Here is a 53,797-nt window from a genome sequence, read left to right as displayed (position 1 = left end):
CGTCGGACAGTTCTCCTACGTCGTGGAGACCGAACGACGTTTCTACCTGGCCAACACGGTCGAGTTGCTGCCCCACAATTCAGACGGGGAGATCTACTTCGAACTGCGGATGTCCGACGCCTGGGTGTGGGACATGTACCGCCCGGCGCGATTCGTGAAGTACGTACGCGTCGTGACGTTCAAGGACGTTGTCAAGATCAGTCCGGCAAGCGCAGATCAGTCAGGAAGGCGCAGATCCGGCTTGTCCAGCTCTTCGATGTTGACGTCCTTGAACGTCACGACGCGTACGTACTTCACGAATCGCGCCGGGCGGTACATGTCCCACACCCAGGCGTCGGACATCCGCAGTTCGAAGTAGATCTCCCCGTCTGAATTGTGGGGCAGCAACTCGACCGTGTTGGCCAGGTAGAAACGTCGTTCGGTCTCCACGACGTAGGAGAACTGTCCGACGATGTCCCGGTATTCACGGTAGAGCGACAGCTCCATCTCGGTTTCGTACTTCTCGAGATCCTCGGCACTCATCGGTTTAGCCAGTCCTCCCAGTTCGTCTGAACGTCCATCATCCCGTACGGCCCGCGCGTTGTTCCAACCGGACTCCCGCAGCCACCACGTTTGCGTACGTCATGCGATGCTCGGGGCACGGCCCCAGCTCGTCGAGAGCGTCCATGTGCAGTGGCGTGCTGTATCCCTTGTGAATCGCGAAGCCGTATCCGGGATGAGTGTCGTCCATCTCGGTCATCACACGATCTCGGGTCACCTTCGCGAGAACGCTCGCCGCGGCGATACATGCAGCGGCGCCGTCACCGCCGATGACCGGCAGCGACGGAGCCGTCAAACCCGGAACCCGGAACCCGTCGGTGAGGACATAGCCCGGTTCGAGGTCGAGGCCCGCAACTGCTCGTCGCATCCCCTCGATGTTGGCAACGTGGATACCGATCTGATCGACTTCCGCAGCGGGTACCGAAATAACACTCCACGCCAACGCCAAGCGCTTGATCGCCGGGAAAAGCTCCTCGCGCGCACGTTCGGTCAGCTTCTTCGAATCGTCGAGCCGCGCCAGTGCCGCTTGCGGTTTCGGCGCCAGGACACACGCTGCAATGACGAGTGGACCAGCGCACGCTCCGCGCCCGGCTTCGTCGACGCCGGCGACCGGACCGAGTCCGGTTCGCGCCAACGCAGACTCCATCGTCCGCAGACCTGCCGATCTGCGAATGACGACGCGAGGGGGCCAACTACTCACTGTCTCTGCCTACTCGGAACTACGCGAATCCATGTGTGCGGTACGACAACTCAATTGCCCTGAATATCAGGCGCATCGATGCCGCCCATTCGCGACGGGGGAAGGACGATGAATCGAGCTTGACCGATGATGTTGTCGATCGGGACTGTTCCCTGGAACTCGTCGTCCACGTGGTAGCGCGAGTCGGCGGAATTGCTGCGGTTGTCACCCATGACCCACACGTGGCCCTCGGGAACGGTGATCGGTCCGAAGCAGCGGCCCGACTTCAATTCGGTGTCACACGTTTGTGTTCCCGGAGTGAACGGGAAATCCATCTTGATGTACGGCTCGTCGAGCGGCTTGCCGTCGACCAGGACTCGGCCCTGATCGTCACAGCATTCGACGGTCTGGCCGCCGGTAGCGATCACTCGCTTGACCAAGTCGTTCTCGTCCGGCGGAACGAGGCCGACCCACGAACCGACCTCTTGAATGCCGCGAACGACAACGTTGTCGGACCGATTGGACACATATTTCGTGTTCCACGAATCGGGTCCCTTGAAGACGACGACGTCGCCGGGTTCCGGATCGCCGAAGCGGTATCCGATCTTCTCCACCACGATGCGGTCACCGGTACATCCTGCACAGCCGTGCAGTGTCGGTTCCATCGACTCGGATGGGATGAGAAAAACTCTGAAGACAAATGCCTGAAGGACGATGCTGAGTACCAGCGCTACGCCGATCAGAACAGGGAGTTCTCGCAGGAACGATCGCTGTTTCTTCTGCGGCCGATGTGAGGTCGGTTCCGCGGAACCGCTTGATCCCTCGTGATTCTCGGGTCCGGACGACAATGCCTGCTCCTTCGAAGAATCTGCCACAGAAACCAGATTAGCCCGACACCGCGCGTACGCGGTGCCGGGCTCATCGGAAAGATCAGCGCTTTTCCTTGATCTTCGCCTTCTTGCCACGAAGCTCACGGAGGTAGTACAGCTTGGCGCGACGGACGTCACCGCGGGTCAGAACCTCGATGGAGGCCAGCGTGGGGCTGTGAACCGGGAAGGTGCGCTCGACGCCGACGCCGAAGGAGACCTTACGGACGGTGAAGGTCTCGCGAACGCCGCCGCCCTGGCGACGAATAACGACGCCCTTGAAGACCTGCACGCGCTCCTTGGAGCCTTCGATAACCTTGACGTTCACGTTGAGCGTGTCGCCGGGACGGAACTCGGGGATGTCGTCGCGGAGCGACTTTTTGTCCAGGAAGTCCAGGGTGTTCATATGTCATCCTTGTATTTCGCAGGAGCAGAGGAACCGAGCGGCACGCGTTTCGGTCTCCCGAAACGGCGCTCGTCTGGTTCGTGCCCAGATCAAGTGCTGCTGCCTGGTCCAGGCAACCCGTCCATTGTGCCAGACGCGGACACCAGCGGGGAAATCGGTGGTGGCGGGGCCGCGTGGATGGTGTGGTCCAGTTCCTGCTCGGCCGCGGTCATCGCATGCTCGACGCTCGGTGATCCGGCAATGAGATCCTGGACGTAGATCTTGGCCCGGATGACCGGTCGACGCCATTTCCGCTCACGCTCGAGCGCGCGGTTCATCCGTTTCGGCTTGCGCGTGTACCGCCAGCGAGCCCACGGCGCACCCGGCCGGCTCAAGCGAACCGCTCCGATTACCAGCAGCGGAAAGACGAACAGGCCGACGAGCCCCGTCCATATCTTCCCCTTGAGAATCACGATTGCCGCCAAGGCGAAGTTGATCAACGCGACAAAAACGAAGACCAACTTGATCCACGGATCCCGTTCTTCACGGAACCCGGCGACGTCGAGAAGTTCGAGCGGGCGGAAACCCAACAGCACCAGACCGGTCACCGCGATTGCGACGAAAACCGCATCCACCGAGGTCCGACCTTGCTCGGACCAGTACACATCCTTCAGATAGAAGATCAGTGCGAACTCGTCGAGCACCAACGCCGCACCCATACCGAAGATCGCCGCCAGGACGGCACCGGTGGTCTGCGAACCATCGACGTAGACCGCGATCAGCGCACCACCGGAGATCATCATGGCGATCACACCGAACACGACGTGATGCACGTGCTGACCTCCGGGCGCGATGTTGCCCGGCCACCATTTCACCTGCGCACGGATCATCCGGACGCTGAGACGGATGAAGAGGAAGGCAGAGAGGAATCCGAGCAGGAAGAACAGCAATGGCAATCGGCCATGGGCGATGATCTCGCGCTCGAGCCACTCCCGCATCACCGTCCTCCCTTCACCGAATTTCAGATCCGATCATTCTTCCGATTGATACCGCCAACCGACTCGAATGAGACGATACGGACTCCGAAAACCCGGCGGACGGAATTACTTGCCGAAGCCCGCCTTGCGCAGAGCCTCAGCCATCGACCCGGCAGCAGGCGCGCGGTTGTCCGGACGCGACTCGCGTCCACCCTGACGTCCGCCATTACCTCGTTGCTGGCCCTGCCCCTGCCCCTGCCCCTGACGCTGACCCTGCGACTGGCCCTGACGCTGAGGTTGCCCACCACGCGGGCCTTCGGACTTGCGGGGCGCGCCCACCTCGTCGTCGAGACGAAGCGTCAGCCCGATGCGTTGGCGTGCCTCGTCCACTTCGAGGACCTTCACCTTGACGACGTCACCTGACTTGACGACCTCGCGTGGGTCCTTGACGAAGTTGTGTGACATAGCCGAGACGTGAACCAGACCGTCCTGATGAACTCCGATGTCGACGAAGGCACCGAAGGCTGCGACGTTGGTGACCACACCTTCGAGAGTCATACCGGGCTTGAGATGCGCGACTTTCTCGATGCCTGCGGCAAAGGTCGCGGTCTTGAATTCGGGTCGTGGATCTCGTCCCGGCTTCTCCAACTCGGAGATGATGTCGGTGACGGTCGGTAGACCGAATCGCTCGTCGACGTAGTCGGACGCCTTGACCGATCGAAGTGCCTGCGAGTTTCCGATCACGGTGCGCACGTCCCCGCCGGCACTGGCAACGATCTTGCGAACCACCGGATATGCCTCCGGGTGGACGCTCGACGCGTCGAGAGGGTCGTCGCCGTCGGTGATCCGCAAGAAGCCTGCGCACTGCTCGAAAGCCTTGGGTCCCAGTCGGGAGACGTCCTTGAGTCCCTTGCGGGACTTGAACGGACCGTTCTGGTCCCGATGGGCGACGATGCTCTCCGCTAGGGAACCTGCGATTCCGGACACCCGAGCGAGCAGCGGCACGGACGCGGTGTTGACGTCGACGCCGACCGAGTTGACGGCATCCTCGACGACGGCGTCGAGGGAACGTGAGAGCAGCGATTCGGTGATGTCGTGCTGGTACTGACCGACACCGATGGACTTGGGATCGATCTTGACCAACTCCGCCAAAGGATCCTGAAGGCGACGCGCAATGGACACCGCACCGCGAATCGAGACGTCGAGGTCGGGAAGTTCCTGCGACGCGTAGGCCGAAGCCGAGTACACCGATGCGCCTGCCTCGGAGACGACGATCTTGGTCAGGTTGGGCGCGCCCGTCTTCTTGATCAGTTCGGTAGCGAGCGTGTCGGTCTCGCGAGAGGCCGTGCCGTTGCCGATGGCGATCAGTTCGACGCCGTGCTTGGCGACCAGCCCGGCAAGCGTCGCAAGCGCCGCGTCCCACTTGTTCTGCGGCTGGTGCGGGTAAATCGTCTCGTATGCAACAACTTTGCCGGTTCCGTCGACGACGGCAACCTTGGTTCCGGTACGGAATCCGGGGTCGAGTCCCATGGTGGGTCGGGCGCCGGCGGGAGCCGCGAGGAGTAGATCCTTGAGGTTGGTGGCGAAGACGTCGACGGCGTCCTTTTCGGCCGACTGCCGCAGACGCATTCGAGTGTCGATACCGAGCGTGACGGCGAACTTCGTCTTCCACGCCCACTTGACGGTGTCGAGAAGCCACCCGTCGGCGGCCCGACCGCGGTCGGCGATCTCGAACCGCGACGCGATGCGGCCTTCGTAGACTGTGCGCTCCCCCGGCGCGAGTTCTTCGGTGTCGGCCGCCATGTTGAGCGACAGCACTTCTTCCTTCTCTCCGCGCAGGACGGCGAGGATGCGGTGCGAGGGCAGTTTGGAGAACGGTTCCGAGAACTCGAAGTAGTCAGCAAACTTCGAGCCATCGGTTTCCTTGCCCTTGCGGACCGAGGAGACGACCTGGCCGCGACTCCACATAAGCTCGCGCAATTCACCGACCAGATCGGCGTCCTCGGCGAAGCGCTCCACGAGGATCGACCGGGCACCGTCGAGTTGCTCGTCCGAATACTGCGCGGGATCGGTGGTGGGATCTCCGATGAGAGCGTCCGCGACGGGCTCGTGGCCGGCCTCGCGGGCGATCTGCGCCTTGGTGCGCCGCTTCGGCTTGAAGGGGAGGTAGATGTCCTCCAGCCGCGCTTTTGTCTCGGCCAGCATGATCTGACCGCGCAGTTGATCGTCGAGTTTGCCCTGAGAGTCGATCTCCGTGAGCACGGCGTCACGACGGTCGTCGAGCTCGCGGAGATACCGCAGCCGCTCGTCCAGGAGTCGCAACTGGGCGTCGTCGAGCGTGCCGGTGACTTCCTTGCGGTACCGGGCGATGAAGGGCACCGTGGCTCCGCCGTCGAGAAGGTCGACTGCTGCTGCAACCTGGCCTTCGCGGACGTCGAGTTCCTCGGCAATGCGCTGGTTCACGGTCTTGAGAATCACGAGATCCGACCCTACCGCTATCCTGAGACAAGAAGATCGGCAACAGTGCCGTGTCAGGGCTACCGGGGGAAACAGATGAGTACGCGGTACGTCCGGATTGCCGCAATGGCGGCCGCAGTTACTTTTGCGGCTTCGTGCAGCGGCGGACAGAACCCGGATGATTCGATGCAGACCCCCGCCTTCCCCGACACCAATGTTCCGGTCGCGGAGACTCTCGACGGCCGACTGGCTCAAGCTCAGGTGGCGGCGCTCGGGCGTGGTGCGGACGTCTCCATCGCCGTCCTCGATCGATCCTCGGACAAGTACCTCGATGTTGCCGGCGACCAGCAAATCGAAACTGCCTCGGTGGCAAAACTTTTCATCGCCGAGGATCTCCTCCATCAGGACGCTCGCGGCGAGCGGCCCATGACCGACGACGATCGCACCCTCATGGCGGCAATGCTCGAATCCTCCGACGACACCGCAGCCAACCTTCTGTGGGACGAGGTCGGCGGTCAGGAGGTGATCACCCGGGTTGCCGAGCGTTACGCACTGACCGCGACGACGCCGCCGTGGGACGGAATGTGGTGGAACACCGAGACCACGACGCACGACCTGGTCACTTTCTACAACGGCGTCCTCGACGACTCCGACCAACTCGGACCTGAGCGGGTAGAGCAATTCGTCGAGTACCTGAGGCAATCCACTCCCGAAGGAACCGACGGCTACGACCAGAGGTTCGGATTGCCCGAGGCCTTGTTCGGCGAGTCGGTCATCGGAGTCAAGCAAGGCTGGATGTGCTGTGTCGAGGACAAGTGGATCCATCTGTCCACCGGCATCGTCGGTGACGACAACCGATACATCATCGCAATCGGTTCGCGAGAAGACGTCCAGTACACGGACGAGGACAGCTTCTATCCCGACACCTCGTTCACCGACGCCGTCGACGACGAAAGCGCACTGCACGCACGTGACACGGTCACCGGCGTCACACAGATTCTCTTCCCGAGCGGAAGCATCGACGACTGGGCGGCGGCATCCACGACCGCGGATTCGGTGATGCCCGAAGCTTCCGGGCCCTGATTCGATCCACGCGGTCGTGTTAGTCCTCAAGCCTGCTTGTACTCGAGGACGGAACCGATGACCCGTTCCTGTTGTTCGGACGTGAGCATGGGCCACAGCGGCAGTCGAAGGATCGACGCGGAGAACTCGGCGCTACGCACACACGGCTCCGGTGTTCGTCCGTAGCGCACACCGGCCGCACTCGTATCGAGCGGAATGTAGTGGAACGGCGCCACGATTCCGTCGGCGGCGAGATGCCGAATCAAGCCGTCGCGGCTCTCTTCGGTAGGCATCTTGAGATAGAACAGGTGCGCGGTGTGCTCGCGATCATCGGGAACCGCCATGGGAACGACACCGTTCTCGGACGCCCACTCGCCCAGACTCACGCTGTAGGCATCCCAGACGCGATGCCTGGCCGCCTGAATCGCGTCGAACTCCGAGAGTTGTGCGTCGAGGACAGCGGCATTGAGTTCACTGGGCAGATAACTCGACCCGATGTCCTGCCACGAATACTTGTCGACCTGGCCGCGCAGGAAACGCGCACGGTCGGTCCCCTTCTCACGGATGATTTCGGCGCGGGTCATCAACTGATCGTCGGAGAGCAACAGCGCGCCACCCTCGCCGCAGTGAACGTTCTTGGTGTCGTGAAAACTCTGCGTACCGATAGTTCCGATGGTGCCGAGCGCCCGCCCGCGCCACTTTCCGCCGAGCCCGTGAGCGTTGTCTTCGATCAACGCGACACCGTGGAGTTCCGCGAGGTCGAGGAGAGGTTCCATGTCGGCGGCGACTCCGCCGTAATGCATGACCAGTACTGCTTTCGTTCGTTCCGTGATTGCCGCTGCGACGCAGTCGGGATCGATATTGCCGGTACTCGGATCGATGTCGACGAAAACAACAGTGGCCCCGCGCAACGCGACGGCGGTTGCCGCCGAACTGAACGCGAAGCTCGGGACGATCACCTCGTCACCTGGGCCCAATTCGAGTAGCAGCGCACCCAATTCGAGTGCGTGCGTGCACGAGGTCGTCAGCAGAGCATGCGTGGATCCGGTGATCGCTTTGAGTGCTGCAGTCGCGGACTTGGTGAAACGTCCGTCACCGTGAATGTGATCGGACTCCAGAACCGTTGCCAGATTCGACAATTCGTTCGATGCCCGATAGGGGCGGGAGAAGATGATGCGATCAGTGCTCACGACTACGCCGATCGATCGAGGTTCCGGGCCGCGGTGAATCGACAGTCAGATACAGAGGCTTTCCGACAAGGACGTGCAGTGCCACGCCAAGGTATTCGGCGATGAGACCGAGCGAGAACAGGATCGCACCCGAACAGACCAGCAGCGCCATGATGATCGACGCCCATCCTTCCGGGTCGTTGTTGTCACCGGTCATGGCTTGGACGAAGATCACCGCAGCCATGATCACACCGGCCGACGCCAGGGTGACCCCGAGCAGACTCACCAGCCGCAGACCGCGGGTTCCGCTACACAACACCATCTTCCAGAACAACGAGAACAAACGGCGATAGTTGTACCCCGATTCCTCGCGGCCTTCCGCTCGAAGTGTCACCGGCGCCGTGGCGGTATTGCCGACAACCCACGTCAGCGCGACGTCCAGATACACACCGTTGGCGGCGACGCCGGCCAACTGTCGGCCGATGTCACCTCGGATCAGGCGGTAACTTTCGAATCTCGTCGAATCAGGGAACGCGAATACCGTCGCCAAGACGATCTTTGCGCCGCGCGAGGTCAGGTTCCGCAAGAATCCATGCGGGCGGGTGTTCGTGGGTTTGGAATACACGAGATCGGATCGCTCCGTCAGCGCGGTGTCGAGGAAAGCCCCGATGTGCACCGGGTCGTGCTGGCCGTCTTCGTCCATCGTCACGATCCACTGGCCACGTGCAACGGCCATACCGGCGATAGTCGCCGCGTCCTGGCCGTAGTTGCGACTGAGCCACACGACACGCACCTGATCGAAACGGCGCTCCAATTCGAGTAACACGACGTCGGAACGGTCCGGACCGTTGTCGTGAACCAGCACGATCTCGTCGACGGTGAACTGCGCTCCACCGGGCGTCGAACTCGGTGCGCACAGGCCGTCCAACTCCTCGACGAGCGCCGTGATCGTCTTTTCGCCCTGATAAACGGGCACTACGACGGAAATCGAGTGCACTCGCTTCCACTCCCTTCAGGGGGCTCGACTGGCGCCGAGAGACAGGCACGATCGGGCCCACACCGTCGCGAACTTTAACACGCAGAGATGTCCGGACTTCGGATGCCGACGGCGCGTGATGCGCTCGCGTCTCCGCGCGCCCCACCTGCCCTGTTAAGGTCTGGAACTCGTGGTGGAAACTCGCACTCTCGCCCGGGCAGACGTGTACAAGTGGGGCGCCGTCACGGCGGTCGGTGTCATCGCCGGCTACCTGGCCGTGGTGCTCGCGAACGCTCGTCACTTCTACACCGACGACACCGAGTCCCAGTACGCGCCGCTGTGGGTCATGCTCGGCCGTAGCCTGCGAGAAGGACACCTGCCGGTACTCGTCCCCGAGAACTGGATGGCCGGCAACTACGCGATCGAGGAAGCGGGCCTTCTCAATCCGCCACAACTTCTGATCGACCTGATCGCACCGTCCTTCGACAACCTGGCGCTGTACGCGACGATCGTGAAATTGATCTTCGCGATCATCCTTGCGCTGGGCGTCTATCGGATCTGCCTGGAGTACGGCTCGAAGCCTACGTGGGCTGCGGTCGCCGGAGTCTCGATTCCGTTCACCGGTTTCCTCCTCTTCTTCGACTCGGCCAGTTGGATGACAGCCTTCACCGGCACTGCCTGGATGGTGCAGGCGTGGGCCTCGGCAATCCGCTACGCCAGAGGCAAGAGCGGTCCGATCCCGACCTTCGTGTTCTTGTATCTCGCGATGTCGGTGCAATATGTTTTCCCCGCAGTCGAATCCGGCTTAATGATCGGTGCGGTCGCAATCGGCGAAGTTGTCTATCAGCGGCGTTGGCTGCCGTCGCTGCGGCTTCTGGCGGTGTCTGCCTGTGCCGCCCTCGCCGGTCTCGCGACGTATCTGCCGAGCCTGCTCACCGCCGACGTCACCTGGCGCGGTGCATCCGAAGTCAAGAACGACGCATTCCTCGCCGTTCCCTGGTCGGAATCGCTGAACGCGAGCCTGCCGAGCACGATGCCCGCATTCTCCTCGTGGTGGGGATACATCCAGACCATGCCCATGGTCTACGTCGCGTGGTTCCTCATTCCAGCTCTGGCATTCATCGACTGGGGCAAGGCACGCGCCGCGGCACGCGAATTGACCGCCGTCGGGATCTTCACGGTCGCCGTCCTCATGTGGACTGCCGGGCCGAGCACGATCGGCCCACTGCGGTGGCCCGCGCGCGTGCTTCCGATGGTGGCCATCGGACTCCTGCTTCTGGTGTGCATCCTGCTCGGGCGTTTCGCCACGACCGACAAGTTGCGCGGACGGTGCGTTGCAGCGGGAATCCTCGTGGGCGTGCTTCTGATCAGGTCCGCTTCGGCAGCTCCCGGGCTCGCGAAATGGCATGTGATCTCAGCCCTGCTCGTTGCCGCACTCGGCGCCGCGATGGTCTGGCTCGGCCGTACCAAAGGCACTGCTTTCGCATGCCTCGTAGCGATCGTCGCGGTCTCCCCCATCGCCTACGCCCAGGTTCGGGCCGCGCAACCAACCCCGATGAGCTGGAACCTGCCCGAATCCCGCTCGGAGATGAAAGAGGCCTTCCCCGACTTCGAAGGCACGACACTGCAACTGGGCGACCGTGCACTCATCGCACCCGGGGACAAAACCCTCGACGGAGCATACGGTTCCCTGGCTTTCGGAAACTACCCCAAAGACCTCGAACTGACCTACACCAGCGGCTACACCCCTAACGGGCACTTCTACTTCGGTGATCTGCTCTGCATGCGCTGGGACATGAGCGTCTGCCCCGACGCCTTCCGACGGGCATTCACCGTCGAACCCACCACCGGCCGCACCATCGTCGACCTGATGAAGGTGGACCGCGTCGTACTGCAGAACGCCCTCTACCCCGATGCACGTAAGAACCCGGCCCCCGACGGGTGGACATGGGTCGACTACCCCGGACACGAGAACTACATCTCCGTGCTCGAACGCGTCGACGGCCCCGTCTCGACACGAAACGGCCGCATCGCCGATACCCGTGGCGTCGAAGCTGTTTCGACCGCGGAATCGAACATGTCGAGCACCCTTCGTGTCAGTTCGGAGACCGGCGGCAAGGTTGTGTTCGCACGGCTCGGCTGGCCCGGGTATCGAGCTAGCCTCGACGATCAGCCTGTCCCGATCGACGTCGTCGCGAAGTCCTTTGTCACCGTGGACATCCCAGCCGGGACGAAGGACGCTGAACTTGTCCTCACGTGGCGACCCCCGGGATGGAAGGTCGGCGGCGCTTCGATGGTCGCCGGAATCCTCGGCCTCGGTGTGCTCGAGTGGATGTATCTGCGGACACGACGCAAGGACCGGATCAACATCGTGAAAACCGAGTCTTCATGACCGAAGACATCGCATCACCCGAGAACCCCGGCCCACTGCTGCGGGTGGTCAAGCATCAACCCATCGCGTTTGCCATTGTCGGAGTGGCCAATACGGCGATCGGATACGGGCTCTTCGTGATCTGGTCACTGATCCTCGACAACAAGGATCTGTATCAAGTGGCTGTGATCGGTGCGTACTCCATCAGCGTGCTCATCGCTTTCGTTCTGCATCGGACGTTGGTTTTCCGCGTCCGCGGACATGTGGCACGCGACCTGGGCGCGTTCATCGTCGTCAATTCCGGTGGCCTCGTGCTGAATCTGATACTCGGAACGATCGCGGTGTCGATTCTGCATGCCCCGCCGCTTCCCGCCCAGGCGGTTGTCATGTTGATCGTTGCCGGGGTGAGTTTCTTCGGTCATCGATACTTCTCGTTCCGCCGCAAACCTGCCGAGCGGCACTGACCTTCTACGATTCGCGGGGTAGCGCTCGATCCACCGCGGCCTCGACGATCGTACGAATATCTTCCTCCCCGAACAGGTTCGGCAATGTCAGTCGATCCAGTACGAGCCAGTTCAGCGACAAATAGAGCAGGCGAACGGTCATCGCATCACCCGGCACGCCCGACGCCAGATGATTGGCTACGTTCAGATCGAAGTCTTCTCGGATGCGGACGGTCAGGACCGCTCGCAGGTCCGGACGACGTATCGCCTCCAGCCGCAACTCCATGAGCGCGAGGAAACCCGTTCCAAACGAGGTGACCCGCTCGACCACGTCGAGCATGAGCGTCACCAGTCGCTCACGATCGGTGCCGTTGACGGGATCGATCAATCCCTCGAGGTCGTCCGGAATCAGTCGCTCGTAGATCCGGCCACCGGCCTGCGTGAGTAGGTCGTCGCGATTGGAGAAGTAGTTCGACGCTGTCCCGTTCGGCACGGCTGCCTGGGTGTCGACGGCTCGAAAAGTCAAGCCTCGAGCACCCTCTCGGGCCAACACCTCGATTGCCGCGTCGATCAGGGCAAGCCGTCGTTCCGGGTTCTTTCGCACTTGACATCACTCCTGACACGACCCTAAGTTAAACCACTACAAACATAGTACTACGAACGGAGCGTTTGATGCGAAAGCTTGTGTACTACGTGGGAGCTTCCCTCGACGGCTACATCGCGGGACCAGACGGCGAATTCGATTTCTTCCCGGTTTCCGAACAGATCACGGCCTGGATATGTGATCGATATCCCGAGACCGTGCCAACGCATGTGCGGCCCGCTCTCGGAATCGAGGACGCACCCAACAGAACCTTCGACACGGTCGTCATGGGCCGCGGCTCTTACGAGCCCGGGCTGAGCCTCGGCGTGACCAGCCCTTTTGCGCACCTGCGCCAGTTCGTCGTCTCCAGCACCCTCCCTGGCGCCGAGGATCCCGCGGTCACCATCGTTCGCACCGATCCACGTGCGGTCGTCAGATCCCTCAAAGAGGAAGAAGGACAAGATATCTGGCTGTGCGGCGGCGGAACTCTCGCCGGCGAACTACTACCGGAGATCGACGAGTTGATCGTCAAAAGGTATCCGGTTGTCGCCGGCGCGGGCATACCGATGATCAGAGGTAACTTCGAGCCGACACTGTTCACACCGACTGCAACCGAATCGCTCGACGACGGCGCAAGCATCACCTGGTTGAAGAGAAATACCTAAGGAAGTAGATCCGGTCGACGCTCGGCCGTGCGCTGCAGCGACTGCTCATGGCGCCACGCCTTGATCTTCGCGTGATCTCCGGAAAGCAGAACAGGCGGAACCTCGAGATCACGCCACACGGCGGGGCGAGTGTAACTGGGCCCTTCGAGGAGCCCGTCGGAGAACGAATCCTCTTGGTGTGACAGCTGATTGCCGAGAACACCGGGCATCAGTCGCACAACAGCCTCGACCATCACCAGCACGGCTGCTTCACCGCCGATCAGAACGTAATCGCCGATACTGACTTCTTCGACGCGAACTCGCTTGGCGGCGTCGTCGAAGACGCGTTGGTCGATACCTTCGTATCGGCCGCAGGCGAAGACAAGGTGCTTGGCGGTGGCCCAGCGATGTGCGGTCGCCTGAATAAACGGGACGCCGGCGGGAGTCGGCACCACCAAGATCGTCTCGGCATCATCCGGGCCGGAAGTATCGGAGCGACCGATCACGTCGTCGAGCGCCGGGCCCCAGACGGTGGGTTTCATGACCATGCCGGGCCCGCCGCCGTACGGGGAATCGTCGACGGCTTTGTGTACGTCATGGGTCCACGACCGAAGATCGTGGACGTCGACCGAGATCAAGCCACGTTCGATTGCCTTGCCCAGCAAGGCAGCACGAAGCGGTTCGAGATACTCGGGAAAGATGGTGACGACGTCGAGACGCATGACAAACGATCAGTCGTTGTCTGGGTTCGAATTATCGCTGTTCGACTTGTCGCCGAAGTCCGGGTCGAGCAGCCCCTCGGGAGGCTCGATCATCACGACGCCGTCGGCAATCGACACCGAGGTGACGATGGCGGCGACAAACGGGATCAGCAATTCACCGGACGTCTCGCCGGTACGACGAATCGAAAGCAATTCGCCTGCGGCGGAATGTAATACCTCGATGACCGAACCGACCTCGGTACCGTCCGTGAGGACGACCTTCAGTCCTTCGAGTTCGTGATCGTAGAACTCGTCCGGATCATCCGAAGGCTCGAGTTCGGAACTGTCGATGACAAACAGTGTGCCGCGCAACGCATCTGCGTCGCCACGGTCACTGACGCCTTCGAGGCGCAGCAGAAGCCGCCCGGAATGATCCCGGGCGGCTTCCACTGTGTACGACTTCAGTGTGGACTCGCGCGGCTTGCGCCCACGCAGCACAGAACCTACGGCAAAACGATCTTCGGGCTCGTCTGTACGAACCTCGACTACCAATTCACCTTTGATGCCATGCGACTTCGCGACACGACCGACTACGAGTTCCACCTGTTTACTGCCGTCTACTGATCGGTGTCGACGACATCAACACGGATACCGCGGCCACCGATGCCGGAGACCAAGGTCCGCAGAGCGGTCGCCGTGCGACCACCCCGACCGATGACCTTGCCGAGATCGTCGGGGTGCACATGCACCTCGACGGTCCGTCCCCGACGTCCGGTGATCAGCTCGACACGCACATCGTCGGGATTGGCGACGATGCCACGCACGAGATGCTCTACCGCATCAGCGACGACGGCACTCACTTGTCAGCAGCCTCGGCGTCTGCAGCGGGAGCCTCGGCGTCAGCCGCGGTGTCTTCTGCCTTGGCCTCGTCAGCCTTTGCAGCCTTCTTCTTCTTGGGGGTGATTGCTTCTGCAACCGGCTCGTTCTCGGCCTGCGCGAGCGCAGCCTGGAAGAGCTCGAGCTTGGTGGGCTTGGCTTCCTTGACGCGAAGGGTGCCTTCGGTGCCCGGCAGGCCCTTGAACTTCTGCCAGTCACCGGTGATCTTGAGGAGTGCCTCGACGGGCTCGGTGGGCTGTGCGCCCACGGACAGCCAGTACTGAGCACGCTCGGAATCGATGTCGATCAGCGAGGGCTCTTCCTTGGGGTGGTACTTGCCGATGGTCTCGATCGCACGGCCGTCACGACGGGTGCGCGAGTCGGCGATGACAACGCGGTACTGAGCGTTGCGGATCTTGCCGAGTCGGGTGAGCTTGATTTTGACAGCCACAGCTGCAGTTCTCCTTCAGCGCGCACAACAGTGCTGCGCATGTCACGTGCAATTCAGCGACCCACACGATTTGTGAGCCCGGTTTTGCCTCTATCCTGTGACCGTCGCAGCGGTACGTAACCGGTTGCGACGAACAATGGTCCATTGTGCCAGATGGGTGGGCTCGTTCGGAAACCACCCTGTGCGCGCTTCGAGAGTGCAGGGACTCCCTAACCACTCACGGGGGTGCCGCGGAGGATCACACGCATCGGCTTCGCGAGCACATCGGGGTTTCCGCGCGGATCTTCGGAATAAACCACCAGGTCGGCGGGCGCTCCCTCTTCGATGCCCTGGGCACCCAACCAACTCCGCGCATCCCAGCTGGCTGCGCCCAACGCCTGGTGAGCTGTCAATCCGGCAACTTCGAGTTCGGCGATCTCGTCGGCGATCCGCCCGTGTCTGATCGATCCGCCGGCATCCGTTCCGGCATAGATCGGAATCCCGGCCTCGTGAGCGGCACCGATTGTCTGGTGCCGACGAGCGTGCAAATCGCGCATGTGCGCCGCGTAGATCGGATATCGCGTGGCGGAGTCCGCGATCTCGGGGAAAGTAGCGATGTTGATCAGCGTCGGAACCAGGGCCGTGCCGTGCGCGACCATCGACTCGATGGTCGCGTCCGTCAATCCGGTGCCGTGCTCGATGCAGTCGATACCGGCGTTGATCAGGCCGGGCAAAGCGTCTTCGGCAAAAACGTGAGCGGTGACCTTTGCGCCTTCGGCGTGGGCGGCAGCGATGGCCTCGACCAGGATCTCGTCGCTCCACAAGGGAGCCAGATCGCCGACGGAACGATCGATCCAGTCGCCGACGAGCTTGACCCAGCCGTCACCAGCGCGTGCCTGACGCACTACCTCGGCCGGCAACTGAGATTCGTCGTCCAGGTCGACCGGCAAGCCCGGGATGTACCGCTTGGGTGCCGCGATGTGCTGACCTGCGCGAATGATCCGCGGCAAATCGAGGCGCTCGTCGATGAACCTGGTGTCGACCGGTGATCCGGCGTCGCGGAGCAACAGCACGCCCGCGTCACGTTCGGTCTTCGCCTGCTCCAGCAAGCCGTCGACGGTTTCGCCGCCGCCACCGCCGTAGCGGATACCGACGTGACAATGCGCATCCACGAGACCCGGTGTGATCCAACCCGATTCGACGATCGTCTCCGCACCGGACACCGGCTCGAAGGAAATCAGCCCGTCGACGATCCACAATTCGATCGGCTCGGCATCGGGCAGACCGATACCCCGCAGATGAAGCGCAGCCACCGACTACTTCTTGGGCAGCTTGAGCTGGGAAAGATCGATGCCTTCCAGTCCGGGCGGCAACTGATCGAGACCCTTGGGCATGTTCGACAGGTCGGGCATCCCGGCCGGCATTCCGCCGGGCATACCCGGGAATCCGCCCATGCCGGGGAATCCTCCGCGCATCTTGGGCTGCGTCGGGCCCTTGCCGCCCTTCTTGCCCTTCTTGCCCTTCTTGCTGCGAACCTGCTTACGCGCGCCGGGCATGCCCATACGGCCGGCCATGGCAGCCATCATCTTGCGGGCTTCGAAGAAGCGATCCACCAACTGGTTGACGTCGGAAACCTTGACGCCCGAACCGTTCGCGATGCGCAGTCGGCGTGAGGCGTTGATGATCTTCGGATCGTCGCGCTCGGCCGGTGTCATACCGCGGATGATGGCCTGAATGCGATCGAGTTGCTTCTCGTCGACGTTGGCCAGCGCGTCCTTCATGCCGCCGGCACCCGGCAGCATGCCGAGGAGGTTGCCGATCGGGCCCATCTTGCGGACGGCCATCATCTGATCGAGGAAGTCTTCGAGGGTGAGCTGACCGGAACCGATCTTCGCTGCGGTCGCTTCGGCCTGATCGGCGTCGAAAACCTGCTCGGCCTGCTCGATGAGGCTCAGGACGTCGCCCATACCGAGGATCCGGCTGGCCATGCGATCGGGGTGGAAGACGTCGAAGTCTTCGAGCTTCTCGCCGGTGGACGCGAAGAGGATCGGCTGGCCGGTGACCTCGCGGACGCTCAGTGCGGCACCACCGCGGGCGTCGCCGTCGAGCTTGGTGAGGACGACACCGGTGATGCCGACTCCTTCACGGAACGCGTCGGCGGTACTGACCGCGTCCTGACCGATCATGGCGTCGAGGACGAAGATGGTCTCGTCCGGGTTGACGGCGTCACGGATACCGGCGGCCTGCGCCATCAGCTCCGAGTCGATACCGAGGCGACCGGCGGTGTCGACGATCACGACGTCGTAATGCTTGTTGCGTGCTTCTTCGACGCCGGCGCGGGCGACCTCGACGGGGTCGGCTGCGGAAACGCCGAGGGCGTTCTCGCCACCGCCGATGGAGGTACCGGGGTGCGGCGCGAAGACTGCCGCGCCCGCACGCTCACCGACGATCTGAAGCTGAGTGACGGCGCCGGGACGCTGAAGGTCGCAGGCAACGAGGAGGGGCGTGTGCCCCTGGTCCTTGAGCCACTTGGCCAACTTTCCGGCCAGCGTGGTCTTACCGGAACCCTGCAGACCGGCCAACATGATGACCGTCGGCGGAGTCTTGGCGAACTGGAGTCGACGAGTTTCGCCGCCGAGAACCTCGACCAGCTCTTCGTTGACGATCTTGACGACCTGCTGAGCCGGGTTCAGTGCACCCGAGACCTCGGCGCCCTTGGCGCGTTCCTTGATCTTGGCGATGAAGCTGCGCACTACGGGAAGCGCGACGTCGGCCTCGAGCAGGGCAAGGCGGATCTCGCGGGCCGTAGCGTCGATGTCGGCGCCGGACAGACGACCCTTGCCACGCAGATCCTTGAGAGATCCGGTCAATCTGTCGGAAAGGGATTCGAACACCGAGTGCGCTCCTGAAGGTCGTGCGAGTTAGCCGTGGATATTCTCGGGCACCAGCCTAGCCGCTACGCCCGCACCGATCCCAGCCGATGCGGGCGTAACTGCCGAAACCGGTCCGTCAATCCTCTTTCTTCTTCGGTTGTGGCACCGGAACCACCGCCAGCACCGCCTCCTCGACGCGCTCTCGCGCCGCGCGGGTATCGGCCTCACCGAAGTCGAGGCAGAACGCGTCGACCACCGAGGAACCCAACGTGGCGACCTTCGCCCACCGGATGTCGGCACCACTGTGTTCGAGTGCTGCGGCCAGTCGGCAAAGCAGGCCGACGCGGTCTTCGGTACGCAATTCGAGGATCGCGTGACCGTCACCGGGCGCGTCGAACCAGATGACCCGCGGCGGTGCCTGCGAATAGAGCACCGGAACCGCCGAATCCTTGTTTGTCTGGATCGGGTCGTCCCACTGCTCTGCCCGTGCCTCCTCGTCCTTGGCGTCGAGAAGTTCGAGCAGATTCAGTTCACCGGCCGAAGCGCGGATCAATTCCTGCCTGAGCAGCACCGCCTGCGGCGGTGTGCCGAACCTCGGTGTGACGACAAACGAATTGACCGCCGAACCCGCATGCGACCCCAGCGAAGCGGAATGCACCCGCAACGACTGCAGCGCCAGAACGCCGGCAGCCCGAGACAGCAGCCCGGGCGCGTCGGGCGCGATGACGGTCACGACGTAGGTGTGCGGATTCTCGGCCGGTACGAGCGAGACGTGAACCCCGCCCTCCTCGGCAATGGCCAACTGCTCGGGAGCGAGTGGGTCGGGTTGTGGGAGTTCCTCCCCCGCCATCAGCAAACGGCAACGACGCACGAGCTCACCGATCAGAGACGACTTCCAGTCGCCCCAGACGCCAGGCCCGGTGGCCAGCGAATCCGCCTCCGCCAACGAATGCAGGAGATCGAGAAGGGTCCCGTCCCCTTCGAGTGCGTCGACCACTCGCTGCACCGTTGCCGGATCGTCGAGGTCGCGACGGGTCGCCGTTTCCGGCAACAGCAAGTGATAGCGCACCATCGCCGTCAACGTCGCGACGTCGGAAGGCCAGAGTCCCAAGCGATTTCCGATCGCGGTGGCCAATTCGGCACCGACGACGCTGTGGTCTCCCCCTCGCCCCTTCCCGATGTCGTGGATCAACGCACCGAGCATGAGCAGATCCGGCCTAGCGACGCGAGTGGTGAATCCGCTTGCATACGCGGCGGTTTCGACCAGGTGGCGATCCACCGTCCACGTATGGACGGCGTCGCGCGGCGGAAGATCGCGAATGGTCCCCCACTCCGGCAGGAGGCGACCCCAGAGCCCGGTCCGGTCCATCGCCTCGATCACCGGAACGGCACGCGATCCCGAACCGAGCACGACCAAGAGATCGTTGACCGCATTTTTCGGCCACGGCTCACGCAGTTCCGGGGCATTGTCGGCCAGTCGATTGAGCGTCGACGCGGAGATCGGCATGCCGTTGGTGGCCGCCGCTGCCGCGACCCGCATCACCAGACCGGGATCCTTCTTCGGCCTCGCATCGCGCGCCAGGACAACTTCGCCGGCATGCTCGACGACGCCCTCGTCCAGTGGTCGCCGCACCGGCGCGCGACGCAGCCGCGACAAACCACGCCGGGGCAAGGAGTTTCCGGCGGTACGGATACCGACGTCCACCGAATAGCTGATGGTGCGCGCCGATTCACTGAGAAGGCGGGCCAGATCGAATCGATCACCGATCCGCAGCGCCGCACCGATTTCGTCGGCGTCCTGCGCTCGCAGTTGATCGCGGGCGCGACCGGCAACGCGGTGAAGTTCGGTGCGCACGTCGAGCAACCGCCTGTGCGCGAGTGCCAGACCGCCGCCGGGCGAGTTGGGTCCCAGCCCTGGCATCCCGTCGGTCAATTGCGCGATGGACAGGGCGTTGAGCAGTTGGACGTCACGCAGCCCGCCACGGCCGCTCTTGAGATCCGGTTCGGCGCGATGGGCGATCTCGCCGCTGCGCTCCCACCTCGTACGGGTCTGGGTGATCAATTCGTCGAATCGGCTGCGGATGTCCATGCGCCACTGTCGACGGACACCACTGATCAACAGGTTGCTCAGCTCCACATCGCCGGCAATGTGGCGTGCTTCGAGCATTCCGAGTGCCGCCGTCATGTCGGTGGCCGCAACCTGAAGCGCCTGCGGAAGCGTCCGCACGCTGTGGTCGAGTTTGATGTGCGCGTCCCACAGCGGGTACCACAGGCTGTCCGCAACCTGGGCCACGACTGCTGGGTCCATGTCGTCGTGCAGCAGAATCAGATCGAGATCGGAATACGGCAACAGTTCGCGTCGGCCAAGACCACCCACGGCGACGATGGCAAACCCACAATCCGGTTTGATGCCCAGTTCGGTCCCCTTGGTGGTCAACCAGAACTCGTGCAGATCGACCAGTGCATGTCGCAGTGAGGGGGCGTCGAGCCTCCTGTTCTTGACGCCTCCGGTGAGTAGGGCCTTGCGTGCGCGGGCCAGGTCCGCAGCTTCGTCGGATCCCCCTGACGAGACCGGCCCTGGCCCCGTCGCTTTCGCGACGGAACCAGGGCCGAGGTTCTCGGACCCTTTCGGGTCAGAGTGCATCGCCACCGCGTTCCCCGGTGCGAACCCGGATGACCGACTCGACTGGCGAGACCCACACCTTGCCGTCACCGATCTTGCCGGTTCGAGCTGCCTCGACGATCACCTCGACGACCTTGTCCACGGCCGCGTCGTCGACGACGACCTCGACCCGGACCTTGGGTACGAAGTCCACGGAGTACTCCGCGCCTCGGTACACCTCGGTGTGGCCCTTCTGTCGGCCGTAGCCCTGAACTTCGCTGACTGTCATACCCAGCACTCCGGCCTGCTCGAGTCCGGTCTTGACGTCCTCGAGCGTGAACGGCTTGACGATTGCTGTGATCAGCTTCATGTGCTCATCCCTTTCCAAACTCTGAAGTGCCTGAATTCACTTTAATCACGTGCTGATCACGCGAGGTCGTATGCGGTCTCTGCGTGTTCGGTCTCATCGATGCCGCGTGCCTCGTCCTCGGCCGAGATTCGCCAGCCCAGGGGCTTGAGTGCGAAGCCGATGATCGTCGTCAGAACGCCGGTGAAGACGAGTGCTGCGAGTGCGATCACGATCTGAACCACCAGTTGCTTGTAGTCGCCGCCGTAGAAGAGGCCGGTTGCGGTGCCGAAGAATCCGATACCGATCGTGCCCCACAGGCCGGAGACAAGGTGCACGCCGACGACGTCGAGCGAGTCGTCGAAGCCGAAGCGGAACTTCAGGCCGACTGCGAGAGCGGACAGGATGCCGGCTACGGCGCCGAGGAAGATGGAACCGACCGGGTTGAGCGCACCGGCAGCAGGGGTGATGGCGACCAGACCGGCGACCGCACCGGAAGCTGCGCCGAGGCTGGTGGCGTGACCGTCACGAATACGCTCGGTGGCGAGCCAGGCCAGGACTGCGGCACACGTCGCGGTGGTCGTGTTGACCCAGGCGAGACCGGCGTTACCGTCGGCGGCGAATGCCGAGCCGGCGTTGAAGCCGAACCAACCGAACCAGAGAAGTGCTGCGCCGAGCATCACGAAGGGCAGGTTGTGCGGACGGAAGGCGGTCTTGCCGAAGCCGAGACGCTTGCCGACGATGAGGGCGAGGACCAGACCGGCCATACCCGCGTTGATGTGAACGACTGTGCCACCGGCGAAGTCGATCGGAGCGACGTTGGCGACGGTGACTCCGTCGTCGTTGACCGTGGTGCCGAAGAGCTTTGCCGCGATGCCGTCCTCGGAGCCCGAGAGGAGTCCGCCGCCCCAGACCATGTGTGCGAGGGGGAAGTAGACGACGGTGACCCAGATACCCGAGAACAGGAGCCAGGTGCCGAACTTGACCCGCTCGGCCAGGGCACCACTGATAAGGGCGGTGGTGATGATCGCGAATGTCACCTGGAACGCGATGTCGATGACGTTGGGGTAGCCCCACGCGCCGGCGATGAAGTTGCCGTCAGCATCGGTGATGCTGTTCTTGAGGCCGAAGAACTCGAACGGGTTGGCAAAAATGCCCCCGATGTTCTCGGTGCCGTAGGACATCGACCATCCCCACAGAACGTAGATGACGCCGATGACGGCCATGGCCCCGAAGGACATCATCATCATGTTCAGGACGGACTTGGACCGAGACATCCCGCCGTAGAAGAAAGCGAGGCCGGGTGTCATCAGCAAGACCAGAGATGCAGCCATCAGCATCCATGCGGCGTTACCGGAGTTCGCCAACAAATCGTCGGTACTCACTTACTACCTCCTAGTCGCACGTGCCGGGCAGCACGTCGTTAAGGAGAAGAGTGCTGGGCTGGTGTTTCGTCCATGGCGCTGTCGCGTTTCGCAGACGTGAACCAATTGCCCAACTTTGTTGCAAACAGGTTTCGCCAGGGGGTTCTACCGACCCTGTGCGCCTTTTCGGTAGTTCGCGCTACCAAAAAGGCGCACGGGGGCGTCAGCCCAGCAGGGCGTCGACGAACGCACCCGGCTCGAAGGGCGCCAGGTCGTCGGCACCTTCACCGAGACCGACCAACTTCACCGGCACACCCAGTTCATGCTGAACCTGGAAGACGATTCCGCCCTTGGCGGTTCCGTCCAGCTTGGTCAGTACGACGCCGGTGATGTCCACGACCTCCGCGAACACTCGAGCCTGCGCCAGTCCGTTCTGGCCGACCGTCGCATCGAGAACCAGCAGAACGTCGTCGACCGACGCCTTCTTCTCGATGACACGCTTGACCTTGCCGAGCTCGTCCATCAGACCGGTCTTGGTGTGCAAACGGCCGGCGGTGTCGATGAGGACCACGTCGACGCCGTCCGCGATGCCCCGTGAGACCGCGTCGAAGGCAATCGCAGCGGGATCGCCACCCTCCTTGCCACGAACAACTTCAGCGCCGACACGCTCGGCCCACGTCTGGAGCTGATCGGCAGCGGCGGCGCGGAACGTGTCCGCGGCACCGAGCACGACGCGACGACCGTCGGCGACGAGCACGCGAGCCAGCTTGCCGGTGGTGGTGGTCTTGCCGGTTCCGTTGACGCCGACGACGAGCAGAACAGCCGGGTGATCATCGTGCGGCAACGCGCGGATGGAGCGGTCCAGTTCGGGACGCAGCTCGGCGATCAACACCTCACGCAGGAGCGCGCGGGCGGCAGCCTCGGTCCGGACGCTGCGGGCCGCCATCTGCTCACGAAGCTTCGTGACGACCTTTTCCGTGGTCGCGGAGCCGAGATCTGCGATGAGAAGGGTGTCCTCGACTTCTTCCCACGAGTCCTCGTCCAGATCGCCGCCACCGAGCAGACCGAGCAAGCTCTTGCCGACCGCTGACTGCGAGCGGGAGAGGCGCCCGCGCAGTCGGTCCAGCCGACCCTCGGTCGGGTCGATCTCGTCCAACACGCGCGGTGCAGGCTCGACAGGTTCGGGAACTACGACGGGTTCGGGAACTACGACGGGCTCGGGTACGACTGCAGGTTCGGGAACGACAGGTTCTTCGACAACAGGTTCTGCTACTGGTGGTTCTTCTACGACCGGCTTTTCGATTACCGGCTCTTCGACAACCGGTTCCTCAACAACAGCGGGTTCTTCGACAACCGGCTCCTCGACGACGGCCGGCTTCTCAGCAACAGGTTCTTCGATGATCGGTTTTTCGACGACAGGTTTTTCGACGACAGGCGGCTTCTCCGCGACCGGCGGCGTCGGAACCACCGGAGGTGGCGCCGTTGCCGTCGAGCCTTGACTGAAGTTGAACCCGCCGCCGGCCTTGTAGCCGCCTGACTTGTCCTTCTCGGGGGTGCCGAGCTCCGGCTTCGTCTCGGGCGCCTTCAGCGACACCTGCCCCTTGCGGTAGCGCAGGAATCCGGCAACGAGAACGACGAGTAGTACGGCCGCTACAGCCGCGATGATGATCCAAGCCTGGGTAGTCACCGGCCCATTGTTTCAGGCTCCGACCCGGAAAGTGAGCAGGGCTTACGTCGAGGCCATGTCTTGACCGCGAAGTCGCTGCGAAATCACGGTGGTGATGCCGTCGCCGCGCATGCTGACTCCGTACAACGCGTCGGCGATTTCCATCGTCGGTTTCTGGTGAGTGATCACGATCAACTGCGACTTCTCCCGCAATTGTTCGAAGAGTCCGATCAGCCGCCGCAGGTTGGTGTCGTCCAACGCCGCCTCGACCTCGTCCATCACGTAGAACGGGGACGGGCGTGCCCGGAAGATCGCGACCAGCATGGCCACCGCGGTCAACGACTTCTCGCCGCCCGACAGCAACGACAACCGCTTGACCTTCTTACCGGGCGGACGCGCCTCGACTTCGATGCCTGTGGTCAGCATGTCCGACGGATCGGTGAGAACCAGTCGTCCTTCTCCCCCGGGGAACAATTTCTCGAACACGCCCACGAACTCCCGCTCGACGTCGGCATAGGCCTCGGTGAACACCTGCAGGATTCGTGCGTCCACGTCTGCGACCACAGCAAGAAGGTCCTTACGGGCGGTCTTGACGTCCTCCAATTGAGTGGAGAGGAAGGTGTACCGCTCCTCGAGAGCTGCAAATTCCTCGAGCGCCAGCGGATTGACCTTGCCGAGGGTGGCGAGGTCTTTCTCCGCCCGCTTCGCGCGCCGTTCCTGAGTCGCACGATCGTACGGAAGCGGAGCGGGGGCGGTTACCTGCTCGCCGCGCTCCTTGGCCTGCTCGTACTCCTCGATTTCGAGAGCGGTCGGCGGCAGTTCGACGTCGGGTCCGTACTCGGCGATCAGATCATCGAGGCCGATACCGTACTGATCGAGGATCGACTCCTCGAGTTGTTCGATACGCAGCGCTGCCTGAGCCTTCGCAACCTCGTCGCGATGGACGGCGTCGGTGAGTGAAGCGAGCTGTCCGGTCAGTGCACGGACGATCTCGCGGACCTGATCCAGTTTGGCCGTGCACTCGGAGCGGGCCCGAGCCAACTCGTCGCGATGAGCAAGAGCTGCGGCGACGACGGCCTCGAGTTCGGCCGCCACGCGCTGCCCCGACTCGGCGACGGCAGCTGCAACCTCCGCAGCGTGCGCTCTGGCGCGCAGAGCCCGCTCGGCGCGAATTCGTGCCTCTCGTTCGGCAGCAGCGGCGCGGCGAAGCGAATCAGCCTTTCCGCGTACGGATTCCGCACGTTCTTCGGCGGTGCGCACGGCAAGGCGAGCATCCATTTCGACTATGCGCACTTCGGCCAGCGCTGCTGCGGCCATTTCGCGATCGGCAGCGGTCGATTCCGCACCGTGTCCCGGTGCAGTGCCGTCGGTTTCGGCGACGCGCAGACGTTCTTCCAGGTCCGCCAGCTTTGTCAGCGACTCACCGCGGCCCTCCTCGGCACGCACTCGCTGGGCAGTCAACCGCTCGGATTCCGCATGGGCGACTCGTGCTGCCTGCCCCAATCTGCCCAACTGCTCGTAGATCGCGGACATGGCAGCGTCCGACTCGTTGAGCGCGGCCAAAGTCTGCTCCGCGGTCTCGCGTCGAGCGGCCTGTTCGGCCAGAGCGCCGGACAGCGCCGCATCGAGTTCCTCGGATCGGCTCTCCGTTGCCGCCAGTTCCGCTGCTGACGCGTCGATCGCCGCCTGTACCTCCAGCGTGCTGGGTTGCCGATCCGAGCCACCGATCATCCACCCCGAACCGTGCAGATCGCCGGAACGCGTCACTGCACGAATTCCCTTGTGATCAGCAACAACTCGAATCGCGTCCTCGAGAGTCTCGACCAGGACAACGCCATCGAGTATTGCGGTCAACCCCGCACGCAACTCATCAGGGCAGTCGATGACGTCGACGGCAGGACGACTGCCCGGTGCGATCTCGGCCTCGCGTTTGATCACCGGTTCACCGCTCACGATCAGCGAGGCACGCCCACCGTCCTGATCGGCCAGCGCTGCAACAGCGGAGCGAGCCGAGTCCAGCGACTGCGCCACGACGGCGTCCGCCGCCGGCCCCATCGCGGCAGCGATGGCAGCTTCGTAGCCGGGCTCGACGTGAATCAATCCGACCAGCGAGGTGATGCCGTCGTCGCGCCGATGTTCGAGCAGCCAGCCGCCACCGTCCTTGCGCTGCAAGCCCATCGACAGTGCCTCGACGCGCGCACGGAGCGAAGCTATGCGTTGCCCGCTCGTCTTTTCTTCCTCACGAAGTTCTTCGACACGTGCGTCGATCATCTCGAGAGCTTCGACGGCGCGTTCATGATTGGTGTCGAGGCCTACTTCACCGGCGTCGAGGTCCCCGATGCTTTCCTGCACCGTGTCGAACTCGGCTTGTGCGGCATCCCCACGCAGACGAGCCTCGTCGATGGCCTCGGTCAGTCGGGAAACTTCCGCGTCGACGGATTCGACGCGGGTACGCAGAGTGTCTACCTGACCGGAGAGTCGAGCGAGACCTTCACGGCGGTCGGCGACGGCACGAACTTCCGCCATGTGCGCCCGTTCCGCTTCTGCTGCAGCATCTTCGGTGGCTGCCAGCTGGTCCCGAGCAGCTTCCGACGCCGCTCGCGCGATTTCGACGCCTTCGAGGAGTTCGGCCTCCTCGGCCGCAAGACGTTCGGCGCGCGCTTCCATCTCGTCCGGGTCCTGGCCGCGGTTGCCGACGGGTTCGGAGTCGAGATGTCGTGCACGCTCGCGGGCGATGCGCACGGTGGCGTTGACTCGTTCGGCAAGCGCGGAGAGCTGGAACCAACTCTGCGCTGCCGCTTCCGATCCCGGAGTCAGACGAGCGAGAGCTTGCTCCTGGCGCCCGAGTTCGAGGTTGGCCTCGTCGAGCGCGGACGCCACCTCGTTGTGCTGTTCGCGGGCCGCTTTCTCGTCCTGCGCCTGGTCGTTCAGTTGGGTTCGACGGGTCACCAGGTCGTCAGCGGCCAGCCGCATCTTGGCATCACGCAGGTCAGCCTGGACCGTCTGTGCTCGCCGAGCAACCTCGGCCTGGCGTCCCAGCGGTTTGAGTTGCCGACGCAGTTCCGCGGTGAGGTCACTGAGTCGAGCGAGATTGGCCTGCATGGAATCGAGCTTGCGTACCGCTTTTTCCTTGCGGCGGCGATGTTTGAGGACCCCCGCGGCTTCTTCGATGAAGGCGCGTCGATCCTCGGGGCGGGATTCGAGGATCGCGGCGAGCCGTCCCTGCCCGACGATGACATGCATTTCGCGGCCGATACCGGAGTCGCTGAGCAGTTCCTGGACGTCCATCAGACGGCAGGACGAGCCGTTGATCTCGTACTCCCCCGCGCCGTCGCGGAACATCCGGCGCGTGATCGACACCTCGGAGTACTCGATCGGGAGCGCGCCGTCGGCGTTGTCGATGGTCAAGGTCACCTCGGCGCGGCCAAGCGGCGCGCGGCCGGAGGTGCCGGCAAAGATGACGTCTTCCATCTTGCCGCCGCGCAGAGCCTTGGCGCCCTGCTCGCCCATCACCCAGGTCAACGCATCGACGACGTTGGATTTACCCGAGCCGTTCGGCCCGACGACACAGGTGATCCCCGGCTCGAACCGAAGAGTCGTTGCCGACGCAAAGGATTTGAATCCCTTGAGTGTCAGACTCTTGAGGTGCATGGGGGGAAACTTTACCGCCAAACCGGTCAGCGTTCGACGAACCCTGTCAGGTCGCCCCTGGCGGGGTCCCAGCTGTCGACCACGAGATCCACCGTGCCCGGTGTTGTTCCCGAGCGAAGCAACTCCAACAATCTCTCGAGCTGCGTGCGTTCGCCTTCCGCCACGACGAGCACTCGACCGTCACGCTGATTCGACGCATATCCGATCAACCCGAGTTCGAGGGCGCGGGCCCTGGTCCACCACCGGAACCCGACGCCCTGAACATATCCGTGAACCCACGCCGTCAACCGCACAGGCGGTGTCTCAGTCATGACGTTCAGCCCGCCACACGTTCGAGACGGTGGACCTCGCCGAGGAAACCGACGGTGTAGATCGAGTTGGGGTCCCAGCCCGGGCCGGCACCGAACTTCACCGCGGATGTGAACGGCAGACCCGAGGCGATCTCACACGAAGATCCCGAATCCGGATCGACGCGAACAACTTTGCCGCCGGCATTGAATGCGACGTACAACGCGCCGTCCGGTCCGACGGTCAGATCGTCCGCCATGTTTGCCGGACCGAACCCGGGGAGCGTGATCGTTCGCACCGGCCCGCCCAGATCGTGTGCGTCGAGGACGTGGACCGCGGTCACCATGTCGAAAGTGGTCGTTACGTAGATCGTCGAACCGGAGCGTGCGAGGCCGTCGACGGTGCCGAGATCCTCACGAACGATCGAACTGGTTCCGTCACTGTCGATGACCGTGAGCCCCGGCCGGGTCAGGGTGCGAGCTGTGAGGAAACGGTTACCGTCCAGCGGCACAAGCCCGTTCGGCATCACCAGACCGTCGGCAATCGTTGTCACCGATCCGTCTGCGACGTCGACCTTACGAAGGCTGCCGTCGGCGATTCCGAACAGACCCGAGACAGTCGAGTTGCCCGTGGTGAAGTACACGGAACCGTCACGCGCGACCAGCCCGCCAGGTCCGGTTACGTCACCGACCAAAGTTGTCCGTGTTCCGTCCGGCGCCACTTTCAGCAGTGCACCCGGCCCGATCAGAGCCGACTGCGACAACACCATCGATCCGCTGCCGTCGAATTCGAGATTCTCGAGCATTCCGGCACCAGTCGTCACGACGCTCGACGTCCATTTGCCGCAACCACCGTCCGAGCCGTCGGCCGGGACCGAGGCCTGTGCCGGAGCACTCACCGCCACAACGGAACCCAGTGCGATCGCAGCGACAACACTGCCGGCGCGGGACATCAGGCTTCCGTGTCGAACGACAGCGTGACCTTGGTTCCGGCCTTGAGAGTGCGCCCGACCGTGCACACCTTGTCGACGGAACGCTCGACGAGAGTGATGAGGCGCTGCTGCGCTTCGGCATCCAACTCACTGAGGTCGAGTTCGAGAACCTCGTCGAGCTGCGGGTAGACCTCGTTTTCACGATCGGCGGCACCGGACACTCGGACCGTCGCGTCGTAGTTGTCACCGAGGCGGCGAGAGATCGGGAAGTCTGAGCTCATCCCGGTGCATGCAGCCAGTGCAATTTTGAGGAGTTCGCCGGGCGTGAAGACTCCTGGCACCGATTCGGAGCCGATGAGAACCTCTGCGCCGCGCGAACTCTTGCCGGTGTAGAGGCGGGTTCCTGTGCGTTCCACCCAAAGCTCCGTGTGAGCTGGGGCGGTTGCAGTGTTGTCTGGAGTCTGTTCAGCCATGACGCAATCTTGCCACTCCGCCGAACCGAAGGGGCGAAGACCTAGGCGATTCGCCGTGCCCTCGGGGTCGGCTGACACCGCGGGCAACTGAACGACGATCGATTCATGAACTTCTCACGCTTGATCGGCGCGCCGCATCGCGGGCACGGAAGATTCTCCTGCCCGTACGCCGACAGCGACCGGTCGAAGTAGCCCGATTCCCCGTTGACGTTCACGTACAGCGCGTCGAAGGACGTACCGCCCTGATCGAGCGCCTCGCCCATCACCGAGTGCGCCGCGGTCAACAGTTCTCGAAGTTTGGGCCTGGTGAGCGATTCGGCGATTCGGTTGCCGTGAATCTTTGCACGCCACAATGATTCGTCGGCGTAGATGTTTCCGATTCCGGAGACCACTGTCTGGTCGAGAATCGCCCGCTTGATCTCGGTGTGCTTGCCCCGCAGGACTTTCACGACGGATTCGAGATCGAACGCAGCATCCATGGGATCGCGAGCGATGTGCGCCACCGACTCGGGCAGCATCGTTCCGTCGACCTCGACGAGGGGTGAAATCGACCAGCCACCGAAGGTCCGCTGGTCGACGAATCGAAGATCAGCCCCGGAATCGAGGGCCAACCGAATGCGTAGGTGCTTTTCCCAGTCGACTGTCGGGGGTTGGACCAACATCTGTCCGCTCATCCCGAGATGAACCACCAGTCCGACACCGGCAGGCTCGAGAACCAGCCACAGATACTTGCCGCGCCGCTCTGCCGAAGCGATGGTCTGCCCGGTGAGTTGGCCGATCAAGTCCTCGGAACCGAGAATGTGGCGCCTGATCGCGCGGGGATGGAGGACCTCGACGGCCTCGATCGCCGCACCTACAGCATGAGACTGTAGGCCGCGGCGAACGACTTCGACTTCGGGAAGCTCAGGCAAGAGTGAACTCAGCCGGCGAGATCAGACGGGTTGTCAGCAGCGACTGCGCTAGCAGCGGCATTCTCCGACATCGTCTTCCATGCCGAACTTGCTGCCTTCTGCTCGGCTTCCTTCTTGGAACGACCGACACCGACGCCCAAGGGCTTGCCACTGATGAGAACTGTGGCCGTGAATTCCTTGTCGTGATCGGGTCCGGTAGCGGTGATCTCGTAGACGGGAACTCCGGCACCGTGTTCTGCGGTCAGTTCCTGCAGACTCGTCTTCCAATCCAGACCCGCGCCGAGAAGCGGTGCGCGAGTGAGTAGATCGTCGAACAGATCGAGAACAACACGTCGCGCAGTATCGATGCCGTGCTGCAGGTGAATGGCGCCGAGAATCGACTCCATACCGTCGGCGAGGATGGACGGCTTGTCACGGCCGCCCGTCATTTCCTCACCCTTACCCAGCAGCAGGTGCGCTCCGAGTCCACCTTCACCCAGAGTCCTGGCAACCTCGGCGAGTGCATGCATGTTGACCACGCTGGCACGAATCTTCGCCAGATCACCTTCGGATTTGTCCGGGTGGGACAGATAAAGATTTTCGGTCACCGTGACGCCGAGAACGGAATCCCCGAGAAATTCGAGGCGCTCGTTCGTGGGAAGACCGCCGTTCTCGTACGCGTACGAGCGGTGCGTGAGAGCCAGGGTCAGAAGACCGGGCTCTATATCTACGCCGACAGCGGCGAGGAGCTTGTCGTGATTGCCCTCGCCGCCGGCGGCTGAAACTGTATTTTCGCTCGTCATAGTCTTTCTCCGGGGAGAACTAGACAGCAGCGGTTACCTGGCGGCCCTTGTAAGTACCGCATGACGGGCATGCGATGTGGGGAAGGGTCTGCTCGCCACAGCCACGGTTGGGGCAGGTAACGAGGGTGGGCACAGTGGTCTTCCACTGGCTACGACGCGACCGCGTGTTGGATCGCGACATTTTGCGCTTGGGGACAGCCACTTCTACTTCTCCTCGGCTTCGGTGATCACAAGATTTTCGCTGGTGTTTGATTCCACGCCAAATTTGGCCGCGAGACCAGCCCAGCGAGGATCAAGTATGTCATGCCCATGCCCAGATTCCGCAATCGCCAGGCGAATGCCACATTCTGAGCACAATCCCAGGCAATCATCACTGCACAGAGGCTGGAGCGGAAGCGCCAGACCGACTGCATCGACGATGACCGGTTCGAGGTCGATTTCGTCGTCTTCGACCGCGTAGACCTCTCCCTCTTCCGTCGTCTCCTCGGTGGTGCTGTCCGGGTAAGCGAACAACTCCGTGAGATAGATGTCCACGGTGTCGGTGAAAGGTTCAAGGCACCGCGAGCATTCACCCTTGGTGGGTGCGTGCACGTTTCCGGTGACGAGAACGCCTTCGGACACTGCTTCGAGACGAAGATCGAGATCTATGTCCGCGCCCGCTTCGATCGCGATCAGATCGAGACCGATACGGTTCGGGGACTGAATTGTTCTCTCGACGGTACGCATCGACCCTGGACGACGACCGAGCTTGACCGTGTCCAGCAAAAATCCCGCATCACTTGACTGATGCGACGAACTACGACGATGCGTTGACAAAGAGAACTCACCTAACTGTTGAAACTGGTATGGGCAACCACTCCACAATACGGCAGCTACAACGCAAATCCCAATTCCGTCCACGAAAAAGTGGGCCGCCCCATATCGGACGACCCACCCTCGACTGTCTCGTTCGCTCTAGCGACGACGCTCCGAACGACGATCGTCGTCCTGGTAGTCGGGGACTCCCGAACCTGTTCGAAGCTGTTGACGACCACGCCCGACCGATCGAACCGTTCCGGTGAGGAACTCTTCGAACTCGGCCAACTTGGTGTCCACGTACAGGTCACACTCCGAACGCATCCTGTCGGACTCGGCATGAGCGGCGTCGATCACTCGCGCGGATTCCGCGTGAGCTGACTGGACAACCTCGGTCTGCGACACCAGACGAGCCTGCTCCGCCGTTCCCTCCGCCACTGAATGTTCGTACGAGGCCTGGCCGGACTCGATCATCCGATCGGCCTCGGCACGCGCCCGTCCGGTGACGGCCTCGTACTCACGACGGCCGTCGGTGACGGTCCGTTCCGCTTCTGCTTCGGCGTCCTCGACCAACTGATCGGCGTGCGCGCGTGCTTCGGCAACCATGCGATCGGCCTGAGCCTTGGCATCGGACAGAATCCGGTCGGCGTCGTCGCGTGCGTTCTCGACAGTCGAGGTTGCCTCGGCATTGGCGCTGCTGACTGTCTTCTCGGCGTTTGCTCGCGCGTCACCGACCAATTTGTCGCGATGATCGAGGACGTCCTGAGCGTCGTCCAGCTCACTCGGAATTGCGTCCCGGACGTCGTCGAGTAGCTCGAGTACGTCACCGCGAGGCACAACACACCCTGCGGTCATGGGAACACCGCGCGCCTCTTCGACAATTGCGACCAGTTCGTCCAGTGCCTCGAATACGCGGTACACAAGCAACCCCAATCTCTACCGGCCGAAATCGGCCCACATCGCCACCGGTCCACTCGGACCTGTGCCCGTTCCTGTTCAAGTTTGCCGGAAGAACGGCCAACGGGGTGTCGTCGTGGTCGGTGTGTCGGGGATCAGCTGTTTTCGGCTGCTCGTTCGGCGATACGCGCGAGTAGCCGAGAATGCACCTTGGCCGGGAGCATGTCGGAGACGTCGCCGCCGAAGGTCGCAACTTCCTTCACCAAAGAACTCGACAGATAGCTGTACGTCGGATTCGTGGCAACGAAGAGCGTGTCGACGCCCGTGAGCTTCTGATTCATCTGAGCCATCTGCAGCTCGTAATCGAAGTCGTTCGCGCCGCGCAGACCCTTGACGATCGCGCTGAGGCCTTCTTGTTTCGCGTAGTCGACCAACAATCCGTGCCACGACGTGACGCGAACGTTGGGCAGGTGACTCGTCGCGTCTTCGAGCATCTCGATCCGCTCGTCGATCGTGAACATGCCACGCTTGCTCTTGTTGATCAGCACGGTGACCACGACCTCGTCGAATTGCGCAGCAACTCTTCCGATTACGTCGAGGTGACCGTTGGTCACGGGGTCGAAGGATCCGGGGCAGACGGCGCCAGTCATGAGTCCAGACCGTAGCAGGTGGCCAGCTCGATGCGGGCTTCACCGTAGTTCTTGGCCTTGATCGGCTCGTAGCCCTGAGGCCACACGGTCTCCGGCGAGCGCGACGAACGTTCGAGTACGACGATCGTGCCCTCCCCCACCCATTTGTTGGCCTGCAGATCAGCGAGTATGGACACGACGGCCTCGTCGGTTACCGCATACGGCGGGTCCGCGATCACGATGTCGTATTCACGCGCGCTCGGACCCGAGACCACGGCCGCGACCGGAGCGGCGCGAACCGTCGCCCCCGGCAACGCGACAGTGCCGATGTTCGCCTTGATGACGGCAGCAGCCTTGGCATCGGATTCCACGAGAACAACGTGCTCGGCTCCCCGCGAGAGCGCCTCGAGGCCGAGAGCACCCGAACCCGCAAAGAGGTCGAGAACCGCGCACCCTTCGAGATCGATGCGCGCTTCGAGAGCACTGAACAGCGCCTCACGAACCCGATCCGACGTCGGACGGGTGCCGCTCGGCGGGACTCGCAGGCGTCGACCGCCCGCGAGTCCCGAGATGATGCGTGTCACTCTGCGGCGCTCTCCCCCGTCGAGACGACTACCAGCAGGTCTCCGCCCTCGACCTGTTGGACGGCGCTGATCGCGATCCGCGAGACGACGCCGGCGCGCGGCGAGGTGATCGCCGCTTCCATCTTCATCGCTTCGATCGTGGCCACGGTGTCGCCGGCCTCGATCTTCTGGCCTTCCTTGACCGCGAGCGTCACGACGCCCGCGAACGGTGCAGCCACGTGGCCCGGGTTGTTCTTGTCCGCCTTCTCCGCCACCGGTACGTCACTGGCAATGGAGCGATCGCGGATCGAGACCGGGCGCAGCTGGCCGTTCAGGATGCACATGACAGTGCGGTAGCCGCGCTCGTCGGGCTCGGAGATCGCCTCGAGACCGATGATCAGTTCCACGCCGGGAGCCAACTCGACCCGGTGCTCGTCGCCGCGCCGCAAACCGTAGAAGAACTGGTTTGCCGAAAGCCGCGACGTGTCACCGTACTTCTCGCGGTGTTCGAGGAATTCCTTTGTCGGGCCGGGGAACAGCAGACGGTTCAGCGTCGCCTGGCGGTCCTTCGACGAGCCCTCCAGCAGCACCTCGTCCTCAGCGGACAACGTCGCTTCCGGCTTGGCCTGGCCACGTCCTTCGAGTGCCTTGCTGCGGAACGGTTCCGGCCAACCACCGGGAGGCGTACCGAGTTCACCGCGCAGGAAGCCCACCACGGAATCGGGAATGTCGAACTTCGCCGGATCTGCGGCGAACTCCTCCGAAGGCACGCCGGCACCGACAAGATGGAGCGCGAGGTCGCCGACGACCTTCGACGACGGCGTCACCTTCACGAGATGCCCGAGCATGCGGTCTGCGTCGGCGTACTTGGCTTCGACCTCTTCGAACCGGTCGCCGAGACCGAGAGCAACGGCCTGCGTCCGGAGGTTGGAGAGCTGGCCGCCCGGAATCTCGTGCGTGTACACGCGACCCGTCGGCGCCGGCAATCCGGATTCGAACGGCGCGTACACCTTTCGCAGCGCCTCCCAGTACGGCTCGAGGTCGCACACGTTCTGCAGGTTCAGTCCGGTGTCGAACTCGGAGTGCGCGGCAGCGGCGACGATGGCCGAGAGCGCAGGCTGGCTGGTGGTTCCGGCCAGTGCCGCGGAAGCACCGTCGACTGCGTCGGCGCCCGCCTGCCACGCTGCGAAGTACGTGGCCAGCTGTCCACCGGGAGTGTCGTGCGTGTGAACGTGAACCGGCAGATCGAAGTTGCTGCGTAGCGCCGTCACCAGCTTGGTAGCTGCAGGAGCGCGCAGCAGGCCTGCCATGTCCTTGATCGCGAGCACGTGAGCGCCGGCATCAACGATCTCTTCGGCCAACTTCAGGTAGTAGTCGAGCGTGTACAGAGTTTCGTTCGGATCCGACAGATCACCGGTGTAGCTCAGCGCCACCTCGGCGAGGGCCGTTCCGGTCTCACGCACCGCGTCGATGGCAGGCCGCATCTGGTCGACGTTGTTGAGCGCGTCGAAGATTCGGAAGATGTCGATACCGGTGTCGGTGGCTTCCTGAACGAATGCGCGCGTGACCTTTTCGGGATACGGCGTGTAGCCCACGGTGTTTCGGCCGCGAAGAAGCATCTGAAGGCAGATGTTCGGGATCGCCTCGCGGAGTGCGGCGAGCCGGTACCACGGATCCTCGTGCAGGAAGCGAAGTCCCACATCATAGGTCGCGCCGCCCCAGGCTTCGATCGAGAGCAGTTCCGGCGTCAACCGCGCAACGTGCCCGGCTACTCCGAGCAGTCCGCTGGTCCGAACTCGCGTGGCCAACAACGACTGGTGCGCGTCACGGAAGGTGGTGTCGGTGACGCCGACGGCCTTCTGCTCACGCAGTGCCTTCGCGAAACCTTCGGGTCCGAGTTCGAGCAGTCGCTGACGGCTACCGGCAGGAGGAGGCGTCGAAAGATCGATCTTGGGCAGCTTGTCCTGCGGGTACACCGCCGAGGGCCGCTCACCGTGAGGCTTGTTGACCGTCACATCCGCGAGGTAGGTCAGGATCTTCGTGCCGCGGTCTGCCGAAGAACGCAGAGTCAGCAACTGAGGACGTTCCTCGATGAAGGAGGTCGTCACACGTCCGGCACGGAAGTCCGGGTCGTCGAGAACCGCCTGCAGGAACGGAATGTTGGTCGAGACGCCACGAATGCGGAACTCGGTGACCGCGCGGCGAGCCCTCGCGACAGCGGCTTCGAGGTCACGACCACGGCAGGTGAGCTTGACCAGCATCGAGTCGAAGTACGCGCCGACCTCGGCTCCGAGCGTCGCGCCGCCGTCCAGGCGGATGCCGGCTCCGCCCGGGGTGCGGTACGCGGTGATGCGGCCGGTGTCCGGGCGGAATCCGTTGGCCGGATCCTCGGTCGTGATGCGGCACTGCAGCGCCGCGCCGCGAAGCTTGATCGTGTCCTGTGACAGACCAAGTTCTTCAAGCGTCGAACCGGACGCGATCTTGAGCTGCGACTGGACCAGGTCCACGTCCGTCACTTCTTCGGTGACGGTGTGCTCCACCTGAATTCGCGGGTTCATCTCGATGAAGACGTGATTGCCGCGCTTGTCGAGGAGGAACTCGACGGTGCCTGCGCACGTGTACCCGATCTCCTTCGCGAAGGCGACGGCGTCGGCACAGATCTTGGCGCGCAACTCTTCCGAGAGATTGGGCGCCGGAGCAAGCTCGATTACCTTCTGGTGGCGACGCTGCAGCGAGCAGTCACGCTCGAAGAGGTGGATGACGTTGCCCTGCTCGTCGGCGAGGATCTGCACTTCGATGTGCCGGGGGTCGATGACGGCCTGCTCGAGGAAGACCGTCGAATCGCCGAAGGCCGATTCCGCTTCGCGCGCTGCGGCTTCGATCGATTCCTTGAGCTGTGAGCGCTCCGCAACGCGGCGCATTCCGCGTCCACCGCCGCCGGCAACGGCCTTGACGAAGATCGGGAAGGTCATGTCCTCGGCGGCCGCGAGCAACTCGTCGATGTCCGCTGACGGCTCCGAGGACGCGAGCACGGGGAGACCGGCAGCCTTTGCCGCTGCGATGGCCCGAGCCTTGTTACCGGTCAACTCGAGGATCTCGGCGGACGGGCCGACGAACTTGATGCCTGCCTCGGCGCACGCCGCCGACAGATCCGGGTTCTCGGAAAGGAAGCCGTAACCGGGGTAGATGGCGTCGGCTCCGGCACTCTTGGCGGCGGCGACGATTTCCTCGACTGAGAGATACGCCCGAACGGGGTGACCCTTCTCCCCGATCTGGTAGCTCTCGTCTGCCTTGAGACGGTGGATCGAGTTCCGATCCTCGTACGGGAACACCGCGACGGTTCCGGCACCTAGTTCGTAGGCGGCGCGGAAGGCACGGATCGCAATTTCGCCGCGGTTCGCGACGAGCACTTTGGAGAACATTCGAGAAAACTACCCCGATTTCATCTTGCGTCTACATGCGGAGTCTCATATTTCGGACTGAATCGAGAAACCAACCCGGTGGTCCTCGTGCTATTCGATTTCAGCTTGTCGTCATACCCGTCACGACTTCTCGAGGTACTCGATCCGGTCGGAGTCCAGGGCAGCGGTCACCATGGAAGCGAGGGCGGGATGATCCTCGAGCGACGGATCGGAGTCGACGATTCCCTGAGCGAACTCCCTGGCGGACTCGAGGATGTCTCCGTGGGCCATGAGGGAAAGCAGTCTCAGATTCGAGGTTGTGCCCGACTGCGCCGCACCGAGAATGTCTCCTTCACGTCTGGTCGCGAGGTCGAGTTGCGCCAGTTCGAACCCGTCGTTGGTCGCTGCCACCGCCGAGAGCCGCTCGTAGGCCGGTCCGCCGGGATTGCTTCCGGTGACGAGGATGCACAGCCCCTGGTGCTTGCCTCGACCGACTCGTCCGCGCAGCTGATGGAGCTGACTGACGCCGAACCGCTCGGCGTCGACGATCACCATCACCGTCGCATTCGGAACGTCCACACCGACTTCGACGACAGTCGTACAGACGAGGACGTCGATGTCACCGACGTTGAACGCGCTCATCACGACGTCTTTTTCGTCGGAAGGCAGTCGACCGTGCAGCAACCCGACTCGCAGATCAGCCAGCGGGCCACTCGCCAGCTCTTCGAAGACGTCGACTGCCGACTTGGTCTCGGGCTGTTTCTCCTCGGTGAACTGGTCCTCACCGGCACCCTGCTCACCGTCGCCGATGCGTGAGCACACGACATACGCCTGACGGCCAGCGGCAACGTCCTCACGGATTCGTTCCCATGCGCGATCCACCCACTGCGGCTTCTGCTTCGCGGGCACGACGCTGCTCTTGATCGGGGTTCGCCCACGCGGTAGTTCCCGCAGGGTCGAGACCTCGAGGTCGCCGAGCACCGTCATGGCGATGGTTCGCGGAATCGGCGTTGCCGTCATCACCAGCAGATGCGGACTCAGACCTTCACGGGCACGTGATCGCAACTGATCACGTTGCTCGACGCCGAAGCGGTGCTGCTCATCGACGACAACCATGCCGAGGTTGAAGAACTCCACGTTGTCCTGGATGAGCGCATGGGTACCGATGACGATCCCGGCATCGCCGGTCACGGCTTCGAGCAGCGCTGCGCGCTTCGCAGCGACAGGCAGCGAGCCGGTCAGAAGGGCGATACGGGTGGAATGTTCGGCCGAACCGAGTTCACCACCTGCCGCCAGCGGGCCCATCATCTTGCGCAGTGATCGCGCGTGCTGATTTGCCAGGACCTCGGTCGGTGCGAGCAACGCGCACTGATAACCGGCGTCGACGACCTGCAGCATCGCGCGCAGAGCCACGATCGTCTTGCCTGACCCGACCTCGCCCTGAAGAAGCCTGCTCATCGGGTGTGGGCGGGCGAGGTCGCTGGAGATCTCCTCCGCGACTGCTTGCTGTCCCTCCGTCAGAGTGAACGGGAGCATCTCCTCGAACTGATCCGCGATCCCGCCGGCAACCGGAGCGCAGGCCGGCGCCACACGCTCGGAATTGTCGTGACGACGCATCGCGAGAACCAATTGCAGAGACAGCGCCTCGTCGAAACGCAGACGATCTTGAGATCGTTCAATGTCCTCCTTGGTATCCGGGAGGTGAACGGTGCGCAGTGCCTCGTCCAAACCGATGAATCCGTGCTCGGCCCGAGTCTCGGCGGGCAACGGCTCCTCGATCGGATCGAGTTGATCGAGCACTTGCCGAACGCACCGCATGATGGTCCAGCTCTCGACCTCGCGGGTCGCCGGGTACAGCGGGATCAATGCGCGGTCGAAGACGGACAGATCGAGTTCGGCGCCGGGATCCTGATTTGCGCGAGCCAGACCGGCAAGGTCACCGGCCCCCTTGATGGATGCAAGCGGAACTACCGAATCCTCCTCGCCGACACGAGGTTCCGGGAGGATCAGGTAGCTCGGGTGGGTGAGAGACCACTTGCCGCGGAAGTACTTCACCGTCCCGGAGAACATCGCGCGCACGCCGGGCTTGATGACGTGCCGCACCTTCTGCGGGTTGAAGAACGTGACGTCGACGGTTTGCGAATCAGTCGCGAGCGATACTCGCAACATCTGCCCCGGACGGTTCTTCATCTTCACGACCGCAGCCGACGCCACCCGCGCGATAATGGTGATGTGCTCACCCTCGGGCGGCTCCTTCTCGGCAAGTTCCTTGCCTGCCGACGCGTACCGGTGTGGGTAGTGACGCAGCAGGTCCTCGACCGTCCGAATCTCGAATGCCTCGTCGAGCGCGTCCGCGGTCTTCTTTCCCAGCAGCCGATCGAGTGGGTCGGCGAGCGTCGCCATCAGTTCCTCCAGCACAGTGTCGCGGTAAGCACATGTGTTCGTATATCAGTAGTCACCGACAGACCCGGTTCGATCACTCCACACCCAACTGGAACAGGTCACCCGGCTGATCACCCTGATAGACGAGCACGTCGACGCCCGGATGGTGCGCGATGACGTGCGCCTCGAGCTGCCCGGCCAGGTCGTCCGGCGCGTCGGCGCCCATGAGTAGGGTCACGAGTTCGCCACCGGATCCGAGCGCGAGGTCGACCAGTCGCGCACTCGACTCCGCGACGTCGGGACCGATGAGCACCACCTCGTGCCCCATCAGACCGATCGCGTCACCCGGATCACATGTCCCGACGTACGTCAGCGAACGCTCGACCGCAATTCGCAATGATCCCCAGCGCGTCGCAGCCGCCGCCTCGGACATCGTGAAGCCGTCGTCGGCGACGTTGCGTTGAGCGTCGTGAACGGCAAGTGCGGCCAAGCCCTGAACCATCGACGATGTCGACAGCAGCAGAACCTGGTGAAGCGGATCGCGTGCAGCGGCACTGACTGCGACCAGTTCCTGAGCCGTCAAGGCTCCGTTCGGCAGCACCAGAACTTCACTTCGCTCCATCTGACGAATGCGGCCGAGCAGTTGCGCACGTGTCACCGGCGCGTCGTCGCACCGAAGAACCGTCGCACCCTCACTCTCGAACAACGCCGCCGCACTCTCACCGGCAACGACGGCCAGAACGCCGCGGGCACCGGCACCCGGGAATCGCCTCTCCGCCCGTGCCACCAACTGGTCGCGTTCGTCGACGAGAAAACTGCTGATGCGAATACCGTGGACCTTCCCGGCTTCGAGGCCGGCTTCGACGGCTGCACCGGCATCGCAGCAATGCACGTGCACCGACCAGCCACCGAAGCCGTCGCTGACGATGACCGTCGAATCTCCGAGGACGGACAGCCGCGTGCGCAGCGCCGTCATGCGATCGTCGTCCGAGTCGTCGACGAGGTACATGACCTCGAAATCCTGTTCCGAGTGATCACCACATTCGATCGGGCTCTTGTGAGCCCAATCGTGATCGAATGCGCTGACGTCGACAACTGCGCTCGACCTCGGGTCCGGCGTCCCCAGATCCTCGCGAACCTGCGACTTCCCGGTCACCACCTCGACAAAAGCGTCGAGGATCAGAACCAGACCGAATCCCCCGGCATCGACCACCCCGGCCGACGCCAGAACGTCCAGTTGCTCCGGGGTCTTGTTCAGCGCGATCGCAGCCGCATCGGCAGCGGCGGCAACCACGGAAGCAAGGTCCTCGCCGCTCGGCGTCTTGGTGTCGACGCACTCCTGCGCTGCCTCACCCGACGCGCGCAGAACCGTGACGATGGTGCCTTCCACCAGATCGGAGACAGCCCGAGAAGCCAGTCCCGTCGCCGTGGTCAGTGAGTTCGCAAAGCTCCGGCCGTCGATGTGCTCGCCTTGAACGCTCTCCGCGATACCCCGGATCACCTGGGAGAGGATCACTCCCGAATTACCGCGTGCACCGGACACCGCGCCCCGAGCCAGCGCGTTCGCGACGCGGCCGGCACTGCGGACGTCGTCCTCGATCGTCTCGGCGGAATCGAGCGCGGCCCGCATCGTGAACAACAGGTTGGTGCCGGTATCCGAATCAGGGATGGGAAAGACGTTGAGGCTGTTGATCTCACCGCGACGTTTCTGGAGGCTGTCGACCGCCCGGCGGGCCCAGCGCCGCAGCAGATGTCCGTCCGCGACGGATTCCGCTTCTTCGGCGACGCGTTGCACTTCCCCCACTGACGGTTCCCCTCCACGATGGACAGACAGACGATGGAAAGACTGACGATGAAAAAGAGATCGGTGATCGGTGCAGTCGAGGGTAGTCCGACGCTTCTGCGCAACCGCCATTACCGGGCGGTTTGGCCATTCGGGCCGGAAGCGGTTACTCTTACACGGTTGCCTCGAACGGGCTACACGAAATAATGCTGCACTTTGTTTGTTGCTGATTGACTGTTTTCACGTTCGACTGCACAGTGAGCGGTCAAGGATCGGTTCGAAGTCGAGTATATTCGGATTGTAATTCTGGCTGCCCTACCGTGTAGGGTAACCACTTCAATATTCATTTCTAACAAGGAGTTCGCGACTATGGCTGCCGTCTGCGACGTATGCGCCAAGGGGCCCGGCTTCGGTAAGTCGGTCTCGCACTCGCACCGGCGTACCAATCGTCGCTGGAACCCGAACATTCAGTCTGTTCGTACCGAGGTTGCCCCGGGTAACACCCGTAAGGTCAACGTGTGCACCTCCTGCCTGAAGGCAGGCAAGGTCGCTCGGGGCTGATTGCCCGAGCACAAACTATTGCAGGCTCTGCCCCCGTCACTTCGGTGACGGGGGCAGAGCTGTTTCTATGTGGCTGTATCTATGTGTCCCCGTGTTTCGTATGGCTGTCCGACACCCGTAATGTGCGTTGAGTGACTTCCATCGATGACCTGAGCAAAGTGACCCTCGACGAGGGCGTACTCCGCATCACCATTTCCACCGCCGCCAACGGCACCTCCCTCGACGACGAAGGACTGGTTCAGGGCGCGCAGGCGCTCGAGACAGTCGGAAACGACATCGGGAGCATCCTTCTGGTCGGCGAAGGCGCAAACTTCTGTGCCGGCGGCAACGTCCGTGCGTTCGCCGCAGCCCCTGACCGCGGCGAGTACGTCGCCGAGGTTGCCCGTGTCTTCCACGTGTTCGTTCGCGCGCTCGACGCCGCGACCGCTCCAGTGGTGGCCGGGGTCCACGGATGGGCTGCCGGCGCCGGAATGAGCCTGGTCTGCCTCGCCGACGTCGCAATCGGCGGCACCGGCACCAAGCTCCGCCCCGCGTACCCCTCCATCGGTTTCACCCCGGACGGCGGAATGTCGTGGACACTCCCCCGCATCGTCGGCGTGGCACGCGCTCGCGAGATTCTTCTCAACGATTCTGTGATCGGTGGCGACGAAGCCGTCCGGCTGGGGATCCTCACCCGACTCGTCGGCGACGACGAGGTCCAGGAAGAGGCAGCTCGCCTCGCCCGCGCTTTGGCCAACGGACCGAGTACGTCGTACTCGGGAATCAAAGCACTGCTGCGTTCGTCGCGGACGAACTCGCTCGCCGAGCAACTCGACGCCGAGGCTGCGTCCATCGCCCTCGCGGCGAACAGCCCGATCGGGCGCGAGGGTGTCGACGCGTTCGTCGACAAGCGTCGGCCCGATTTCACTTCCGCAAAGCAGGCCTAGTCGAACCGGCCGTGCCGAACGTCGCGACTCGACGTTCGGCACGGCCGGTTCGTCCAGACACCGTTCGATCAGCCCAGATTCCAGTCGACCGGATCGGCTCCGAGTCCGGTCAAGAGTTCGTTCGCACGACTGAAGGGGCGCGAACCGAAGAAGCCGCGCGAGGCCGAAAGCGGTGACGGGTGCGCTGATTCGATGATCGGTGTATCGCCGAGCATCGGCGCGAGAGTGGCCGCGTCACGACCCCACAAGATCGCCACCATCGGTGACGACCGCGCCACCAGAGCGCGAATGGCCTGCTCGGTCACCGGCTCCCAGCCCTTCTTGCGATGAGAAGCGGCTTGACCCGGCTGCACGGTGAGTACGCGATTGAGAAGCAGCACACCTTGTTTCGACCACGGCGTCAGATCGCCGTTCGGCGGTATCGGCAAACCGAGATCCTGGTGATACTCCTTGTAGATGTTGCCGAGGCTTCGTGGAACCGGCCGCACGTCCGGGGCAACCGAAAAGCTCAACCCGACAGCATGACCGGGCGTCGGATAGGGGTCTTGACCGACGATGAGCACCCGAACGTCGTCGAACGGATTCGTGAATGCACGCAAGACGTTCTCTCCCGCAGGCAGATACTCCCGTCCCGCAGCGATCTCTTCGCGCAAGAACTTACCCATCGCGGAGATCTGCTCCGAGACCGGTTCGAGTGCCCGCGCCCACCCTGGATCGACGATCTCTGCAAGCGGCGCCATCAGTCGAGCCTGCGCAATGCGTCGCGGTAGTACGCCGCATTGGCTGCGTACATCTTGACGTTTCCGTCGAGGTGGCCGAGCGGAACTTCGTATCCCGCACGGACCTTGGCGGGCACACCGAGTGCCATGCTGCGCGGGGGAACTTGCATCTTGTTGGCCACCACCGCACCCGCGGCGACGATCGACCCCGTCCCGATCACCGTTCCGTTGAGAACCACGGATCCCGATGCGATCAGGCAGTGGTCCTCGATGGTCGACCCCTCGATGTGCGCGTTGTGGCCCACGACGCAACCGGAACCGATGACAGTCGCATCGATGGCGGTGCAATGGATGACAGTTCCGTCCTGGATGTTGGATCCGGTTCCCACCGAAATGGTTCCGTAGTCACCACGCAATACCGCCTGCGGCCAGATCGAGGTGCCCGCCGCGAGAGTCACGGCGCCGATCACCACTGCGTCCGGGTGAACGTATGCGTCCGGATGAATGTCCGGAACTCTGTCTCCAAGTGCATATACAGCCATGAAAGCAACCTATACCGCGGTGGTGCCGGTGGTCGAAAAGCTGTGCCAGCCCCCACCGCTCTCGCGAAGCGAACCGTCGACGCTCACGCCGGAACCGGCCGCAACCTCACCGATCACAGTCCAACCCGACGGAATCTCGACCTCAGGCCCGAAAGTTGCTGCAAATCCGTGATCTTCACCACCGGAGAGGATCCAGTCCAGCGGATCGACGTCGAGCGCCTCGGCCGCCGATGCGACATCGAGTGAGGTGGGAACCGCGGCCGAGACGATGTCGAACCGCACGTGCGAGGCCTCTGCGAGATGTCGAAGGTCCGCGATCAATCCGTCGGATACGTCCGTCATGGAATGTGCTGATTCTGCGGCGTCCCATGCCGATTGATACGGCGGATTCGGAACACGATGAGCGGCAAGCAAGTCTGGAAAGCTTTCGGCTTCGTCGAGCAATACGGCTTCGTCGAGCAGTAGTGCCAACCCTGCTGCCGAGCAACCGAACAACCCGGCGACCGCGACCTTGTCACCGATCTTTGCTCCCGAACGCAGAACTGCCGGACGGCCACCGAGATCGCCGAGCACGGTCACCGACACCACGACCACCGGCGACTGGACCAGGTCACCGCCGACCACACCGGCCCCCAGATCGGTTGCCGCGTCCCAGATTCCCGCGGAGATTGCGTCGATCACGTCGACCGGAGTCGAAGGCGGGCATCCCAGAGACACGGTGAATGCCGTCGGCCGCGCTCCCATCGAGACGACATCCGCAGCGTTCTGTGCCACTGCCTTTCGGCCGATGTCGCGTGGCGAAGACCAATCCATTCGGAAATGCCGACCTTCGACCAGCATGTCGGACGAGACAACCACACGGCCGTCTCCGGACGTCACGATCGCGGCATCGTCACCCGGCCCCAATTCGGTGGTGACCGGTTGGATTCGGCCGACCAGAGATCGCGCGATCACGTCGAACTCCCCCACCTGTTCAACAGTGTGCTCTGACCCGAACTCCGATGATGCTGTGAACTCAGATGATGCAGCGAACTCCGATGATGCGATGAGTGTCTCCAATGCCGACGCAATTCGCCCGTAAGCGGCCTGCGGTACCTTCTAGCTGTGGTCGTGAATGCTTCTGCAAGCTCACGCGTGTGTCGGCAATCCTACCGATTCACCGACGTGTCCTCAGAAGTGACGAGACCGCTGATCGACTGGACCAGGACCCGAGCGAAGAACTGAGCATGGCAGAAAACACCTCCACCGCAGACAACGCCGACATCGACCCCGATAGTGACAACGATCCGTCCGAGCGCCGCAGTCCGGCGCTGATCGCCACCGCCATCGCGCTCCCGGTAGCCCTGATCGTCGGAGTGGTGATCGCGGCCGTCGTCGCGGGAAACAACCCTGAACTCTCGCCGGTAGCGCTGGGACCCGTACCGGCACCGGCAGCGGAGTCGGAGGCCTGCGTTTCCCTCCTCGGTGCGCTCCCCGACAAGATCGACGACTTCACGAAAGCCGAGTTGGTTGACCCCGCTCCGGCTGGAGCGGCAGCTTGGCAGCGCAGCGAAGGTGAGCCGATCGTGTTGCGCTGCGGGCTCGACCGTCCGACCGAGTTCGACCAGGCTGCAGCACTTCAGGTTGTGAACGGTGTCCAATGGTTCCAGGTCTCGGGAACCGACGTCGGTCTGGCTGCGAGCACTTGGTTTGCCGTAGACCGCGGTGAGTACATCGGTATCACGATCCCCGACGGGACCGGCCCGACGCCGATTCAGGAGATCTCCGACACCATCACGGCGACTCTCGAACAGAAGCCCCTCGACCCGGCGCCGGTCGCGGTTCCCTGATCAGCGAAGTCCGGTACCGCGAGCGATGGCGGTGTCGACCAGTGTCGAAATCAAAGTGCGGTAATCGATTCCGGTGGCGTTCCACATCTTCGGATACATCGAGATGGAAGTGAACCCGGGCATCGTGTTGATCTCGTTGATCACCGGGCCGTCAGCCGTGACGAAGAAATCGACCCGCGAGAGTCCCTGGCAATCGAGTGCCTTGAACGCGCGGACTGCAAGCTCCCTGATCTGGTCGCTCACCGACTCGTCGAGTTTCGCGGGGATGTCGAATTCGCAGACGTCGTCGAGGTACTTGGTGTCGAAGTCGTAGAACGCGTCCGAATCGGTGTCGGAATCCGGCATCCGGATCTCAGCGACCACACTCGCCTTGACGTCACCGTTCGGGAATTCGAGGACGCCGCATTCCACCTCACGGCCGATGATCGCGCCTTCGACGATCACCTTGGGATCGTGCAGGCGCGCATGAGCGATCGCCCCGTCCAGACCGTCCCAATTGCTCACCCGGGTGATGCCGATGGACGAACCACCACGAGCGGGCTTCACGAACACGGGAAGGCCCAACTCCGCCTTCTGCTCTTCGGTCAGCGTTGCGATTCCCGGTCGAAGCACGACCTGCACTCCGACGGGAAGTCCTTCAGCGGCAAGAAGCTTCTTCGTGAACTCTTTGTCCATGCCGGCGGCGCTGGCCAGGACTCCGGGTCCGACATACGGAACCCCGGCAAGTTCGAGCAATCCCTGAATGGTGCCGTCTTCGCCGTAAGCCCCATGCAGAACGGGGAAAACGACGTCGACCGACGCGAGCACAGCACCGGCGTCGGAGCCGTCGAAGGAGATGACCTCGCCCTCGCGGGTGGGGTCCGCGCTGAGGACCACCGACGTTCCGTCTTTGTCGACCGACGGCAACGCGCGCCCGCTGATCGCGAGGGAGCTGGGGTCGCTCGACCCGAGGACCCAGGAACCGTCGACGGTGATGCCGATCGGTACGACGTCGTACCGATCCGGGTCGAGGTTGCTCAGGACGCTTCCGGCGGAAACACAGGACACTGAATGCTCATTGCTCCGGCCACCGAAGATCACGGCCACGCGGGTACGGCTGCTGTTCACGCGTCAAACCGTACCGCCGAATCGACTTCGGCACGCGATCGGGCCGGGCCGGAAATCATCGACGTGGTCCGCTCACGCGTCGAGCGCGCGCTCGATGTCGGCCAGGAGATCGGCGGTGTCCTCGATGCCACAAGCGATTCGGACAAAACCCGCACTGACCGGATCGCCCCAGCGCGCACGACGATCCGCCGTCGTGTGGATCCCACCGAAGCTGGTGGCGGCCGTGACGAGCGCGCTCGCTTCGACGAACGAGTGGAATGCTTGAGCCGAATCCAACTCGACGCTCACCAATCCGCCGAATCGTTTCATCTGACCGGATGCCGTTGTGTAGGACGGGTCACCGCGAAGGCCGGGATAACGAACGGACCGGACCGCTTTGTGTCCAGCCAACATCTCGGCCAGGGCCAGCGCGTTGTCGCACTGACGCCCGAATCGCAGGCCTGCCGTGCCGAGACTCCGGTGCGCAAGCCACGTCTCGAAGGGGCCGAGCACCGTTCCCGAAAGAAGTCGCTCACGCTCGATCCGCTGACTCACCGCCTCATCGGAAGTAGCGACGTAACCCATCAGGAGGTCACTGTGCCCGCTGAGTGCCTTGGTACCGCTGGCCACCACGACGTCGGCACCCAATTCGAGCGGGCGCTGCCCCAGCGGTGTCGCAGTCGTGTTGTCGACGATCAGCAGCGCGCCCGATCGGTGACACACGTCGGCGAGCACGCGAAGGTCGACCACGTCCAGCACCGGGTTGGACGGCGTCTCGGCGACGACGACCACGCGACCCGGTGACGCGTCGAGCAGATCCGCGAAGCTCGCGTCGCCCATCTGCAGGGTCGAGACTTCGCGAACGGTGATTCCCAACGGAGCCAGACGTTCGTTCGCGTACAACCGCACCTGGTAGTACCCGTCCGAGGGCACGACGACGGTATCCCCGGCGACGAGCACGCTGCGCAAGGTCGCGGTGATCGCAGACATCCCCGACCCCATGACGAGTGCGTGGTCCGCTCCTTCGAGCGCCGCGAGCGCCGATTCGAGTCCGCGCCAACCCGGGTTCGACGCTCGAGCATAGGTATCGGACTCGGAGCCTTCGTCCACCGAAAGTTGGTACGGCGCAGCAAATATCGGACCCAGCTGCATGGGCTGGCCCGCAGCGTGTTCGCGCGCAACGGCGCTCACACTGCGCGTCGAATCCCCGTAACCCTCGAAATCACTCACATTAATTTCACTCATTCCGGCTTCGTCCGGCGTCCGAGCAACTGACCGATCGCATCACTGACGGCCATGCCTTCGTGGCACACCCGATGGACGGCGTCGGTCAACGGCATCTCCACGTCGTAGCCGGCAGCGAGTGCGCGTACCGACGTACACGACTTCACGCCCTCGGCGACCTGACCGTTGGTTGCCTTCTGTGCCGACTCCATCGACCCGCCCCGTCCGAGTCGCTCTCCGAACGTCCGGTTTCGCGACAACTCGGACGTGCAGGTCGCGACCAGGTCACCGACGCCCGCCAAGCCTGCAAGCGTCGACGCCTTGGCGCCGAGCGCGACACCGAGCCGAATCGTCTCGGCGAGACCACGGGTGATGATGCTGGCAACCGTGTTGTCGCCGAATCCACTACCGGCGGCCATGCCGCAGGCCAGCGCGATCACGTTCTTGCACGCGCCACCGATCTCGCAACCGATGACGTCGGAGTTGGTGTACGGCCTGAAATAGCCGGTAGCGCAAGCATCCTGGAGAGCGAGGGCACGCGAGGAATCCGAGCAGGCGATCACCGTGGCCGCTGGCTGCCCGCTGGCGATCTCGTGTGCAAGATTCGGGCCCGAGAGCACCGCGACGCGCCCCGGTTCCACGCCGGTCACCGACACGATGACCTGGCTCATGCGCATGAGCGTCCCGGTCTCGATTCCCTTGGCCAGACTCAGCAGAGTCGCATCGGGTCCGATCGAGCCTTTCCACTGCTCCAGGTTTCCCCGTAGCGACTGCGAGGGAACCGCCAGCACGATGAAGTCAGCGCCTGCCATCGCCTCCTCGTGGTGGTGGGTCGCGCGAATCGACGAAGGCAAAGCAATGCCTGGCAGATAGTCGCTGTTCTCGTGCGTGGTGTCGATGCGCTTCGCGACCTCTTCACGCCTGGCCCACATCGTCACGTCGGTTCCGGCCTCGGCCATCACCTTGGCCAACGCTGTTCCCCACGAACCTGCGCCCAATACAGCTGCCTTACTCACACGCTCACCCCGTCTACCCGGCGAAGCGGGTCGCCGCCAGAAAAATCGTCTGCACAGAGTATCGCCTGTGGTGCACTGCGGTGGGCAGCCGCGGACACCGAGCGTGATGACTGGCAAGATCGAGGGATGGACAGCGCGGAACCCCCGTACCCACACGTCGTGGAGACACCGCATGCGCGCACGGAGATCGAACGCCCCATGCATGCGATAGTGGCCGTCAAGTCCTTGAGATCGGCCAAGTCCCGGCTCGCGGGCGAACTCGACGCGGACGCGCGTGCAGACCTCGTGTTGGCCATGCTTCACGACACCCTCGCGACCGTTGCCGCCGTCTCTGCCATCGACACCGTCACGGTGGTCACCCCAGACCCGACCGTTGCCGCTCTTGCGTATTCCGTCGGCGTGACGGTCTACGCCGATCCAGCTCCCGACATCTCGCTGACCAACGGCGCCTCATCGCGCGCGGAGGAAACCCTCAACGCAGCGTTGTGTGCAGCGGCCGCCGATATCCGAGCCAAACGCGGAGTGGTCGACCTCGTTGTGCTGCAAGCCGACTTGCCCGCGATGCAACCGAGCGAACTGACGGAGGCCGTGGCCGCCGCCCGAAGCGGTGGACGTTCAGTCGTCGTCGATCACCACGGCACCGGCACTTCCGCATTGTTTGCGTGTGGCGAGAGTGCGCTCGACCCCCGATTCGGTCCGGAATCCGCACGGGGACATGCTAATTCAGGTGCTCGTCCACTCAACGGCCAATGGCCGGGACTGCGCACCGACGTCGATACCCACGCCGATCTCGACACCGTGCGCGCACTGGGAGTAGGCCCCGCGACATTGGCTTCGTTGACCAGACTCAAGGCCACGCCGTCGAACAGTCGATGAATTTTCTTTCATCGATTGTCGGACCGCGCGATTGTGGGGGATGATCGACGAGTGAGCAATGGCGAAGCACTCGAAAACCGTATTTCCGAAGACCAGTCGGACGGAGACCACAGCTCCGGCCGACACGAGAACGGCGCGGCCACCTCGCCGCGATCTCAGGCCGTCGCGGTCGCCACCAACATCCCGGGCGCTCCCCCTGCAGCTACCAAGGCAGAGCTACCCGAATTGCTCGTCGGACTTCCCGAAGATCGTTACCTAAACCGCGAACTCAGCTGGCTCGATTTCAATGCCCGTGTTCTCGCATTGGCTGCCGACGAGTCACTGCCGTTGCTCGAACGCGCAAAGTTCCTCGCCATCTTCGCTTCCAATCTCGACGAATTTTTCATGGTCCGGGTCGCCGGACTCAAGCGCCGCGACGAGACGGGACTGTCGGTCAGGTCCGCCGACGGCCTCTCCCCACGCGAACAATTGGCGCTCATTGCGCGTCGCACCCAGGAACTCGCCGACAAGCACGCACACGTGTTTCTCGACTCGGTCCGCCCTGCCCTGGCGGCAGAAGGCATTTCAATTGTTAGATGGGCCGACCTCAGCGCCGACGATCACGGCCGGCTCTCGGCGCATTTCCACGAGCAGGTCTTCCCGGTACTGACGCCGTTGGCAGTCGATCACGCCCACCCGTTCCCCTACATCAGCGGACTGAGCCTCAACCTCGCCGTGACAGTGAAGGACTCCGTCACCCGCGGCGAACACTTCGCTCGCGTCAAGGTCCCCGACAACGTCGGCCGGTTCGTGCGAGTCAAGAGCACGACGTCTTCGTCCACCATCGATTCGTTCCTCCCGATGGAAGAACTGATTTCGGCTCATCTGGACGTGCTGTTCCCCGGAATGGAAATCGTCGAACATCACGCCTTCCGAATCACACGCAACGCCGATTTCGAGGTCGAAGAGGATCGGGACGAGGATCTGCTGCAGGCACTCGAACGTGAATTGGCGCGTCGTCGTTTCGGTTCGCCCGTTCGCCTCGAAGTTGCCGACGACATGACCGAGCACATGCTCGAACTGCTTCTGCGTGAACTCGACGTCGATCCGGCTGACGTGATCGAGGTTTCCGGGCTCCTCGACTTGTCCTGCCTCTGGCAGGTTTACGCCGTCGATCGCCCGGCGCTCAAGGACGCTCCGTTCGTCCCGGCGACGCATCCGGCGTTCGGCGAGCGTGAGACACCGAAGAGTGTGTTCTCGACCCTGCGCGAGGGCGACGTGCTCGTCCACCACCCTTACGACTCGTTTTCCACCAGCGTTCAACGCTTCATCGAACAGGCCGCGGCCGACCCGCAGGTGCTCGCGATCAAGCAGACCCTGTACCGAACTTCGGGCGACTCCCCCATCGTCAACGCACTGATCGACGCCGCCGAGGCCGGCAAGCAAGTTGTTGCCCTCGTGGAGATCAAGGCGCGCTTCGACGAGCAAGCCAACATCAAGTGGGCACGCAAACTCGAGCAGGCCGGCGTTCACGTCGTCTACGGTCTCGTCGGTCTCAAGACTCACTGCAAGACCTGCCTCGTCGTCAGGCGCGAAGGTTCGACCATTCGTCGCTACTGCCACATCGGCACCGGCAACTACAACCCGAAGACCGCGCGCATGTACGAGGACGTCGGATTGCTCACCGCAGCACCGGAGATCGGTGCTGACCTCACCGACCTCTTCAACTCGTTGACCGGATACTCCCGCAAGACGAGCTACCGCAACCTTCTCGTCGCGCCGTACGGGGTTCGCCGCGGGATCATCGAGCGGATCGACAACGAGATCGCGCACAAGCTCGCAGGCCGCGATGCCGGTATCCGCTTGAAGGCCAACGCATTGGTCGACGAGCAGGTCATCGACGCGTTGTACCGCGCGTCCAAGGCCGGTATCCCCGTCGAGATCGTGGTCCGCGGAATCTGCGCGCTCAAGCCTGGTGTTCCGGGCCTCAGCGAAAACATCGAAGTACGTTCCATTCTCGGGCGGTTCCTCGAACACTCGCGAATGTTCCACTTCCGCTCGGCCGACGAATTCTGGATCGGCAGCGCAGACATGATGCACCGCAACCTCGATCGCCGCGTCGAGGTCATGGTGCAGGTCAAGGATCCGAAACTGTCGAAGCAGCTCGGTGACATCTTCGATTCCGCGCTCGATCCGCGAACTCGCTGCTGGGTACTGCATCCGGACGGCAGTTGGGTAGCTGCCCCCGAACGCGGTGAGGACGTACGTGAGCATCAACAGTCGTTGATGCGCAGCCGCACCGCCAGCGGGTCTTGACGGGCTCGGATCACACCATGAGCGACAAGCCGGTCAAAGCCAACATCTTTGCCGCAGGCGCGGTTCTGTGGCGGAAGGCTCCCCAGGATCCTTCCGCCATCGAGATCGCCGTCGTACATCGACCGAAGTACGACGACTGGTCATTCCCCAAAGGAAAGCTCGATCCAGGCGAGACCTTCTTGACCGCAGCAGTTCGCGAGGTCCGCGAAGAGACCTCGATCACCGGACGTTTCGGAAGGCACCTCGGTGGCGTGACGTACCCGATCCCGGGACATCGCAAACTCAAACGAGTCGAATACTGGTCGGCCGAAGCAGTCGACGGAGATTTCGGGCCGAATAACGAAGTAGATGTTCTCTATTGGCTTCCGGTCGCCGAGGTCGCCGATCATCTTTCCTACCCGATGGATCGAATGATTCTTCGCCGCTTCGTTTCCATTCGGCCTGACACGAAAACGGTATTACTCGTCCGCCACGCAAAGGCTGGAAGCCGTAAGCGGTACAAGGGCGACGACAATTTGCGTCCACTCGACGCCAAGGGCAAAGAACAATCCGCCGCCTTGGTCGAACAGCTGAAAATCTTCGGAGCCGATTCGGTTTTCGCGGCTGACCGTACGCGCTGCATCGACACCGTAATGCCGTTGGCTGAGGCATTGGGTGTCGAGATTTCGACGGAACCTCTTCTGACCGAAGAAGGTTACGAGGCCGATCCCGACGCCGCTCGGGCACGTGCGCTGCAGATTGCCGCACTGGAGGGCACTCCAGTGATCTGCAGCCAAGGAGGCGTCATCCCCGATTTGATGCGCTGGTGGGCTGATACGGCCGGTGTAACACTGCCCTCTGCACGCAACCGTAAGGCGAGCACTTGGGTGCTCTCGTTCCTCGACGGCCGTCTCGTCGCCGCCGATCACCTCGACAGCCCGCTCCCCAAAGTCGCCAACTCCTGAGGGATTTGGACCAACCGGCCCCAGCTCGATTCGGTAGTTTTGCAAAGCACTGAAACACAGGAGAATTCACACTTCTCCCAGACAGCAAAAAGAGGTGCAGCCGCGGATCAGATCCGCGGCTGCACCTCTTTGTCTTACGGCATCGGGTTTTTCACCCGAACGCGACTACTTTCCGCGCTTGGCCGGAGCCTTCTTGGCCGGAGCCTTCTTGGCTGCGGTCTTGGCCGGAGCCTTCTTGGCCGGAGCCTTCTTGGCCGGAGCCTTGGCTGCGGTCTTGGCCGGA

At 63.2% G+C, this 53,797-nt stretch carries 49 protein-coding genes and 1 pseudogene; 11 read left to right on the top strand and 39 right to left on the bottom strand.

Annotated elements, in window-relative coordinates; all coding sequences use genetic code 11:
- Positions 1 to 187, top strand: a pseudogene (locus tag FEZ59_RS28340) (DUF2469 family protein); the annotation flags it as partial.
- A gap of 29 nt (positions 188 to 216) precedes the next feature.
- Here the strand turns inward: FEZ59_RS28340 and FEZ59_RS28335 are convergent.
- The 6 genes from FEZ59_RS28335 to FEZ59_RS28310 form a co-directional block, all read right to left on the bottom strand.
- Entirely contained in the window at positions 217 to 522 is a 306-nt protein-coding gene (locus tag FEZ59_RS28335; RefSeq protein WP_003942715.1) for a DUF2469 domain-containing protein, read from the bottom strand.
- Between the two features lie 37 nt (positions 523 to 559).
- On the bottom strand, positions 560 to 1,240 hold the full coding sequence (locus FEZ59_RS28330; RefSeq protein WP_024487346.1) for a ribonuclease HII: 681 nt from the start codon (positions 1,238 to 1,240) through the stop codon (positions 560 to 562).
- Positions 1,241 to 1,290: 50 nt separating this feature from the next.
- Positions 1,291 to 2,094, bottom strand: a complete 804-nt coding sequence (gene lepB, locus FEZ59_RS28325) for a signal peptidase I (RefSeq protein WP_003942787.1) — start codon at positions 2,092 to 2,094, stop codon at positions 1,291 to 1,293.
- Between the two features lie 55 nt (positions 2,095 to 2,149).
- Positions 2,150 to 2,491, bottom strand: a complete 342-nt coding sequence (gene rplS / locus FEZ59_RS28320) for a 50S ribosomal protein L19 (protein ID WP_003942791.1) — start codon at positions 2,489 to 2,491, stop codon at positions 2,150 to 2,152.
- An 89-nt stretch (positions 2,492 to 2,580) separates the two neighbouring features.
- On the bottom strand, positions 2,581 to 3,468 hold the full coding sequence (locus FEZ59_RS28315; RefSeq protein ID WP_003942742.1) for a hypothetical protein: 888 nt from the start codon (positions 3,466 to 3,468) through the stop codon (positions 2,581 to 2,583).
- A gap of 105 nt (positions 3,469 to 3,573) precedes the next feature.
- The gene (locus FEZ59_RS28310; protein ID WP_172933491.1) at positions 3,574 to 5,925 is read right to left on the bottom strand and encodes a Tex-like N-terminal domain-containing protein; all 2,352 of its coding nucleotides are present in this window, start codon (positions 5,923 to 5,925) and stop codon (positions 3,574 to 3,576) included.
- Between the two features lie 75 nt (positions 5,926 to 6,000).
- On the opposite strand from FEZ59_RS28310, the gene FEZ59_RS28305 reads away from it, so the two are divergent.
- Positions 6,001 to 6,987 carry a serine hydrolase gene (locus tag FEZ59_RS28305; protein WP_021343914.1) on the top strand — a complete coding sequence of 329 codons (987 nt, stop codon included), beginning with the start codon at positions 6,001 to 6,003 and terminating at the stop codon, positions 6,985 to 6,987.
- A 26-nt stretch (positions 6,988 to 7,013) separates the two neighbouring features.
- Here FEZ59_RS28305 and rffA read toward each other — a convergent pair whose 3' ends face one another.
- Both rffA and FEZ59_RS28295 read right to left on the bottom strand, forming a co-directional pair.
- A complete protein-coding gene (gene rffA, locus FEZ59_RS28300) occupies positions 7,014 to 8,156 on the bottom strand; it encodes a dTDP-4-amino-4,6-dideoxygalactose transaminase (RefSeq protein WP_021343913.1) in 1,143 nt (380 codons plus the stop codon).
- Entirely contained in the window at positions 8,146 to 9,132 is a 987-nt protein-coding gene (locus tag FEZ59_RS28295) for a glycosyltransferase (RefSeq protein WP_019747967.1), read from the bottom strand. The genes rffA and FEZ59_RS28295 overlap by 11 nt, the downstream gene beginning before the upstream one ends.
- A 172-nt stretch (positions 9,133 to 9,304) precedes the next feature.
- Here FEZ59_RS28295 and FEZ59_RS28290 point away from each other — a divergent pair, with 172 nt between their 5' ends.
- Positions 9,305 to 11,503: a hypothetical protein gene (locus tag FEZ59_RS28290; RefSeq protein WP_172933490.1), complete on the top strand. Its 2,199-nt coding sequence runs from the start codon at positions 9,305 to 9,307 to the stop codon at positions 11,501 to 11,503.
- Positions 11,500 to 11,946 carry a GtrA family protein gene (locus FEZ59_RS28285; RefSeq protein ID WP_020969332.1) on the top strand — a complete coding sequence of 149 codons (447 nt, stop codon included), beginning with the start codon at positions 11,500 to 11,502 and terminating at the stop codon, positions 11,944 to 11,946. Before FEZ59_RS28290 ends, FEZ59_RS28285 begins: the two co-directional genes overlap by 4 nt.
- A 4-nt stretch (positions 11,947 to 11,950) precedes the next feature.
- On the opposite strand, the gene FEZ59_RS28280 is transcribed toward FEZ59_RS28285, so the two are convergent.
- A complete protein-coding gene (locus tag FEZ59_RS28280) occupies positions 11,951 to 12,529 on the bottom strand; it encodes a TetR/AcrR family transcriptional regulator (RefSeq protein ID WP_020969331.1) in 579 nt (192 codons plus the stop codon).
- Between the two features lie 68 nt (positions 12,530 to 12,597).
- On the opposite strand from FEZ59_RS28280, the gene FEZ59_RS28275 reads away from it, so the two are divergent.
- The gene (locus FEZ59_RS28275; RefSeq protein WP_060938668.1) at positions 12,598 to 13,173 is read left to right on the top strand and encodes a dihydrofolate reductase family protein; all 576 of its coding nucleotides are present in this window, start codon (positions 12,598 to 12,600) and stop codon (positions 13,171 to 13,173) included.
- On the opposite strand, the gene trmD is transcribed toward FEZ59_RS28275, so the two are convergent.
- The 24 genes from trmD to FEZ59_RS28155 form a co-directional block, all read right to left on the bottom strand.
- Entirely contained in the window at positions 13,170 to 13,874 is a 705-nt protein-coding gene (trmD, locus tag FEZ59_RS28270) for a tRNA (guanosine(37)-N1)-methyltransferase TrmD (protein WP_172933489.1), read from the bottom strand. The two genes, FEZ59_RS28275 and trmD, sit on opposite strands and share 4 nt — an antisense overlap.
- 9 nt (positions 13,875 to 13,883) lie before the next feature.
- Positions 13,884 to 14,456, bottom strand: a complete 573-nt coding sequence (gene rimM, locus FEZ59_RS28265; protein ID WP_020969330.1) for a ribosome maturation factor RimM — start codon at positions 14,454 to 14,456, stop codon at positions 13,884 to 13,886.
- Positions 14,457 to 14,470: 14 nt separating this feature from the next.
- On the bottom strand, positions 14,471 to 14,713 hold the full coding sequence (locus tag FEZ59_RS28260) for an RNA-binding protein (protein ID WP_003939023.1): 243 nt from the start codon (positions 14,711 to 14,713) through the stop codon (positions 14,471 to 14,473).
- Positions 14,710 to 15,180, bottom strand: coding sequence for a 30S ribosomal protein S16 (rpsP, locus tag FEZ59_RS28255; RefSeq protein ID WP_003942818.1), 471 nt, complete (start codon positions 15,178 to 15,180; stop codon positions 14,710 to 14,712). The genes FEZ59_RS28260 and rpsP overlap by 4 nt, the downstream gene beginning before the upstream one ends.
- Positions 15,181 to 15,389: 209 nt before the next feature.
- Positions 15,390 to 16,472 (bottom strand): amidohydrolase family protein, encoded by a 1,083-nt coding sequence (locus FEZ59_RS28250; protein ID WP_060938667.1) that lies wholly within the window; start codon positions 16,470 to 16,472, stop codon positions 15,390 to 15,392.
- Positions 16,473 to 16,475: 3 nt separating this feature from the next.
- On the bottom strand, positions 16,476 to 18,053 hold the full coding sequence (gene ffh, locus FEZ59_RS28245; RefSeq protein ID WP_003942713.1) for a signal recognition particle protein: 1,578 nt from the start codon (positions 18,051 to 18,053) through the stop codon (positions 16,476 to 16,478).
- Between the two features lie 115 nt (positions 18,054 to 18,168).
- Positions 18,169 to 20,676, bottom strand: a complete 2,508-nt coding sequence (locus FEZ59_RS28240) for a [protein-PII] uridylyltransferase (protein WP_070796281.1) — start codon at positions 20,674 to 20,676, stop codon at positions 18,169 to 18,171.
- Positions 20,666 to 21,004 (bottom strand): P-II family nitrogen regulator, encoded by a 339-nt coding sequence (locus tag FEZ59_RS28235; protein WP_003942772.1) that lies wholly within the window; start codon positions 21,002 to 21,004, stop codon positions 20,666 to 20,668. Before FEZ59_RS28235 ends, FEZ59_RS28240 begins: the two co-directional genes overlap by 11 nt.
- A 56-nt stretch (positions 21,005 to 21,060) precedes the next feature.
- Positions 21,061 to 22,320, bottom strand: coding sequence for an ammonium transporter (locus FEZ59_RS28230; protein ID WP_042450902.1), 1,260 nt, complete (start codon positions 22,318 to 22,320; stop codon positions 21,061 to 21,063).
- 247 nt (positions 22,321 to 22,567) lie between these two features.
- Positions 22,568 to 24,031 carry a signal recognition particle-docking protein FtsY gene (gene ftsY / locus FEZ59_RS28225; RefSeq protein WP_172933488.1) on the bottom strand — a complete coding sequence of 488 codons (1,464 nt, stop codon included), beginning with the start codon at positions 24,029 to 24,031 and terminating at the stop codon, positions 22,568 to 22,570.
- A gap of 42 nt (positions 24,032 to 24,073) precedes the next feature.
- A complete protein-coding gene (gene smc / locus FEZ59_RS28220) occupies positions 24,074 to 27,661 on the bottom strand; it encodes a chromosome segregation protein SMC (RefSeq protein WP_172933487.1) in 3,588 nt (1,195 codons plus the stop codon).
- 26 nt (positions 27,662 to 27,687) lie between these two features.
- Positions 27,688 to 27,972 (bottom strand): acylphosphatase, encoded by a 285-nt coding sequence (locus FEZ59_RS28215; protein WP_019747956.1) that lies wholly within the window; start codon positions 27,970 to 27,972, stop codon positions 27,688 to 27,690.
- Between the two features lie 5 nt (positions 27,973 to 27,977).
- Entirely contained in the window at positions 27,978 to 28,901 is a 924-nt protein-coding gene (locus FEZ59_RS28210; RefSeq protein WP_019747955.1) for a hypothetical protein, read from the bottom strand.
- Positions 28,901 to 29,353 carry an OsmC family protein gene (locus tag FEZ59_RS28205; protein WP_020907278.1) on the bottom strand — a complete coding sequence of 151 codons (453 nt, stop codon included), beginning with the start codon at positions 29,351 to 29,353 and terminating at the stop codon, positions 28,901 to 28,903. The genes FEZ59_RS28210 and FEZ59_RS28205 overlap by 1 nt, the downstream gene beginning before the upstream one ends.
- A gap of 41 nt (positions 29,354 to 29,394) precedes the next feature.
- Positions 29,395 to 30,264: a bifunctional DNA-formamidopyrimidine glycosylase/DNA-(apurinic or apyrimidinic site) lyase gene (gene mutM / locus FEZ59_RS28200; protein WP_019747953.1), complete on the bottom strand. Its 870-nt coding sequence runs from the start codon at positions 30,262 to 30,264 to the stop codon at positions 29,395 to 29,397.
- 8 nt (positions 30,265 to 30,272) lie between these two features.
- Positions 30,273 to 31,046, bottom strand: coding sequence for a ribonuclease III (gene rnc, locus FEZ59_RS28195; RefSeq protein ID WP_019747952.1), 774 nt, complete (start codon positions 31,044 to 31,046; stop codon positions 30,273 to 30,275).
- Between the two features lie 19 nt (positions 31,047 to 31,065).
- Positions 31,066 to 31,248, bottom strand: coding sequence for a 50S ribosomal protein L32 (gene rpmF / locus FEZ59_RS28190; protein WP_007729318.1), 183 nt, complete (start codon positions 31,246 to 31,248; stop codon positions 31,066 to 31,068).
- Between the two features lie 2 nt (positions 31,249 to 31,250).
- Entirely contained in the window at positions 31,251 to 31,811 is a 561-nt protein-coding gene (locus FEZ59_RS28185) for a YceD family protein (protein ID WP_007729319.1), read from the bottom strand.
- 189 nt (positions 31,812 to 32,000) lie between these two features.
- Positions 32,001 to 32,762 carry a DivIVA domain-containing protein gene (locus FEZ59_RS28180; RefSeq protein WP_003942696.1) on the bottom strand — a complete coding sequence of 254 codons (762 nt, stop codon included), beginning with the start codon at positions 32,760 to 32,762 and terminating at the stop codon, positions 32,001 to 32,003.
- A 131-nt stretch (positions 32,763 to 32,893) separates the two neighbouring features.
- Positions 32,894 to 33,388, bottom strand: coding sequence for a pantetheine-phosphate adenylyltransferase (gene coaD / locus FEZ59_RS28175; RefSeq protein ID WP_003942776.1), 495 nt, complete (start codon positions 33,386 to 33,388; stop codon positions 32,894 to 32,896).
- Entirely contained in the window at positions 33,385 to 33,951 is a 567-nt protein-coding gene (gene rsmD, locus FEZ59_RS28170; protein ID WP_099698027.1) for a 16S rRNA (guanine(966)-N(2))-methyltransferase RsmD, read from the bottom strand. Before rsmD ends, coaD begins: the two co-directional genes overlap by 4 nt.
- On the bottom strand, positions 33,948 to 37,352 hold the full coding sequence (locus tag FEZ59_RS28165) for a pyruvate carboxylase (protein ID WP_020969323.1): 3,405 nt from the start codon (positions 37,350 to 37,352) through the stop codon (positions 33,948 to 33,950). Before FEZ59_RS28165 ends, rsmD begins: the two co-directional genes overlap by 4 nt.
- Before the next feature lie 120 nt (positions 37,353 to 37,472).
- Positions 37,473 to 39,734: an ATP-dependent DNA helicase RecG gene (gene recG / locus FEZ59_RS28160; RefSeq protein ID WP_134998855.1), complete on the bottom strand. Its 2,262-nt coding sequence runs from the start codon at positions 39,732 to 39,734 to the stop codon at positions 37,473 to 37,475.
- A gap of 73 nt (positions 39,735 to 39,807) precedes the next feature.
- A complete protein-coding gene (locus FEZ59_RS28155; protein WP_020907273.1) occupies positions 39,808 to 41,517 on the bottom strand; it encodes a DAK2 domain-containing protein in 1,710 nt (569 codons plus the stop codon).
- Positions 41,518 to 41,865: 348 nt separating this feature from the next.
- Here FEZ59_RS28155 and rpmB point away from each other — a divergent pair, with 348 nt between their 5' ends.
- On the top strand, positions 41,866 to 42,057 hold the full coding sequence (rpmB, locus tag FEZ59_RS28150) for a 50S ribosomal protein L28 (protein ID WP_003942669.1): 192 nt from the start codon (positions 41,866 to 41,868) through the stop codon (positions 42,055 to 42,057).
- A 131-nt stretch (positions 42,058 to 42,188) separates the two neighbouring features.
- Complete coding sequence (locus FEZ59_RS28145) at positions 42,189 to 42,983, top strand: enoyl-CoA hydratase-related protein (protein WP_019747947.1); 795 nt, start codon at positions 42,189 to 42,191, stop codon at positions 42,981 to 42,983.
- A gap of 68 nt (positions 42,984 to 43,051) precedes the next feature.
- Here the strand turns inward: FEZ59_RS28145 and FEZ59_RS28140 are convergent, their stop codons facing one another.
- The 3 genes from FEZ59_RS28140 to FEZ59_RS28130 are packed head-to-tail and all read right to left on the bottom strand — an operon-like array spanning position 43,052 to position 45,303.
- Positions 43,052 to 43,723, bottom strand: a complete 672-nt coding sequence (locus FEZ59_RS28140; protein WP_020907272.1) for a uracil-DNA glycosylase — start codon at positions 43,721 to 43,723, stop codon at positions 43,052 to 43,054.
- Entirely contained in the window at positions 43,723 to 44,244 is a 522-nt protein-coding gene (locus tag FEZ59_RS28135; protein WP_020969320.1) for a gamma carbonic anhydrase family protein, read from the bottom strand. The genes FEZ59_RS28140 and FEZ59_RS28135 overlap by 1 nt, the downstream gene beginning before the upstream one ends.
- A 9-nt stretch (positions 44,245 to 44,253) precedes the next feature.
- The gene (locus FEZ59_RS28130; RefSeq protein ID WP_172933486.1) at positions 44,254 to 45,303 is read right to left on the bottom strand and encodes a thiamine-phosphate kinase; all 1,050 of its coding nucleotides are present in this window, start codon (positions 45,301 to 45,303) and stop codon (positions 44,254 to 44,256) included.
- Positions 45,304 to 45,380: 77 nt separating this feature from the next.
- Here FEZ59_RS28130 and FEZ59_RS28125 point away from each other — a divergent pair, with 77 nt between their 5' ends.
- A complete protein-coding gene (locus FEZ59_RS28125) occupies positions 45,381 to 46,073 on the top strand; it encodes a DUF3515 family protein (RefSeq protein WP_172933485.1) in 693 nt (230 codons plus the stop codon).
- Here the strand turns inward: FEZ59_RS28125 and FEZ59_RS28120 are convergent, their stop codons facing one another.
- The 3 genes from FEZ59_RS28120 to FEZ59_RS28110 all read right to left on the bottom strand — a co-directional run bounded on the left by FEZ59_RS28120 (position 46,074) and on the right by FEZ59_RS28110 (position 49,399).
- Entirely contained in the window at positions 46,074 to 47,180 is a 1,107-nt protein-coding gene (locus FEZ59_RS28120; protein ID WP_024487352.1) for a D-alanine--D-alanine ligase family protein, read from the bottom strand. It lies immediately after the preceding gene.
- A gap of 72 nt (positions 47,181 to 47,252) precedes the next feature.
- Positions 47,253 to 48,404: a cystathionine gamma-lyase gene (locus FEZ59_RS28115; RefSeq protein ID WP_172933484.1), complete on the bottom strand. Its 1,152-nt coding sequence runs from the start codon at positions 48,402 to 48,404 to the stop codon at positions 47,253 to 47,255.
- On the bottom strand, positions 48,401 to 49,399 hold the full coding sequence (locus FEZ59_RS28110; RefSeq protein WP_019747941.1) for an NAD(P)H-dependent glycerol-3-phosphate dehydrogenase: 999 nt from the start codon (positions 49,397 to 49,399) through the stop codon (positions 48,401 to 48,403). The genes FEZ59_RS28115 and FEZ59_RS28110 overlap by 4 nt, the downstream gene beginning before the upstream one ends.
- Before the next feature lie 126 nt (positions 49,400 to 49,525).
- Here FEZ59_RS28110 and cofC point away from each other — a divergent pair, with 126 nt between their 5' ends.
- Genes cofC through FEZ59_RS28095 form a run of 3 tightly spaced genes read left to right on the top strand, consistent with a single transcriptional unit; the run spans position 49,526 to position 53,514 of the window.
- Positions 49,526 to 50,275, top strand: coding sequence for a 2-phospho-L-lactate guanylyltransferase (cofC, locus tag FEZ59_RS28105; RefSeq protein ID WP_134998816.1), 750 nt, complete (start codon positions 49,526 to 49,528; stop codon positions 50,273 to 50,275).
- A gap of 51 nt (positions 50,276 to 50,326) precedes the next feature.
- Positions 50,327 to 52,570 (top strand): RNA degradosome polyphosphate kinase, encoded by a 2,244-nt coding sequence (locus FEZ59_RS28100; protein ID WP_003942685.1) that lies wholly within the window; start codon positions 50,327 to 50,329, stop codon positions 52,568 to 52,570.
- 17 nt (positions 52,571 to 52,587) lie between these two features.
- A complete protein-coding gene (locus FEZ59_RS28095) occupies positions 52,588 to 53,514 on the top strand; it encodes an NUDIX hydrolase (RefSeq protein WP_019747939.1) in 927 nt (308 codons plus the stop codon).
- The last annotated feature ends 283 nt before the right edge of the window (positions 53,515 to 53,797 follow it).

Source organism: Rhodococcus sp. MS13 (assembly GCF_013277835.1).
Taxonomy (GTDB): domain Bacteria; phylum Actinomycetota; class Actinomycetes; order Mycobacteriales; family Mycobacteriaceae; genus Rhodococcus_F; species Rhodococcus_F erythropolis.
This window is presented reverse-complemented; position numbering and strand designations above follow the sequence as displayed.

Coding starts and splice junctions, on each gene's coding strand:
- trmD (WP_172933489.1), bottom strand. CDS start 13,874: ATGCGTCTCGACGTCGTCACCATCTTTCCCGAGTATCTCGAACCGCTT.
- rplS (WP_003942791.1), bottom strand. CDS start 2,491: ATGAACACCCTGGACTTCCTGGACAAAAAGTCGCTCCGCGACGACATC.
- cofC (WP_134998816.1), top strand. CDS start 49,526: ATGGACAGCGCGGAACCCCCGTACCCACACGTCGTGGAGACACCGCAT.
- FEZ59_RS28240 (WP_070796281.1), bottom strand. CDS start 20,676: ATGCACTCTGACCCGAAAGGGTCCGAGAACCTCGGCCCTGGTTCCGTC.
- coaD (WP_003942776.1), bottom strand. CDS start 33,388: ATGACTGGCGCCGTCTGCCCCGGATCCTTCGACCCCGTGACCAACGGT.
- FEZ59_RS28205 (WP_020907278.1), bottom strand. CDS start 29,353: ATGGCTGAACAGACTCCAGACAACACTGCAACCGCCCCAGCTCACACG.
- smc (WP_172933487.1), bottom strand. CDS start 27,661: ATGCACCTCAAGAGTCTGACACTCAAGGGATTCAAATCCTTTGCGTCG.
- FEZ59_RS28215 (WP_019747956.1), bottom strand. CDS start 27,972: ATGACTGAGACACCGCCTGTGCGGTTGACGGCGTGGGTTCACGGATAT.
- rpmB (WP_003942669.1), top strand. CDS start 41,866: ATGGCTGCCGTCTGCGACGTATGCGCCAAGGGGCCCGGCTTCGGTAAG.
- FEZ59_RS28095 (WP_019747939.1), top strand. CDS start 52,588: ATGAGCGACAAGCCGGTCAAAGCCAACATCTTTGCCGCAGGCGCGGTT.
- FEZ59_RS28135 (WP_020969320.1), bottom strand. CDS start 44,244: ATGGCTGTATATGCACTTGGAGACAGAGTTCCGGACATTCATCCGGAC.
- FEZ59_RS28210 (WP_019747955.1), bottom strand. CDS start 28,901: ATGTCCCGCGCCGGCAGTGTTGTCGCTGCGATCGCACTGGGTTCCGTT.
- FEZ59_RS28335 (WP_003942715.1), bottom strand. CDS start 522: ATGAGTGCCGAGGATCTCGAGAAGTACGAAACCGAGATGGAGCTGTCG.
- rnc (WP_019747952.1), bottom strand. CDS start 31,046: ATGACGAGCGAAAATACAGTTTCAGCCGCCGGCGGCGAGGGCAATCAC.
- FEZ59_RS28235 (WP_003942772.1), bottom strand. CDS start 21,004: ATGAAGCTGATCACAGCAATCGTCAAGCCGTTCACGCTCGAGGACGTC.
- FEZ59_RS28140 (WP_020907272.1), bottom strand. CDS start 43,723: ATGGCGCCGCTTGCAGAGATCGTCGATCCAGGGTGGGCGCGGGCACTC.
- FEZ59_RS28115 (WP_172933484.1), bottom strand. CDS start 48,404: ATGAGTGAAATTAATGTGAGTGATTTCGAGGGTTACGGGGATTCGACG.
- FEZ59_RS28285 (WP_020969332.1), top strand. CDS start 11,500: ATGACCGAAGACATCGCATCACCCGAGAACCCCGGCCCACTGCTGCGG.
- FEZ59_RS28275 (WP_060938668.1), top strand. CDS start 12,598: ATGCGAAAGCTTGTGTACTACGTGGGAGCTTCCCTCGACGGCTACATC.
- recG (WP_134998855.1), bottom strand. CDS start 39,734: ATGGCGACGCTCGCCGACCCACTCGATCGGCTGCTGGGAAAGAAGACC.
- FEZ59_RS28315 (WP_003942742.1), bottom strand. CDS start 3,468: ATGCGGGAGTGGCTCGAGCGCGAGATCATCGCCCATGGCCGATTGCCA.
- FEZ59_RS28230 (WP_042450902.1), bottom strand. CDS start 22,320: ATGCTGATGGCTGCATCTCTGGTCTTGCTGATGACACCCGGCCTCGCT.
- FEZ59_RS28305 (WP_021343914.1), top strand. CDS start 6,001: ATGAGTACGCGGTACGTCCGGATTGCCGCAATGGCGGCCGCAGTTACT.
- FEZ59_RS28165 (WP_020969323.1), bottom strand. CDS start 37,352: ATGTTCTCCAAAGTGCTCGTCGCGAACCGCGGCGAAATTGCGATCCGT.